Here is a 57,671-nt window from a genome sequence, read left to right as displayed (position 1 = left end):
GCCGGGCGATGTAGTAGTCATTTATGCCAATAACGAATTAGCAAAAAAAACATTAGGCTGGAACATTCAATACAGCTTAGAAGATATGATGCGCACTGCATGGGCTTGGGAACAAAAACAGTTTACGACAAAAAAAATTAAATAGCACCCGGAAAATCAAACTATTGTACTATTCCGCATTTATTGAAGTAATAAAAAATTTACGATTTGCAGGTGAAGGGAATAACTTTATACCTGTATGGATTATTTAAAACAATTCCGCAGTTTTATTAATAGTTATTATGTTGGCGAAGGGGTAAGAATTACCTTTGGCATTTTATTGCCTTCACTTGTTGCAGGATATTTTCATGCTTTGCCTATTGGCATTAATATGTCGCTGGGCGCATTGGGTATAGCCATTAGCGACAATCCCGGCCCAATTTCCCATCGCAAAAACGGATTTTTAGCCGGAAGTATTATCCTGTTTTTGGTGTCGTTAATCATTGGTTTCGCCAGTCCAATCCACTGGTTATATGGTTTCATATTACCCTTATTGTGTTTTATATTTTCCATGTTAGGTGTTTTTGGAACAAGGGCCGCTTCTATTGGAATTGCAGCTTTATTGATTTTAGTATTACAGGCAGAACACCATTACAATAATTGGAGGGATGTTGTAACCGTAAGTTTTTATATTGGAATGGGTGCTGTTTGGTATAGCCTGTTAAGCCTGGCACTGTATAATCTTCGTCCCTACAAAATCATGCAACAGGCATTAGGAGAATATCTGGAATCCATCAGCAGATATTTGCGTTTAAAAGGATCTTTTTTTCAGGATGCAACAAATCTAGAGCATACTTACGCACAACTATTGCAATTGCAAACAACCGTTCTGGAAAAACAAAACCTGACAGCCGAACTAATTTTTAAAACCAGAAATTTTGTAAAAGAATCTACACCGGTTAGCCACATTTTAATGATGGCATTTTTAGATGCAACCGATTTACTGGAAATTTCAATGACTTCGCATCAGAATTATCAGGCATTGCATGCCTATCTTCCTGCACAAAATTTACTAAAAGGTTATGCCAATGCAATTAGCGATCTGGCAAATTACTTAGATGAAGCGGGAATTGCTTTAAAAAGTAGTACTGCCATTCAATCACCCACTGATTTTAGTGCAACCATTCGTTCACTTAGAAATGAATACAGCCAGTTGCATGCTAAAAATATCGCAGCAGATTCTATTCCAATTTTAATCAGCCTGAAACATATTTTAGACAGTATAGAAGCAGTAGCTGGAAGAATAAAAACGCTCGAATTATATACATCTTACAGAACTAAAATACCCGGTAAAATTTTTCAGGAAACAAATCCTGAAGATTTCATTTCACACCAACGGATATCATTTAACGTAGTTTTAGATAATTTAACTTTCCATTCAAATATTTTCAGGCACTCACTCAGAATTGCTTTAGCAGCCCTGGCAGCCTATTTCATAGCGCAATATTTTTTACTAGGGCATAGTTACTGGCTTTTATTAACTGTAATTGTAATTTTAAAACCGGCTTATAATCTTACCAAAAAAAGAAATAAAGAAAGATTAACCGGCACCATCATTGGTGCAATGATTGGTGCAATAGCACTTTACTTTATTCATAACGATACTATTTTATTACTGATACTTTCTGCCAGTATGCTGGTAGCCTACAGTTTTATGCGCACCAATTACCGGCTAAGCGTTGTTGCCATTACTTTATATGTTATATTGCTGTATCACCTTTTAAATTTCAATAATTATCGCTTACTGATTACAGACCGATTAATTGATACGGCCATTGGTTCTGCCTTAGCTTTCATTTTTAGTTATGTTTTACCTCCGGTTTGGGAAAGTGTTCAATTAGATACCATTATAGTGCGGGCTTTAGCTGATACACGTAATTATTTTAAAGCTTTAAATGAAATTTTTACAGGAAGGGCAATATACAACAAGGCAGATATGCGCCTTTCCAGAAAAAAAAGTTGGGTTGCAATAGCCAATGTTTCAGACAGCTTTAACAGAATGCTATCTGAACCTAAAAATCAGCAACATCACCTTACACAAATACACCAATTAGTGGTGTTGTTGCATATTACCAATGCGCATTTGGCTACCCTAAATTTTTATGCGGAGCAACTAACCAACCAATATATCACACCTGAATTAAACGATATCGGAATATTGATTGAACAATATTTTGATAGCGGCATTCAGCAATTGCAATCTGATAAGATAATTGAGCAAACAGATTTTTCAAATAAAATCATTCAAACAACCACCATCGAGCAAAAAATTAATGATTTATTGCAAATAAGAGCCAATGAAATTAATGCCGGACAATTGAATAGTGAAACCAGGCCATATCTTTCTACCTTAAAATCAATTACTGATCAGTATTATTTTATACACAATGTTTCCTATGATATGGCTAAAATTACTGATAAGCTTATTGCATATCATAAAAATAAACCCTCCGAATAAAAGAGGGTTTTGGTTTTTGATATAGGATTAAGAGAGGGGGATTAAAAGTTTTATTTTTTATATATTTAATATTTTAGTTATTCATTTATTTTTTCAGCATGGCACTCATTTCAGCTACCAACTCAGTTTTAGTAATTGGAATACCCATTATTTTATTGTAACCTTTCGCATCTACCATGTATATGTCTCTCAAAATTTTAACCAATTGTCCATTGTTAATTTCTGGTACCAATACCTGCTTAAATCCTTTAATAATTTGTCCAAGATTTTTTGGGAAAGGGCGTACATAACGAAGGTGGGCATGACTAACGACATAGCCTTGCTGTTGCAATTCGAGTACGGCACTTTTAATAGCCCCATACGTTGAACCCCATCCAATTACAAGCAAATCGCCTGTTTCGGCACCACTGTCTAAATGCTGTAATGGAATATGATCGGCAATTTTATCTACTTTAGCCTGTCTGATTTTTACCATGTGTTGGTGGTTATCGGGGTCATAACTCACATTTCCGGTAATATCCTGTTTTTCCAATCCACCAATTCTGTGCTCCAATCCTGCAGTTCCGGGTACAGCCCAGGGACGCACTAATTTTTCATCTCTTACATACGGCTGAAACTTTTCATCAGCATTAGTTTTAGCAGGAGCAAAAGCCACTTCAATTGGTTTTAAATCTGCTGCTTTTGGAAAACGCCAGGGTTCAGCACCATTGGCAATGTAACCATCACTCAATAAAATAACCGGCGTCATATGCTGTACGGCAATTCTGCAAGCTTCATAAGCCACATCAAAACAATCACTGGGTGTAGCTGATGCAATAATGGGCATAGGGCATTCCCCGTTTCTGCCATAATATGCCTGCATTAAATCGCTTTGCTCGGTTTTTGTAGGCAATCCGGTTGAGGGGCCGCCACGTTGTATATCAACAATCACCAAAGGAATTTCCAACATCACTGCCAAGCCCATCGCCTCTGCTTTTAAAGCCATTCCAGGACCTGAGGTTGTGGTAATACCCAAAGAACCACCATAACTGGCACCTATACTGGAGCTAATGGCAGCAATTTCATCTTCTGCCTGAAAAGTTTTTACACCAAACCCTTTATACTTGCTGAGTTCATGCAAAATATCAGATGCAGGTGTAATAGGATAAGAACCTAAGAACAAAGGCAACTCACTTTTTTGGCTGGCTGCAATTAAACCATATGCCAATGCCTGATTACCCATGATACTTCTGTAAGTACCTGCAGGAAGTTTGGCTTTTTCTACTTTGTATCGCGTAGTAAATGTTTCAGTGGTATCACCATAATTATAACCCGCCTGTAATACCTTAATATTACTTCGTAAAATGCTTTCTTTCTTACCAAATTTTTCCTTCAGAAACGCAATGGTATTATCAAGTGTGCGGTTGTACATCCAATAAATAAAACCCAACACAAACATGTTCTTGGCACGATCACGCTCTTTGGTGCCTAAATCGGTAAAATCTTTAAGTGCTTCTCTTGTCAGTTTGGTTACATCAATTTTAATTACTTCATAACTATCCAAACTACCATCCTCTAAAGGATTAACGCCATCCGGATAATTGGCTAAGCGTAAATTTTTTGCATCAAACCCATCAATATTGGCAATAATTTTTCCACCCGGTTTAATACTTTTCAAGTTTACTTTTAATGCAGCCGCATTCATTGCTACCAACACATCAGCAATATCGCCGGGTGTATATACTTTATTGGAAGAAAAATGTAATTGATACCCACTTACCCCAGGCAGTGTTCCAATGGGGGCTCTGATTTCAGCAGGAAAATCGGGAAATGTTGCTAAATCAATTCCTAATAAAGCGGTGTTATTGGTAAATTGCTGACCGGTTAATTGCATGCCATCGCCGCTATCGCCGGCGAACTTGATTACTACATCCTGCAGTAATTGCTCATTTCTGTTCATTTTATAAAAAATTGGTTACGAAGTTAAGCATAATACCCGTTCATATTTGAGCAGTTTTGCAGCAATTTAGAAACATTTTAAACATTTATTACACATTACCGCATTACCTTGCACCACCTGCAGGGTATAAAAGTAACATATGACTGATTCTTTACTAAAAAATTTATCCTTAAAAAGTTTAATGGGGCTGCTATTCATGCTTAGCATTTCATGCAATGAAAAGCCTTCCAATGCAAAATTATCTTCTCTTGCTCTTTCAATACCTGATATAGTGGCACTGGCGGATTCCATGCATGCACAAAAGCAAACCATTATCAGCACGCCCATTCAATATGATACAACAAAAAAATACATCTATCTGACTTTTGATGACGGCCCGCAACATGGCACAACTGCCTGCGTAGAAACCATCAAAAAAGAACAGGTAAAAGCTTCTTTTTTTATGATAGGCAATCAGATAAACGATGTATACCTGAAAAAATTAGTGGCATCTATTCGCAATGATTATCCGCAAATACTATTGGCCAATCACAGTTTTACACATGCCGGCAATAAATACATTTATTTTTATCATCATCCACAAATGGCGTTTAATGACTTTATTCAAGCACAGGAAACAATCAATATTCCATTCAAAATTATTCGTTTGCCGGGTAACAGTGCATGGATTGGCGCCAATTCAATAAAAACATCACCACTGGTAAGGCCTGTTTGCAAAATGTTAGATAGTGCCGGTTACAATGTAATTGGCTGGGATGTAGAATGGAGCTTTAACCATAAAACGGCAAACCCCATTCAAACTCCGGAAACAATGTTGGAACTGGTCAATCATGCATTCGAAAAAAATTATACCCATACTAAAAACCATCTGGTGATTCTTTCACACGACCGGATGTTCAGAAATGCTAATTTTACAGATTCATTGCAAAAATTTATTAGCCTGTTAAAACAAAACTCCAACTACGTTTTTGAAACAGTTGACCATTACCCCAATCTTAAAAAACCATTATAACTTTAACGACTCTTTTTACATTATTGCAGTAACTTTACACAAGAATTAAAACAATTTAAATTATGGCAATTTTTAAATCTGGTAACCCTACTTTAACAGAAAAAATTTTTAATAACAGCCTTACTGCCGAAGCCAATGCACAAGGCATTATGAGTGTTAGAGGCACCTTAAATAAATTCGGTTTTTTAATGCTGATGGTAATTGGTGGCGCTTTTTATACCTGGCATACTTACCAAAGCGGACAACCCGGCACCACTACCACTTTAATGATGGTGGGTGTTTTTGGTGGCTTAATTGCCGCTATTGCAATTATGTTTAAGCCCATGTGGGCAGGTTATATTGCCCCGGCCTATGGCATATTGGAAGGATTATTTATTGGTGCCATTTCAGCAATGATCAATGACATGTTTGCAAAAAATTATCCAAATTTGGTACTACAAGCAGTGGGCTTAACTTTTGGTGTTGCACTTGCTATGTTTTTGCTGTACAGTTTCAGGATTATTAAAGTAACCGACAAATTAAGAAGCATTATTTTCACTGCTACTTTAGGCATCGCTATCTTTTATGGCCTTACACTTGTTTTGGGCCTTTTTGGAGTGAATATGCCATTTATGAGTATTACCAATGGCGGTATGCTTGGCATTGGTATCAGTTTGTTTGTTGTAGCTATTGCTGCCTTGAACCTTTTATTGGATTTTGATATGATTGAAAGAGGCGCTGAGCAAGGAGCACCTAAATTTATGGAATGGTACGGCGCTTTTGGTTTGCTGGTTACCATTGTTTGGTTATACATTGAAATATTAAAACTGCTTAGCCGTTTGGCCAGCAGCAGAAACTAATAAACCAATTATTTTTGATAGCCCCATACCCAAACAGTATGGGGTTTTTTATACCCTTTTAAAAAACTTTGAAAACATTTTTGCAGATTGATATACCTGCAGCGAATAACCGGTAATTTAGAACTTTAAAACAAGAGCTGCCATGGAATTTAACAGAAAATCGCTTACTGATACCGACTTAATAAACCTTTACCGGCATTTGTTATTACCCAGATTGATAGAAGAAAAAATGCTGTTGTTACTGCGTCAGGGAAAAATCAGTAAATGGTTTAGTGGTATTGGTCAGGAAGCCATTGCTGTAGGCGCTACCATGGCATTAGAACCCGATGAATGGATAATGCCACTGCATAGAAATCTAGGTGTGTTTACATCCCGTAAAATGCCCCTGCATAAATTGTTTATGCAATGGCAAGGCAATAATGAAGGTTACTCAAAAGGAAGAGAAAGAAGTTTTCATTTTGGAAGCAAAGAACATTTTATTTGCGGAATGATATCGCACCTTGGCCCACAATTGGCTATAGCCGATGGTGTGGCATTAGCCAATCAGCTACAACAAAAACAAAAAGTAGCATTAGCCTTTAGTGGTGATGGCGGAACCAGCGAAGGCGATTTTCATGAAGCATTAAATGTAGCGGCAGTATGGAGCTTACCCGTTATTTTTTTGATTGAAAACAACGGTTATGGACTTAGCACGCCAGTAAATGAGCAGTACCGTTGCAAAAATTTGGTTGACAAAGCCATAGGTTATGGCGTGGAAGCCGTTCAAATTGATGGGAATAATATTTTGGAAGTGTATGATACCATTCGTGGGGTTAGGGATTATTGCATCACACAGCAAAAGCCTTATTTTATTGAATGCATGACTTTCAGAATGAGAGGGCATGAAGAGGCCAGCGGCACAAAATATGTTCCGCATGAATTATTTGAGATATGGGGCGAAAAAGATCCGGTAAAAAATTATGAGCAGTATTTATTAGATGCGCAAATACTTTCTGCACAGGCAATAGATGAAATCAGACAAAATACCAGGAAAGAAATTGAGCTGGAATTGCAAATCGCATTTCAGGCACCGGCCATTATACCCAATACAGCACTAGAATTAGCGGATGTATATGCCCCAGTGGAAGCTATTGATGAACCTGATGAATCATTGCGCCATCATCCATCTCAACAAAAACCACATCGACTTATAGATGCCATTAAAGAAGGATTAGATCAGGCAATGGAAAAATATCCTAACCTGATATTGATGGGGCAGGATATTGCAGAATATGGCGGTGCATTTAAAATTACAGAAGGGTTCGTTGAAAAATTTGGCAAAAATCGGGTACGCAATACACCACTTTGTGAAAGCGCAATTATAGGAACAGCACTGGGGCTAAGTTTAGAAGGATTTAAAAGTATGGTTGAAATGCAGTTCGCCGATTTTGTATCAGTAGGCTTTAATCAAATTGTAAATAATCTTGCAAAAATCCATTACCGCTGGGGACAAAATGCTGATGTAGTAATTCGCATGCCTACAGGTGCCGGTGTTGGTGCTGGCCCATACCATTCTCAGAGCAATGAAGCATGGTTTACACATGTACCCGGATTAAAAGTAGTATACCCTGCTACCCCTTTTGATGCAAAAGGATTATTACTTGCAGCTTTTAAAGACCCCAATCCGGTTTTATTTTTTGAACATAAAGCTTTGTACAGGAGTATTAGTGGCTATGTCCCAAACGGGTACTATGAAATTCCTATCGGAAAAGCACGTGTAATAAAACCCGGGAATGATATGAGTATTATTACCTATGGCGCCGGTGTTCACTGGGCATTACAATATACAGCGCAACATACTGAAACAGATATTGAAATTCTTGATTTAAGATCTTTACAGCCTTTTGATTATGAAAGCATTCGTGCTACGGTTCATAAAACAGGTAAAATATTGGTGCTGCATGAAGATACCTTAACAGGCGGTATTGGTGCTGAAATCAGTGCATGGATCACTGAACATTGTTTTGAGCATTTAGATGCACCCGTGTTGCGCTGTGCCAGTTTAGATACACCCATTCCATTTAATACGGCATTGGAACAAAATTTTTTAGCCAGTTCAAGATTAGAAGCTGCTATTCAAAAACTAATGCATTATTAAATGGAATCAACTACCCGGATGATAGGTTTTTTCGGCATGTTGCAATACATCTTCTTTGTAAAACAGCACATCTTTAAAAATGCCATTGGTGTACATGGCTGCCTGATCGGAAAAATGCGCAGATGACAAATGACCACTTTCGCCACCGGTGAGCAATGATTTGGCTTTTATTCTTTTTCCAAATTCAACCGCACAAATAAAACTATTGCCGTTATACCCATATCTTTTTTTGGTTCCATTAAATGTTCTGCTGACAAACGATGGAATACAACCCCAGGTAGAAGCTGCAAAACCAACAGGCAGACTGGGTTTGCTATCATCAAATTGCTCATTTATTTTTCCGGTTAACCGCTGGTAACGGTTCATATCGCCCCAGGCAACTTGCCATGTGCCGAAATTTTCAATTAATTTTTGAATCACATTTTCAAGTGGCTGTAATAAGGTAGCGGCATTGGCTTGTTGTACAAATTTTTCAGTTTTTTGTACCTGATCATCATCATCTCCATTATTGCGCATAATAGCAGGTAATAATTGCTGTGCCCATTCAATAGCCAATGTAGTAGCAACCGACGTAGCATTGGCATCACGATTCCAGTTTCGTAAAATTTCTATAGGCTGCTGCAGGTTTGCATAATTATTTTTTTCAGCGTCATATGCGTTCAGCAAAGCAGGAATTAAAATATCAAATGCACTTAAATGTGTATTATATGCTGTTTTTATAACCTTATCAATGGTTAATTGTGTTGCATTTTTCCAAAGTTTAACGGCCAATATTCCTCTGAAATTCTGACCATCGGGTGCCATATAACGCGGATAATTTTGTTTCAAGGGACTGCTGCTTCCCGATACGGTAAAAGGGGTTGAATTACAATTTTCTATCCAGCCGGTGGCAGGATTATATACATGCACCATTTCATCTAAAGTATGTAAGCCTTTCCATTCAGTTGCGGCAGTAGTGCCATCAACAGGTAATGCCCAGTTATAAGCTGTATCTCTGCGTGGTATAAAATTTCCATGCCAGTAGGCAATATTGCCCTTATCATCTGCAAAAACGGTATTGTTAGAGGTATTGGCATACAACTCCATAATTTTTTTGTACGATTCAAACCCATTGGCCTTTGTGCGTTCCCAGGATTGAATAAGGCTGGTCATAGATCGGTTCATAGCCTTAACGGATATCCATTTACCATTGCGCTCAGCCATTACAGTACCATGTTGTGTAAAAAAAGTAGTGAATGATTTTGAGGACAATCCATTATCAGTTGTGTAGGAAATGGTAATACTTTTTTCTTTTACCGGCAACCATTTCTTTTCGTATTCATAAAAATATTGCCCCTTTTTTTGAACAATTTTTTCAGCATACAAATCAGCTGCATCTGCGTAGCTGGAGGTATGCATCCAGCCGCAATGTTCGTTGAAACCCTGATAGACAAAGAATTGCCCCCAAGTTACTGCACCATATGCATTTAACCCCTCATCACTTGCCACTTGCACTTCAAATCTAAAATAAAAAGTAACATGCGGATTAATGTACAATATCGCATTACCCGATGCTGTTCGGGATGGCGCAAAGGCAAAGCCGTTAGAACCTGATGTTAAGATGTTATTTTCAGTATCAACTTTAGCTACAGGCTCATTTAACTTGCCATAAAAATTTTTTATTTCAGTTGTACTTAGCCCTCCAATATCTATGGCACCAATACTACCATCCGTCCACAAAAGTGGATACCAGGGTTTAAAGCAGTATAGCAATTTGGGCTTTACCTCCGGATGTTTGTACAAATAAAAATTGATGCCATCGGCATACGCATTGAGTAAAGCTTTTAACCATTGCGGCGCCGCTGCATAATCTTTTTGGGCATCTGCTGAATCAATTTGCAACCTGATCAGTAAATCATCATACAAAGCAGATTCACCTTTTATCTCAGACATACGGCCTAATTTTTCAATATAATTCATTTCAACCCTATCAAAATCATCTTCGCATTGTGCATACAACAAACCAAAAACAGCAGCCGCATCTGTTTTTCCGTAAATATGTGGTATGCCCCAATTATCCCTGATGATGGTTACATTATTTGCCATGTCTTCCCATCTTGCAACCATTTCATGGGTAGGTGATTGTGCAAAAAGCTGTATCGGCCAAAGCAAAGCAATCCATACATATTTCATAACAATACTTTTATTTTTAATTTTCGTTTTGTTTGAAAACACGTAACAAATTACCGCCTAAAATTTTATTGATATCTTTTTTACTGTATCCTCTTTGCAATAAACCTTTGGTAATGAGCGCATAATTTGTAACATCATTTAATTGCTGCGGTGCAGCGTTAATGCCATCAAAATCAGATCCAATGCCAACATGGTCTACACCAATTAAATGTACCACATAATCCAAATGATCGAGCAGTAAGGATAATGGAGGCCGCCAGCTATTTACTTCTGCTGCATATTTTTCAAATAAAATGATTAGGGCATAATCTTGTTGTGTTCCTGCATGAATCATTGAATCTAATTCATGGCGATGGTGCACACCAAACAGTTTTTGTTTTTGCATAAAAGTGCTGTCTAAAAATCCGGAATAAAAATTCAATTGTACAACACCTCCATTTTTACCAATCGCTTTTATCTGATCATCTTTTAAATTTCGAAAAACCGGACAAAGCGCATAAACATCACTGTGCGAAGCAATTACAGGTTTGGTTGTGGCATGCATTACATCCCAAAAAGTTTGTTCACCTACATGCGATACATCAATCATCATTCCCAATTGATTCATGTGTTGTACTAATTTTTTTCCAAAATCAGACAGTCCTTTTTGTTGCAATGCATCGGGGTGAAGGGTTTCATCCATTGCCGAACTTGCCCAGGGGTTTGAATTATTCCAGGTGAGTGTTAAATAGCGGGCACCTCTTTTGTACAGGCTATCGAGTTTGGATACATCATTTTCAATCATGTGTCCACCTTCTACGCCAAATAATGCTGCCAGTTTATGTGCTTTTACCGCCTGCATTAACTGGCTATAATTTTTTACGATAGCCATTTTATCAGGGTTTCGTTCAGCCACGGCATACAATGTATCCATTTCACGATTCGCAAAGTCAAATGGGTTCCGTTGGTCACTATCACACCACACAGAAAAAAATTGTACATCTACTCCACCCTGTTTAAATCTTTTTAAATCAGACATGGTAATACCTTTCAAGTCTTGATCTAACGATACCTTCTTTTCAATACAGGCGGTTAAAATATCATTGTGGGTATCTACTAAAATAGCCTGCTGTGTAATGCGTTGGTAACGTTGTGCAGATAAGCTGATAGCAAAACACAAAGCGATTAGGGTAAAAAATATTTTCATATATGAATGTTTATAATTAATGCAATACAACAAGCTATTTTCAAAATGGTACTCCTCCTTTATGAAACCATTAAAATGATGCACTATTTTTTAGTGTAATACCATTTCGTGCGCCGGTATGCTGCCCATTTTTCAATGTAATGGTTCCATTCACTACCACATATTTAAACCCTTCTGAATACTGGTGTGGTTTTTCATAGGTAGCTTTATCGGTTACTGTATCCGGATTAAACACTACAATATCTGCCGCATACCCCGGCAATAATAATCCTCTGTTTTGTAAGTGAAATTTTTGAGCTGGCAGACTGGTCATGCGCCGGATGGCTTGTTCCAAAGAAAACAAATGTTCCTCACGAACATACTTTCCTAAAATTTTAGCATTACTGCCATAGCCTCGGGGATGTGGCACCCCTTCGCCAAAAACCCTGATACCAGCATCGCACCCAAACATGCAGAAAGGATACTGCATAATGTATTGTACATCTGTTTCACTCATGCCATGAAAAACCATTCCTGCACCACCGTGCTGCATCATTTCTAAAACGGTTTCAGCTTCAGCTTTGGCCGTATGTTTTCGGCCTTTTAACAGGTTTATTGTTTCGATACTTTTCCCATTAAAAGCAGTATCAAAAGCATAATTGGCTACTACCGGGTAACTGAAATGCTTTAATTTTCGCTTACTTAAGCGTTGTAGCATATAAGCAATTACCTGTTCACGGATAACAGGATTATTCAATCGGGCATTAATTGAATCTTTGCCATCTGCCAATACCCAATCAGGTAACAATGTTCCTAAATTGGTACTACTGGCGGTATAAGGATATTGATCAATGGTAACATCAATCCCTTTTTTTCTGGCATCTATTATTAAAGCAAGTGTTTCTTTACTTCTTCTCCAGTTTTGCTGGCCACTTAATTTAAAGTGCGAAATTTCAACAGGCAGTCCTGCAACTGTTCCAATATGCAATGCCTCCTGAATGGCTTGTACTACACTATCACCTTCATCACGCATATGGGTGGCATATACACCATGATAGGCTGCAGCAATTTTTGTTAGAGCCACCACTTCATCGGTAGCAGCATAGGTGCCGGGAATATAAATTAAGCCGGTTGACAAACCTACTGCTCCATCCTGCATTGCTTTTCGGGTAATAGCTTCCATCTGCAACATTTCAGCTTCAGTGGGCGCTCTTCGGGCAGTGCCCATTACGGCTTTCCGTATATCATTATGCCCTACTAATGATGCAATGTTAATAGAAAGATGCAAGCTATCTAACCACTTAAAATAATTTCCAATATCTACTTTAGAAAGGCCACAATTACCCGTTATTACCGTGGTTACTCCATCATAAATAAAATTATCTGCTGTAGGATTTCGGACTTCATCGCCTTCAATATGCGTGTGTACATCTATAAAACCAGGTGCTACTATCATTCCGGCGGCATCGATTACTTTGGCGCTTTTCCAGGCAGAGAGATTACCTACCGCTGCAATTTTATTGTTCACAACAGCCACATCACCATAAAACCAATTATTACCTGTTCCATTGATAATTTTCCCATTTTTTATAAGTATATCAGCAGTTTGGGCTGTTAGTGCAACGGGGAAAAGAACAATAAAAAGCCAAATTAATTTTCTCATGTGTGCTGTTTTGGGGTGATTGAAATTAAGGAAACTTAATCTTACTGCAAAGCAGTACTTTTGCCAACTCAAAATTTTTTGTGGATATGCTGGATAAACTAGAAGCCATTAAAGCGCGATTTGACCAGGTAGGTGTTGCACTGACCAACCCGGAGATTATTAATAACCAGGCAGAGTTTGGAAAACTTAGCAAGGAATACCGTTCCTTAGAGAAAATTGTACAACCATTTGAGGAATACAAAAAGGTACTCAACGACTATCAATTTGTAAAAGAAAACCTGAATAGCAACGATGAGGAGATGAAAGACCTGGCCAAAATGGAATTACCGGAATTAGAAATGAAGAAAGATTCATTAGAAAAAATATTAACCCAATTATTAATTCCGAAAGATCCGCAGGATGATAAAAATGCCATTTTGGAAATTAGAGCCGGTACCGGTGGCGATGAAGCGAGCCTTTTTGCAGGCGATTTATTAGGAATGTATTTACGTTATTGTGCCAAAAAGGGTTGGAAAACGGCTATTGTGAGTGAAAGTGAGGGCACAGCAGGTGGCTACAAAGAAGTTGTGGTAGAAGTAACCGGCGAAGATGTGTATGGAACTTTAAAATTTGAAAGTGGTGTACACCGTGTTCAACGTGTACCCGCTACTGAAACGCAGGGCCGTGTGCATACTTCGGCGGCTACTGTTGCAGTGATACCGGAAGCAGAAGAAGTTGATTTTGAGTTGAAAGAAAGTGATGTTAAAATGGAAACTGCCAGAAGTGGAGGTGCCGGCGGACAAAATGTAAACAAAGTAGAAACCAAGGTATTTTTAACCCATATACCCACCGGAACAGTGGTGGTATGCCAAACAGAGCGAACACAGTTAGGCAATCGCGAAAAAGCTATGCAAATGCTGCGTACAAAATTGTATGAAGAACAGGTGCGTAAACAGGAAGAAGAAATTGCCCGGCAAAGAAAAACTTTGGTAAGCACCGGCGACAGAAGTGCAAAAATTCGCACCTACAACTGGCCGCAGGGAAGGGTTACCGACCACAGAATTGGATTAACTTCATATAATTTAGATGCAGTAATGAATGGCGAAATAGATGAATTTATTGAAGCACTGCAATTGGCAGAAAACTCTGCAAAAATGGCCAATCAGTAAGCTATGCGGTTGTTTTTAAGGTTTTACTTTTCATTTGTTTTTTATAATACAAACATATTTCGGTTAAACCACATGCACTGCATTTAGGATTGCGTGCCAAACAGGTATATCGCCCATGCAAAATAAGCCAATGATGTGCTTTGTGCACCAATGTTTCGGGTATGTATTGAACCAATTGCTTTTCGGCTGCTAAGGGCGTAGTAGCTTTTGTAGTTAAACCCAAACGGGCACTTACCCTAAAAACATGTGTATCTACCGCCATATTGGGTTGCTGATCAATAACACTGGTAATTACATTGGCTGTTTTGCGGCCTACTCCGGGTAATTGAACCAATTCATTCACCGTCATGGGTACCTCGCCCCCAAACTTTTGAATGAGCATATTGGCCATGCCTATTAAATGTTTGGTTTTATTGTTGGGATAAGATATACTTTTTATTAATGGTAATAATTCTTCAAATGTAGCTTTCGCCAATGCATCCACGTTAGGATACCTTTTAAAAATAGCCGGTGTGGTTTGATTAACCCGAACATCAGTGCATTGTGCAGAAAGAATAACAGCAACCAGCAGTTGGAACGGATTATGGTATATTAGTTCTGTTTGCGCATTGGGTATGCTACGTTCAAAATAATCTAATACAATTTTATAACGTTCTTTTTTGGTCATACACCTGCTTCAAATAGAATACAACAAAGAAAAGTGGCTAAAACTGGTGAAAGCTGTTTCCAATAAACTGAAGTGCATCTGTAATTCCGGTGCGCCAGTATGTCCAGTTATGCGCCCCATCACGCACCCTATATTCGTGTGGAATTTTTTTATCGGTTAATGCAATATGCAGCATGCAGTTTCCTCTTGTTAAGAAATCATCATCGCCGCAATCAATCCAGTAACGTACTTTTTTCAAACTATCTGCCGGTGTATTCTCTACCATTTTTAAAATAGAATTTTGATACCAGGCATTATTTAAACGCTGTTTACCTGTTAAGTTATTACCATATAATCTGGCAAATGTTATATCCCAGCTTTTTTGTGGCATATTTACCATCTCATCGTCGGTAAAAACGGCGGCACTGAGTGGGGCTGCTGCTGCAAACAAATCGGGATATTTCATAGCGTATATTAAAGTGCCATAACCACCCATCGATAGTCCAGCAATACCTCTGAATTTTTTTTCAGCTTTAATACGGTATTTTTTTTCAACTGTGGGCATCAACTCTTTTATAAAAAAGTCTTCATAATTTTCATTCCCATCAAATGAATTAATATACCAGCTTGAGTCAGCATTCGGCATAATAATAATCATAGGAGGAATGATACCATGGGCAATAGCATTATCTGCATAACGGTTTATTTCACCAAACTGCAACCAACCGGTTTGATCATCAGTATACCCATGCAATAAATAAACAACAGGATAATTGCGGTTTGAAGTAGTATAATCGAAAGGAAGGTACACTGCATACGCTACATCTTTATGCAGAATATTACTTTTAATTACTTCATGTTCACTTACTGTACCGTGCGATTGAGCTACTGCAAAGTAACCTGTGGTGCAAAGCACCAATACCAATAAAAATGATTTCATAACATGTGTTTTTGAAAAATAGCAAACTAAAAATACGTTATTTTTTAGCCAATTTTTTAGCATACGCCAAAATACTGTTCACAGACTCTTCGCGGGGATGTTTTGATTGTTTTTTTAACCGTTCTAATTGTTTGATGCTGCGTTGCAGTACTTTCAGTCTTTCTTGCAAATGAATATCTTCTTCTAATGCTGCTTCAATTTCTTTAGTTAGATTTTTATCGGTTTCCTGATAAAGGTATAATAATAGTGCTTCTTCTGTAAATGATTTCATTGTTACCGGATATTTTTTGCAGTGTTATTGGTGATTTGTTGTTTCATTTTTTAATCAAACAAGACGACCTCAGTTAAACGAGCTTTTATTTCAATTATTGCAGTAGTGCATTAATTGTGGAAAACATCGCCTTCCACAATAAAAACATCTTCATTGGGCTTTTTCATCAGATATTTTTCACGGGCAAATTTTTCAATTGCGGCGGGATTATGCTGTAAATTATCTAAATCTATTTGTACCAGTTTAATTTGCTGCTCATAGTATTGTTTTTTTAATTGCAGTGATTGTAATTGATGTTTTTGCTGCAATACATAAAAAACATCGCGCTGATCAATAAATAGCATCCAAACCACAAAAAATGCGGTGACCAGCACATACTTATTGTAAAAAAATGAGGGAATTTTTTTCATGCGTAAGAGAACATTTTTATTTCAACCTTTTAAACAACCAAATGCATTGTAGTGTAACATTTTTTTTCAACTGATTGATTCATATCAAGAACACAAAAGAATATTTCAAATTGATTTGAGCAGCCTCATGCCAAAATTACTTGAGTTGAAAGTTATTTTTTTTATTAAACGGAATATTTGCTGTTTTATTGAAAAAAGCATAAAAAAAGAAGAAAACATGTTGCCATGCCTTCTTCTTTCATTCAATAAGTAATTAAATATCACTACTTAGCAAACTTAATTTTACCGGTCGGGAAGATGGCTGTTGAACCCAGTTCTTCCTCAATTCTAAGCAGCTGGTTGTATTTGGCAATTCTATCTGTACGGGAAGCGGAGCCGGTTTTAATTTGTCCGCAACCTAATGCAACAGCTAAATCGGCAATGGTTACATCTTCAGTTTCACCGCTTCTATGACTCATGATAGTATTATAACCATTGTGCTGCGCCAAAGTAACGGCATTAATTGTTTCAGTAATTGATCCAATTTGATTTACTTTCACCAATAATGCATTGGCAATATGCTCATCAATACCTCTTTGTAAACGGTTTACGTTGGTAACAAACAAATCATCGCCCACCAATTGTATTTTACTGCCCAATGTTTGTGTTAATAATTTCCAGCCATCCCAGTCGTCTTCAGCCATACCATCTTCAATAGAAACAATGGGATAATTTTTTGCCCAGTTAGCCCAATAATCTACCATTTTTTCAATGGAAAGTTCTTTGCCATCTGATTTATGAAAATGATATACTTTTTTATCGGCATTAAACATTTCACTTACTGCAGGATCCATGGCAATGGCCATCTGTGTTCCGGCTTTGAACCCGGCAGCGCTAATTGCCGCCATTACAGTATCAATGGCTTCTTCATTGCTTTGAATATTAGGTGCAAAACCACCTTCATCGCCCACATTGGTACTGTAACCTTTTTTCTTTAATACTGATTTTAATGCGTGAAAAACCTCAACACCCCAGCGCAATCCTTCACTAAAAGATGGGGCGCCAATAGGCATTACCATAAATTCCTGAAAATCTATTTTATTATCGGCGTGTGCACCACCGTTTAAAATATTCATCATAGGAATGGGCAATGTTTTTGCATTGGTACCACCTATGTAGCGATATAAGGGCAATCCTGCTTCTTCGGCAGCAGTTTTTGCAACAGCCATACTAACTGCTAAAATTGCGTTGGCACCTAATTTAGCTTTGTTGGGCGTGCCATCTAATTCAATCATCGCCTCATCAATGGCCACTTGTTGGGCAACATCATAACCCACTACTGCTTCTGCTATTGTATCGTTTACATTTTTTACAGCCTGTAAAACACCTTTTCCCTGATAAACTTTTTTATCATTATCCCGCAATTCAACGGCTTCATGTACACCGGTGCTGGCACCACTGGGTACTGCTGCACGGCCCATGATACCTTCATCGGTTAAAACATCTACTTCAATCGTTGGGTTACCGCGACTATCTAATATTTGGCGGGCATGTACTTCTACAATGTAACTCATGGTTGCTTATTTTTAATTTATTGGATGCGAAATTAATTTATCTGTGGAATTTTTTCTGATATATTTAACTACCAAGTGTTAGCTGGCGAAATACTTCTTCCAGCGATTTTTGTTCCGTTTGTAGAGAAAGTATATTCAAATTTTCCTGTAAGGCAAAAGCCAGCAGGTTTTTTCTTACCAATTGCTCTTGTTTGGTATGTAATTTAAAATTACCCGGCGTTATCATTTCTACACGATCAACAAAATTGAATTTTAATTGCTCTGGAGTTAAATACTGCTCCCGAAAACTTACAATAACAGTTACCACTTCATTTTTTTGATGTTGTAAATTTTGCAACGAATCATTGGCTACTATTTGTCCTTTATGAATAATCATAACCCGATCGCATACTGCATTCACTTCCTGTAAAGTATGGGAAGAAAACAATACCGTTTTATCACTTCCCTGCTGTTTAATAACATTTCTAATTTCAACAATTTGATTGGGATCTAACCCACTGATTGGCTCATCTAAAATAAGTACTTTAGGCTGATTAATTAATGCTGCAGCAAGACCTACCCTTTGTTTGTATCCTTTTGAAAGCTGCCCTATTTTTTTATTTTTTTCAAGTTCCAGACCAGTAAGGGCAATTACGTTTTTTATGTGCTTCCATTTTTGATCTATTTTTTTAATGCCAGCAACAAAATAAAGGTATTCACTCACATACATTTCATAGTACAATGCATTTGACTCGGGCAAATATCCAATCATTTTTTTTACGTCAATTGGATTCCTTTGCACATCTATTCCATTCACTAAAACGGTTCCGGCATCAGACTTTAAATAGCCGGTTATCATTTTCATGGTGGTACTTTTACCGGCACCATTTGGCCCGAGAAAACCGGTAATTTCTCCTTTATTCAGCTTAAAACTTATATCGTTTACTGCCAATTGTGTACCATACTGTTTCAGTAAATGTTGCACTTCTACCGACATGTGTTGCTAATTTGCCCGAAAGTACTACTTTAAACCTAAGCAGATTGCAATAAAAACATAAAATAACCTCATATTTTCATCTGTTCAAACAGAAAGTAATTGAAATAACATTGGCTATTAAATCGATGGTTTGTAGAACCTAAACCAGATTACCACACCAATCTCAACAGGGAAATTGAGCAAAATAAATTTGAATTGTTTTTGGGCAATCACTTTTACTTCATTAAAATTATTTTGCAATGAATAGAAAATGTTAAAAGAAAAATACCCGACAGCTACGAAACATATTGTGTCTTGTCCTGAAATAATAATGCAAAGACAGACTTGTGTTTATTTTTGATGCTTACCATTTAAATTAAACTATCCTAAAAAATGATGGAAAGCAGAAAACCATGTTACCATTATGGCGCAAACCTTTGCATTTTGCAACAAAAAACAACATGCCCATCACTGCATGCCAACCAATAATCTTAATTTTATTGCCAAAACATTGATTGCCATGTCGTATCCTTATCAAATTAAAACTGTAGCACAGTATCAATCCGATTACAAAAACAGTGTTGAAAATCCGGAAGCTTTCTGGAATAACATTGCAGAAAATTTTACCTGGCGTAAAAAGTGGGATAAAACTTTAGAGTGGAATTTTACAGAACCAAAAATTGAATGGTTTAAAGGCGGCAAACTCAATATTACAGAAAACTGTTTAGACCGACATTTAGAAAAAATGGGCAATATGCCGGCCATTATTTGGGAACCCAATGACCCTGACGAACACCACCGGGTACTTACCTATAAAAAATTGCATGAAAAAGTTTGTTTATTTGCGCATGTACTCAAAAATAATGGCGTTAAAAAAGGTGATAGGGTTTGTATTTACATGGGCATGATTCCTGAATTAGCCATTGCAGTTTTAGCCTGTGCCCGAATTGGCGCCATACATTCAGTAATATTTGGTGGCTTTTCGGCCCAAAGTATTTCCGACCGGTTAGAAGACGCAAAAGCAACTTACATTATTACCTGCGACGGCGCTTTTAGAGGTGCCAAAGACATTCCTTTAAAAAGTGTAATTGATGATGCTTTAATTGGCAATAAAACCGTACAAAGGGTAATTGTTTGTACACGCACGAGAACACCGGTTTCTATGATAAAAGGGCGTGATGTTTGGTGGGAAGAGGAAATTAAAAAAATAGAAACCTTGGGGCTAACAGATTTTGTAGCCGAAGAAATGGATGCAGAAGACCCCTTATTTATTTTATACACTTCCGGCTCAACCGGCAAACCAAAAGGTGTTGTGCATACCTGTGGCGGATACATGGTATACACCAATTACAGTTTTGTAAATGTTTTTCAATACCAACCGGGACAAATACATTTTTGCACGGCAGATATTGGCTGGATTACCGGGCATAGCTACATTGTTTACGGACCATTATCTGCCGGTGCCACCACGCTAATGTTTGAAGGCATACCTACCTGGCCCGATGCCGGTCGTTTTTGGGATATTGTAGACAAATACAAAGTAAATATTTTGTACACCGCACCTACTGCCATCAGAAGTTTAATGGGTTTTGGTTTAGGGCCGCTGGCAGGCAAAAACCTATCTTCGTTACAGGTATTGGGTACGGTTGGTGAACCCATTAACGAAGAAGCCTGGCATTGGTATCATGAACATATTGGAAAGAGAAAATGCCCCATTGTTGATACCTGGTGGCAAACAGAAACCGGAGGTATTTTAATTTCAAACATTGCCGGTATTACACCATCCAAACCCGGATGGGCTACCTTGCCATTACCTGGTGTGCAAATGACTTTAGTAGATGAAAATGGTAAAGAAATTGAACAGGGTGATGCCGCAACTGTATCAGGCAATCTTTGTATTAAAGCACCCTGGCCTGGTATTTTAAGAACCACTTATGGCGATCATGAACGTTGTCGAACCAATTATTTTGCCACTTACCCCGGCATGTATTTTACCGGTGATGGTGCTATGCGAAACAAAGAAGGTATGTATCGCATCACCGGAAGAGTGGATGATGTACTCAACGTAAGCGGGCACCGAATTGGTACTGCTGAAGTAGAAAATGCCATTAACATGCATGCCGGCGTGGTAGAGAGTGCCGTGGTAGGTTACCCACATGATGTAAAAGGGCAAGGCATTTATGCTTTTGTCATTTATCAAGGTTCACATGGTCAGGATACACATGGCACCGGCGATTTGGTAAGAAAAGATATTTTGCAAACCGTTACCCGCATTATTGGTGCCATTGCCAAACCAGATAAAATTCAGTTTGTAAGTGGCTTACCGAAAACCAGAAGTGGTAAAATTATGCGCCGCATTCTCAGAAAAATTGCCGAAGGCGAAACCGAGAATTTGGGCGATACCACTACATTATTAGATCCTGGTGTTGTAGATGAAATAAAAAGAGGAAAATTATAATCTGCGTTTCAAAACAAAACGAAAACGTCTTTAACACCGTTCAACCAGGCAGTATTCTTTATGAAGGCATCAAGCCATTTGCCGATGCACATATAAAACCAAAGTGGGAAAAAATTCAGCATCATCATGCCAGGATAGCCGGTAGGCATTTGCGGCAATGTTGGCTGATGCCTTAATAACTGATATTTTCTGGATGCCCAATAATAATAACACTATGCCTGCTTAATTCAAACAACATTAAGTGCCCTATAACATGGTTGCTGTTCCAACTATGCCGGGGCATAACTCGTTCATATTTATCATCAGCCATTTTTTTCGCTGCAATCCATAATGTTCAATATAATTCACGGTTTCTAACAACAAAAACCCAATTACTGTGGCTGCTATATAATAACAGGTAATTAACCAGTCTATCCAATACCAAATGCCTGCCATCCATATTATTTGAATGAATTGCATTTGTATCATTTCATTCCTGTAATGCACAACAGGGAGGCCTTGTTGCTGAATACTTTTATTGGCTATTCTCCAGGCATTTTGATATGTGCCGGTTACACTTCTAACCCAGAAACCATATACCGATAAATGCAAAGGCGCACTACTCGGATCTTTTGGTGTTGCCACCCATTTATGGTGCCCATGGTTATGCTCTATAAAAAAATGCATATACAAACTGGTTAACAGAGCAATTTTTGCCAGTGCTGTTCATACTTTTTTTGCCAATGCCCCAACTCATGCGCCATATTAATACCAAATGTGCTGCATAATAAGCCCATGGTTGCAATTCGAGCTATAACAGTGGTAAAAGGCAATCCTATTGTTTGCATACTACCTAAAAAAACAATGAATAATAAAATATGCAACACTACTGCCACATACAAAACCGCATCATAATGAAAATCATTTTTTGCAGCCTTTTCCTCCGACTCTGAAAGATTCGTGATATCTGGGCTGCTTAATAATTCAATAAGCGGAATCAGCAGCCAGGCATATATCAGTGCAGTCAGGCACCACCAGCCTGTATGCGTAAATGCCATATAAGCCAGTAAAAACAATATAAATGAGGTAGTAAATTTTAACCAGTGCAACATTCCACCATTAATTTACAATTTTTTGAAACAGAAATACATAATTCCAATATCTTTAAAACTTTAAAAATGCATTATGAGTGAATTAAAAGAAACGATTGCACCTAAGCCACGTATGCCCAAAGCCGTTCCATTCATCATTGGCAACGAGGCTGCAGAACGATTTAGTTTTTATGGCATCCGGTCTATTTTGGCAACTTTTCTGGTTGCACAATTTTTTAACCCCACACACAATCCGGTACTTACTGCTATTGCTGAAGCCAAAAGCAATGAACAAACCCATATTTTTGTTTCATTGGCTTATGTAATGCCATTAGTGGGTGGCATTATTGCAGATTGGTTTTTTGGTAAATACTTAGTTATTTTTTATGTATCTATTTTATATTCCATAGGTAATTTAACGCTGGCCTTATCTACCCATAGCCTTCCATTGTTTAGTACCGGATTAGTCATTATAGCTGTTGCTGCCGGCGGTATTAAATCATGTGTATCGGCCAATGTAGGCGATCAGTTCGATAAATCGAACCAAAGCCTGATGAGTAAAGTGTATGGATGGTTTTATTTTAGTATTAATGCCGGTTCTGTATTTTCTACCATGCTCATTCCTGTATTGTATAAATCTTTTGGCCCATCTGTTGCCTTTGGCGTACCGGGTTTATTAATGTTGCTGGCAACACTTATTTTCTGGTTAGGCCGTAAATACTATGTAAGGGTACCTCCTTCCGGCATTAAAAAAGAAAATTATGTGTTTATTATGGCGTATTACATAATGAAAGCATTCAGTAATCGCAATGGCAAAACCATTTGGGAAGCAGTAGGTGAAAAATACAGTGCCGAGTCGATTGATGGCGTGAAGGCAGTAAACCGGGTGTTAATGGTATTTGCTTTTGTACCCATATTTTGGGCTATGTGGGACCAAAGCCTTTCAGAATGGGTTTTACAAGCAACAAAATTAAACCTCAATATTTTTGGTAAAACCTTTTTACCCGAACAAATACAAACAGTAAATCCGTTATTTCTATTAATGATGATACCCATTTTTACTTATGGCATTTATCCATTGGTTGAAAAACTGGGTATTAAGGTAACACCACTCAGAAAAATTGGGGCAGGTTTATTTTTAACCGGTGCATCATTTATTATTATAGCGCTCATTCAAACAGCTATTGATCATGGCGGGTACCCCAGTGTTTGGTGGCAAATTTTGGCCTATGCCATACTTTCTGCATCGGAAGTAATGGTTTCTATCACCGGATTGGAGTACGCTTATACCAACTCACCCAAATCAATGAAAAGTACCATGAGTGCTATTTGGTTATTAACTGTTGCCGTAGGTAATTTATTCACTGCATTTGTAAACAGCAGCATTGCAAGCGGAGGTATTTTTGCCAAATTTACAGGTGCCAGTTATTTTTGGTTATTTGTGGCAATTTTATCAGGGTTTTTGATTGTATATATGTTAATAGCCAAAATGCTGCCCGAAAAAAACTATGTTTTGGAAGATGCAGCTTCAGCAGGGTAACCCAACTCAATAACATTAAAAAAGCAGTCTGTTTGAAGTACTGCTTTTTATTTTATGCCTTCCAATACCCAAACTAATATTTTCAGTTAAAAATAAGGCGCTAATTTCGCAGCCATCCGGAAAACAGGTTACATTTTTTAATAAACCCCAATCTGCCGGTTTTTCTGTTTTTTTCATCAAAAACCATTGAACTGATTCGCATCATATCAACAAACAAATTCTAATGAAAATACTTCTTTTAGGTAGCGGAGGTCGTGAACACGCACTGGCCAAAAAATTATCGGAAAGTTATCATTGCGATGCTTTATTTATTGCACCCGGCAATACAGGTACACAACAATACGGCTCTAATGTATCTTTATCCCTCAACGATTTTAACAGTATCAGAAATTTTTGTGTAGAACAAACAATAGGCTTGCTGGTGGTTGGCCCCGAAGAACCTTTGGTAAACGGGATCTACGATTTTATGCAGGAAACCAATAAGGAAGGAATCAAATACTGGGATGGTATTTTAGTAGGCCCTTCCAAAAATGCAGCACAACTTGAGGGTAGCAAAGCATTTTCAAAACTGTTTATGCAAAGGCACAACATTCCAACTGCTGCATACGCCAGTTTTACTGCAACCAACTTTGAAGCAGGTAAAGCATATATTCAACAACATAGCTTACCCATTGTATTAAAAGCCGATGGACTGGCTGCCGGAAAGGGTGTTGTAATTTGCGAAGACCATGCAACAGCTCTCTCTGTTTACGAAAACATGATTCAACATGCGCAATTTGGAGAAGCCTCAAAAAAAGTTGTAATAGAGGAATTTTTGACCGGTATTGAGCTGAGTGTTTTTGTATTAACCAATGGCACAGATTATCAGATAATTGGCCATGCAAAAGATTATAAAAGAATTGGAGAAGGTGATACCGGTTTAAACACCGGCGGCATGGGCTGTATTAGTCCGGTTCCGTTTGCCAATGATGCATTTATGCAAGAAGTAGAAACCACCATTATTCAGCCCACTATAAAAGGATTACAGGAAGAACAATTGGAATACAACGGCTTTATTTTCTTTGGATTAATGAAAGTTGGTAATAAACCCTATGTAATTGAATACAATTGCCGTATGGGCGATCCGGAAACTGAAGTAGTAATACCCAGGTTACAAACCGATTTGGTAGCCCTGTTTGCAGCTATGCACAATGGCACATTAGCCGATGTAAATATTAATGTAGATGAACGCGCTGCAGCTACCATTGTTGCCGTTAGTGGCGGTTATCCGGAAGCCTATGAAAAAAACAAACCCATTCATGGTTTGGATACAATGCCTAAAAGAGCAGATGTAATGGTATTTCATGCAGGCACCTGTTTAGATAACAACCAAATTGTTACCAGCGGGGGTAGGGTTTTGGCAGTAACAGCATTAGCCCCTCTACTGCAGGAAGCAGTAAGGCTTTCCAAACAAACATTATCTGCTATTTCGTTTGATGGAATGTATTACAGAAATGATATTGGTTACGAATTTTTATAAACTCTGGCACGATTATTCGAATGTTCAGAGCCAATAAAAAAATAGTTTTTGCGTTAGAGTTACAGAATATCTAAGTCAATTATGGGTTCATCGATAACTGCATGTGGCCGGCAAACAAAATATTCACTTACAAATTATATTCAGTTTCAATAAAAATATAATTGGCTTTGATAGTTAGCTATTTTTCATACACCTTTGCAACTAATTTATTCATCTTTAGAGAATCATCATTTACATGGGAGTTTTTAATTTTTTAACCCAGGAAATTGCCATCGACCTGGGCACAGCGAATACTTTAATTATTCACAACGATGAAATTGTGGTAAACGAACCGAGTATTGTTGCCTTGAACAGAAATAATCCGAAAGAAGTGCTGGCTGTAGGCAAAAAAGCCTTGCTCATGCACGAAAAAACCCATGAAAGCATTAGAACGGTAAGACCCCTGAAAGATGGTGTAATTGCAGATTTTAATGCTGCCGAATTAATGATAAGGGAATTAATTAAGTTGGTATATCCTAAAAAACCGCTTTTCCCACCCAGCTGGCGGATGGTTATTTGTATTCCGTCTTCCATCACTGAAGTAGAAAAAAGAGCCGTACGCGATAGCGCTGAACAGGCAGGCGCCAAAGAAGTGTATATGATTCACGAACCAATGGCCGCTGCATTAGGTATTGGTATTGATGTAGAAGAACCTGTAGGTAATATGATTATTGATATTGGCGGTGGTACCACCGGTATTACAGTAATTGCTTTGGCCGGTATTGTTTGCGACCAATCGATTCGTATTGCAGGAGATGAGTTTACAGCCGACATTATGGAAGCCTTACGCCGCTATCACAGTTTATTAATTGGAGAAAGAACTGCAGAACAAATTAAAATAAATGTGGGCGCTGCAATGAAAGATTTAGATAATCCACCCGATGATATGCCCGTAAATGGCCGCGACCTGGTAACAGGTATCCCCAAACAAATTATGGTGAGCTATCAGGAAATTGCAGAAGCCTTGGATAAAAGTATTTTTAAGATTGAAGAAGCCATTTTAAAAGCACTGGAAACCACACCTCCTGAATTAGCCGGCGATATTTACCGGAGAGGTTTATACCTTACTGGTGGAGGTGCCCTTTTAAGAGGACTCGATAAAAGATTGAGTGCGAAAATTAAACTTCCCGTACATGTAGCAGATGACCCATTAAAAAGTGTGGTAAGAGGTACCGGACTGGCGCTTAAAAATTATCAACGCTTTCCTTTCATTATGCGATAGCCGTATTAAAAAAATCTTTACAGTTTACTAAAAACAGATGCCAAGATAATAACTTTGTCAGGTTTTTAGAGTAGCTTCCCTTTTTAGAAAATGAAAAATATTTTTCTATTTATAAGGCGTTTTTTTGTATTTATCTGCTTTATTGTATTGCAGATAACCAGTATGGTATTTCTATCCAAATATAGTAAAACCCATGAAGTTTTTTTCGGTGCAGTTACAGGTGATATAACTGGAAAAATATATACACAGTTTAATGATATAAACAGTTATTTCTCGCTTCGTAAAATTAATCAGCAACTGGCAGAAGAAAATGCTGCACTTAGAAATCGCTTAAAAGCAGATTTCCAAATACCAGATACTTCAAAAATAATTTTCACCGATACGCTGCGCATTGATTCACTTCAAAAAACAAGAAAATATATTTTTCTGCCTGCCCGTGTGGTGGGGAATTCAGTTAGTTCACAAACCAATTATCTCACCTTACAACGTGGTGCCAATCAGGATATCAAAAAAGGAATGGCGGTGATGGGGCCACAAGGTATTGTTGGCGTAGTAATTGATGTAAGCCCCAATTACAGCAGGGTTATGAGTTTGCTGCACCGCAACAGCAAAGTAAGTGCCATGCTAAAAAAAGACAATAGCTTTGGTAGTATTGAATGGGATGGCGATAACCCCAACGAGCTAACCTTACGCAATATTTCAAAAGGTTCAGTAGTAAATAAAGGAGATACGGTAGTTACCAGTAGTTATTCTGCTAACTTCCCACCAGGTTTAATGATTGGGACAGTAAGTGGAACAGAAAATGAAGCAGCCTCTAACTTTTATACTTTAAAAGTTAAACCCGCCACTAACTTTTATACTTTACAATATGTATATATTATAGCAAACAAATATTTTAACGAACAAACCAATTTAGAAAACGCCAAATTAAAAAATGAGTAACCTCATCCGAAATATTATCCGCTTCGTACTATTTATTTTGGTGCAGGTATTTGTGCTAAACCGTATTCCACCTATTCATCAGTTTATTGTACCATACGTTTATTTTCTTTTTATTCTTTGGTTACCTTTTTCCATCAACCGCTTAGTGCTACTTTTTACAGGATTTTTGTTTGGTATTAGTTTAGATTATTTCACTGAAACCCCCGGCCTGCATGCCGCTTGTTGCACGCTTATTGCTTATCTCCGACCATTTTTGCTCAACATTTTAATTCCACAAGAAACTACAGAACAAAGTTATTTAGAACCCTCTATTAAAAGTATGGGTTGGGCACCTTATAGCCTTTATGTGCTGTTGCTAACGCTTACTCATAATGTTTATCTGGTATTGATAGAGTGGTTGCAATTTGGAAATTTTTTGTATTTTATGGGTAAAGTGCTGGGCACCACCGCCATTAATTTATTGCTTATTTTTATAACTGAAATGCTTTTTTTCAGAAAAGCAAAGTACAGAACAAACGCTGCATAAAACTGCTGCTTATTGCAAAAAGCAATAAATATATTTTAATGATTTGTTTTTGGAAAAGTTTGTGCGGTTGTCTGTAGCTTTTGTGCATCTTTGTATATTCATTTCATTATTTATTGATATATTTTAGAAAACAATGCCCGTATTTAACCAAAGCAGAAGCAGGGTTATACAAATTATTTTTGCTATTGTATTCATCATAATAGCAGCACAATTAATCAACCTGCAGGTTTTTTCCAAAAAATATAAATTACAGGCAGAGAATAATGCCATTTACCGAAAAGTGATTTATCCGGACAGGGGTATTATTTTCGATAGAAAAAATAAAAGCCTGTTAGAAAACAGTATTATGTTTGATTTGGTGGTTACACCTGCCGAAAGCCGTGGCATTGATACCTTGGCGCTATGTAATTTATTAGACATTGATACAGCTGAATATAAAAGGAGAATGCGGGATATTATTTTTAAAAATACTTCAGTAAGACCCAGTGTTTTTGAGCCCTTGCTATCACAGGAATTATATGCCCGCCTCAATGAAAACATTTACAAATTTCCCGGATTTGAATTAAGTGAACGTTCGGTTCGTATTTATCCCTTTCATATTGGCGCTAATTTTTTAGGGTATACAGCTGAAGTAAATCCTGCATTTCTTTCCAAACATAAAGATGAAGGCTACGAAATGGGCGATTATACCGGTATGACAGGACTTGAACGAACTTATGAAAAAGTATTAATGGGTCAACGAGGTATAAAACGCTATATAAAAGACAACCGAAGCCGCATTCAGGGATCGTATGAAAATGGGCTTTTTGATACCGCAGCTGTTGCAGGAAAAAACCTATACCTCAGTTTAGATGCCCAATTACAGGCACTGGGTGAAAAATTAATGACCAACAAAGTGGGCAGCATTGTAGCTATCGATCCCAATACAGGGGGTATTTTATGCATGGTGAGTGCACCCAGTTACGACCCCAATTACTTAACCGGAAGTGAACGCAGCAGGCATTTCAATAAATTATATAAAGACCCCCGCCTGCCTTTATTAAACCGCGCTATTTATACCACTTACTCGCCCGGCTCAACTTTTAAAACAGTGGTAGGCATTGTTGGTTTATCAGAAGGTGTAATTGATGAACGCTTCTCCATTGTTTGTAATGGTGCCTTTTGGGGTTGTGGCAATGGCCGTCCTAAATGCTTAGACAAAGGCACTTTTAATTTAACATCGGCCATAGCACATAGTGATAACACTTATTTTGCTACAGTGTACAAACGTATACTAGACCAACAACGGTATGGTGGAGCAGACAGTGCTTTAAAAATATTTAACAGCTATGCATACACTTTCGGACTGGGACACAGGCTGGGAATTGATTTACCCGGCGAGCAACCTGGCAATTTGCCTATCTCTTCTTATTACAGAAAAATTTTTGGAAAAAACTGGAACTCCTGCAATGTTATTTCTAATGCCATTGGGCAGGGTGAGGTAAGCACAACCGTGTTACAATTGGCCAATGTAATGGCCACCATTGCCAACAAAGGCTGGTATTATACCCCACATATGGTTGATTCAATTGAAGGAAAAGAATTCGACTATTTATTAGACCGCTTTAAAGAAAAACACTTAACCGACAGTGCTATACCCGACAGTGTTTATGAAGCAGTACAAAATGGCATGCAGGGTGTAATGGAATATGGAACCGGAGCTGCTGCACAGGTACCCGGTGTGGTAGTATGCGGTAAAACCGGTACCGTACAAAATTTTTACCATGGTGTGGCCCAAAAAGATCATGCTTTTTTTGGCGCTTTTGCCCCACGCAATCACCCTAAAATTGCCATTGCTGTATTGTGTGAAAATGCAGGATTTGGTGCACAATCTGCCGCCCCAATTGCCAGTTTAATGATTGAACAATATTTAAAAGACTCAATACCCGAACCCGACAGAAAATTGAAAGTAGAAGAAATAGCCAAACTGAATTTAATACCAGCCCGAATGAAAGCGGAAATGAATCGTTTGGATTCTATCAAACTAAAAAAAGAAGAAGAACAGAACCGACAAAATCTGCAAGAGCAGTTGTTAGATTCTTCCGGAACCGAAACAACTGAAGCATTATTCCCCAATGAAGTAAAACAACAACCCAATCATTCATTACCCAACCAGCCGAATAAGAGAAAACAGCAGCAACTTACAATGGCTATTTTAATGACTGATCACAAAAAAAAGAAAACATTCCGATTCAATGCATAGAAATCATCATTCTACCCAAACCATTTCTCCAGGTATAGACTGGGTAATTGTGGCTATTTACCTTATTTTGGTAGCCATTGGCATACTCTGCATTTTTATGGTAGAATACAAACCCAATACCGATGTGTTGGCATCGTTTATCAGTGGCAAAACCAATTACAGTAAACAATTGATTTTTGCAGGCGTTTGTTTGGTAGCAGCCATATTTATATTACTCACAGATAGTAAAATTTATACTGCATTCGCCAATCTTTCTTATACATTGGGCATTGTTTTAATGCTGGCCACATTTGTAGCAGGTAGAAGCATTAATGGTTCTAAAAGCTGGATACCCATTGGCGGTGGATTTAACCTGCAGCCGGCAGAATTGTGTAAAATTTTTACAGCACTTGCATTGGCTAAATATTTATCACGACAAGAAACAGATTTCTCCAAATTAAAATCACAATTAATTGGTGGTGCACTTGCGCTGGCTCCGGCAGTATTATCTGTTTTTCAAAACGAAACCGGTCTGGCGCTTGTTTACCTTTCTTTCTTCATTGTTATGTATCGGGAAGGGCTACCACCCGGCTTGCTGATTTTTGGTTTTTCTTTTGCAGCGCTGGTCATAGCCACATTAATAATTGAACCCAATACCCTTGCTTTGACATTAACCGTTATAGCCGTATTAACCATTTATTTTGTTCGAAAACAATTGAAACGCAATAAAAGGCTGTTAAGTATTATTATTGTATTATGGGCATTGAGTGTAGGCATCCAGCGCTTTGCAGTGCCTTATATTTTTAATAATGTTTTTCAATGCTACCAAAGTACACGTATTTACAGCATGGTAGGTAAAGATTATGATTGCAGTAAAAACCACCATCATACCAATAGCAGTAAAGCCAATTATAAGCCTCCCAGAAAACCCGATGATTATAATGTACGCCAAAGTAAAATAGCCATAGGCTCAGGAGGTATTTGGGGTAAAGGTTTTTTGAAGGGTACACAAACTCGGGGTAAATATGTTCCAGAACAACATACCGATTTTATTTTTACTTCTTTGGGCGAGGCTTTTGGGTTGGCAGGCAGTTTAACTTTTTTGCTCATTTATTTATTTCTGCTAATACGTATTGTGAACATTGCTGAAAGACAAAGAAGTACTTTTAGCAGAGTATATGCCTACAGTGTTGCCAGCATCCTGTTTTTTCATATTGTAGTAAATGTATGTATGACAATTGGTTTGTTTCCTATTATTGGCATTCCACTTCCACTCATTAGTTATGGTGGATCTTCCCTGCTAACATTTACTATCTTAATTTTTATTATGCTCCGATTAGATGCCGACCGGCAAATGGTTTTACGCTAATTAAAAAAAGGAAGGGATATTTGCAAAATTGGAAAGCAGCAGCAATGCTGTTTCTTTTTGTTTTTAATCAATTAAATGCAAGTTAAATGCAAGTAATACCATTATCGGAAGGGAGTTTCACGATTGATAAATCTAAAATTTTTGTTCCTTTTAATCTGGAAGCTGATAATTTACATAACAGGCCCATTGGCAGTTTATTGGTAGAAGTGCAGCCTTTTGTAGTGATTACGGAAAAAGATATTATTTTATTAGATACCGGTTTGGGCTTTTCGGTTCAAAATACATTGCAGTTAATTCAAAATTTACAAGCCCAACATATACAACCCGAACAGGTTACAAAAGTGTGGATGAGTCATTTACATAAAGACCATGCAGGCGGCATTAGTAAAAAAAACAATCTGGGATTTTATAACCTTACCTTTACTAATGCGGTATATTATATTCAGGAAGAAGAATTTGCTTATGCAATGGATACAGGATTTCCCTCTTACATGATTGAAGAAATTGAAGTGCTGCATCATCATCCGCAAGTGCAATGGCTACATGGCAATGGCAGGTTAACAAATAATATCGGTTACGAAATTGAATATGAAATTACCGGTGCTCATAGCCCTTTTCACCAAATTTGTCGCATAAAAAATAATTCGCAAACCATTTTTTTTGGTGCGGATGATGCCCCACAATTGCAGCAAATGAAAAGTAAGTTTATAGCTAAATATGATTTTGACGGGAAAAAGGCCATGCAATTAAGACAGCAATGGTGGCAGGAAGGTAAAGCTCAAAATTGGACCTTTTTATTCTACCACGATATTGTAACACCAGTGTATCAAATGTAGCCTTCAGGAAACATTTAACGTTGATTGGGCAAACGGTTTTGTCTTCGCTTTTCCAATTCGTTCTTTAAAACCAATCTAAAATTTCTTTCGCAAAGAAATACTTTACCGGCCCTTTCATCAGTACCCAATATTTGTTTAAATTGGTTATAATAATTTTTCTTAACCTCTAAAATAGCTTCATCCAATGCCAAGATATTGGGATTATTGAGATTATTTTTTCTTGCCTCTTTCAAAGCATCTAAATAATCATAGTAAACAGGCCAAAATTGCTGTGCTTCCTCACTGCTTAAATTCAACTGTTTGGTGATGTAAGCAATTTTCAAACCCTGAATATTGACAAAACGATTATTGGTAGTTTGTGCAAATACCTGTAGCCCACAAAACAACAAAACAACCAGGAATATATAATTTTTTTTCATCTGCAAATTTTTAATGCTTCAAACATTCAGCATTTGATCTTCAAACGTATATCTGATTAGGGCTTAACTTCCAACTTTTTGTTTGGTTTCAGCAGCTACCGGCAGGTTTGCAACATCTTCAGTTGCCTTTAAATAGCCTTTCAACTCATCATCACTAATGTTTTGTAAACTTTCCTGCACACTCAGCATGGTACCATCTGTATCAATACTGGCGGTATCATTCACATAAGCGGGAGCAGTAATATCATTGTTCAAATAATTTTGAATGGATTCATCGCTTACATTCGTAATTTCTTTATTCAAACTAAAAGCATTGATAGATGAAGTAAGCATGGTATTGTTCCACAATGCACCGGTTACCAAAATGCCTGACATAACAGCCGCCGCTGCATAAGTTATCCATTTGCGGGTTTTACTAAAGCCAATCACTTTTGCCTTAGTTTGTTCCTGAACAGGCGTAAAATCAGTGCGCTCAAAATATTTCGAAGGTACACTGTAAACTGGCATTTTTGAAATTTGATTGAGCAATGGTGCCACTTCCTCTAATTCTTCCCAAGCTGTTTGCTGGGAATTATCCTGTTGCTGAATCCGTTGTAATATTTGATGCGGCAACTTATTAAAATAATTATTCGGAACCGCAAACGGATTTTGGGGAGAGGGAAATAGGGATGCTACTTCATCTTCACGAATTTTAAGCAATAAATTGCCTGCAAACTGTTCAAAATAATTATGAGGAACAGTATAAACCTGCGTGGGTTGTATCTGAATCAACCCCGGAGAATGTTCTTTCAACTCCTGCAATATCATTTCACTTCTCAACATCATGGTATAAAGACTAATTTTTGGAGTAATCGTTTAACAGTTTATAAGTTTTTAATTACTTCTTCAATTTTTTTAGCGGCATGGTGGTAGCTCGCCTTCAAAGCGCCCTCGCTGGTATCTAATACTTTACTCATTTCCTCATAAGGCATTTCATCAAAATAACGCAGGTTAAACACCAATCGTTGTTTTTCAGGCAATTGTTGAATGGCCAACTGCAGTTTCCATTCTAACTGATTGGCGTTAAAATTTTCATCTGCCCGAATTTTATTGCTTAAACCACTTTCCATTTCATCAAAACTTAAAGTGCCTTTTTTCTTTTGTTGCTCCAAAAAAGTAAGGCATTCATTGGTGGCAATTCGGTATAACCAGGTGTATAATTGGCTGTCTTCCCTAAAATTTTCTAATCCTTTCCAAGCTTTAATAAATACATTTTGCAACACATCGTTGGCATCTTCATGATTCACTACCATTCTTCGGATGTGCCAGTATAATTTTTCCTGATATTTTTTTACAATGGCAGTAAATGTCCGCTCTTTTGTAGCCGGTTCCCGAAACTCATATAACAATACGGTATCATCGCTTTGCATGCAGGGAAATTAAATAAAAAACGGAAATAAAGCTGGTTAGACTGTTTTTTTATGGAAAAGTTTAATGCACAAAAAGTTTATATTACCACTATTTTCACATTATTACTAAATTTAGAATACAAATACACATGAAGCGAATTGCTATACTGCTTTGTTTTTATCCATTTCGGCTTTCAGCACAGGTTTCTGAAGATGAAGCTGCCACCCGAAACATATTACAACAACAAGTAGTTGCCTGGAACAATGGCAATTTGGATGCATTTATGCAAGGGTATTGGAAAAAATGACAGTTTGTAATTTATTGACAGCAACGGGTCTGTATATGGTTATAACAAAACTTTGGCCAATTATAAAGCACATTATTCCACTAAAGCACAGATGGGCCATTTTACTTCCCCTACTTTACGTTTGCAACCTTTATCTAGCAATTATTGCTATGTAACCGGTAAATGGCATTTGGAAAGAACAGTGGGGAATGCCGAAGGTTACTATACCTTATTGTTTAAAAAAATAGAAGGGCAATGGGTCATTATTTCCGATCATAGTTCCTGATGAAATCATTTGAGCGGATGTTTCTTTCTCCAAATTTTTAGAACGTAATAAAAAACAAATGCACCACTCAACAATACCCACACATAAAATATAATATTGCCAGCAGTTAAATGATGTTGCACTTCTGCAAATTTTAACTTTAACCCAATTGCAATATTTACAAACAGCCAAAGTAATATTGCTGCAATGGTATTGATGATTTTTACAAAAAATGTCCTGATATCTTCTTCCAATATAATTGTATTTAAAGCTTAACAATCAGTGTTGCTGAATGGTTGATATTAATCTAAACTTTGGTTGGCTGTAGCTGCTAATTTTAAAATACGATCAAATTGTGCCGGTGTTAAATCATTATAAAAATAGTAAATAGGATCAACCGGTTTCCCATTTTTATGTACCTCATAATGACAATGCGGACCAGTACTTTTGCCGGTACTACCCACATAACCAATCACTTCACCCCGCTTTACCACTTCGCCCGACCTGGCTTTTACTTTAAACATGTGCCCATATAAGGTTTGGTAACCATAGCCATGATTAATGATTACTTCATTACCATAACCACCGGTATTAAATCCGGCTGTTTGCACTACACCATCTGCAGTAGCATAAATAGGCGTACCCAGTGGTGCAGCAAAATCTAATCCTGCATGAAACTTGGTTACTTTATAAACCGGGTCAATTCTATAACCAAAACCACTCGCTATTCTATTTAAATTTTTATTGCTTACCGGCTGAATGGCAGGAATAGCCAATAACAACTTCTCCTTATTCTTTATCATGTTATCAATATCGGCATAGCTTTTTCCCTGATAAGCCACCCGAAGGGTTAAATTATTCAATTGATTTTTAATGTTATTCACCAATTCGGTTTCTGTTTGCCCTTCTAATAATTTAATTTCATTTTTGGTTTCCATAATCTTGGTTCTGGCGCTATCGGGTATGGGGGTTGATTCAAATATGGTACGGTACACATTATTATCCCGATCTTCCAGTTCCTGCATTTGCACTTCCAACTGTTTTACCCTTTCTTGTATAAGGGCATAATTTTCAGAAAGATCGCGATTTTGCTGACGCAGTAATTTCTCTTTCGGGCTGTCAACAAATTGAAATACCAATAATACCAGCAATACCCCTGTAACAAGCGAAGCTGCGATAAAACCAATTACCTGCAATATTCGAACCCGCAAAGGTACTTCCAATTTTTCGAACCGAAGGGTATGTGTATTATAATAATATTTTATTTTTCGCATAAATGTGATTGTTTTTAAACACCGCTAAAAAGCCACTATTTGAGCTAACGGTTTCCCATGTTATAACCACATGGCATTAGAACATTGGATTTTCATTCGGTTTCATCAGCTTGATGATAAATGTATTCAAATAATTTGTTTGTTTTGCATGGTACCAATTTCAAAGTAAAACAACAGCTGTTTTTTCAGTGAGCGATGTACAGCCATATTTTAATTCAAACCAAATTCAGTTGTATTCATGAAAAAAAATACATATTCAACTGAAACGAATAAATTTTAGTTGCATACCGTATGTTTAAGCATACGGTTTGCTTACCTTTGAACGCTGCCAAATAATTGGCAAAGGTAATTGTAATGATTGCTAAACTTTTAGTAAAATTTTGAAACAGGCATGTTAACATCGGCAGAAATAAGGCAACAATTTTTAGATTTTTTTGCTTCAAAAGGGCATAAAATAGTACCCTCGGCACCTATTGTGTTAAAAAATGACCCCACTTTAATGTTTACCAATGCCGGAATGAATCAATTCAAAGATATTTTCCTAGGCGTTCGGCAACCCAATGCTGTTCGGGTTGCCGACACCCAAAAATGCCTTCGGGTAAGCGGTAAACACAACGATTTGGAAGAAGTAGGTGTTGATACCTACCACCATACCATGTTTGAAATGCTGGGCAACTGGAGTTTTGGCGATTATTTTAAAACAGAAGCCATTGCATGGAGTTGGGAATTATTAACCAAGGTTTACAAAATTGATAAAGACCGATTGTATGTAACCATATTTGAAGGCGATACGGCAGAAGGTTTACCCGAAGATGTAGAAGCACGGATAGAATGGAGTAAATGGATTGCCGCGGATAGAATTTTACCCGGCAACAAAAAAGATAATTTTTGGGAAATGGGCGATACCGGTCCCTGCGGCCCTTGTACAGAAATACATATTGACTGTAGACCAGATGCTGAACGGATAGCCATTAATGGCAAAACACTGGTGAACAAAGACCACCCACAAGTTATTGAAATTTGGAATAATGTGTTTATTCAGTATAACCGTTTAAAAAACGGAAAATTAGAACCCTTACCTGCTAAACATGTAGATACCGGAATGGGGCTGGAACGTCTGGTTCGTGTTATTCAAAATAAAACCAGTAATTACGATACTGATTTATTTACACTCACTATTGCATTAACAGAACAAATTACTAAGCAACAATACCAGAATACGCAAAATAAGCAGGATATTGCATTTAGAGTAATTGCCGATCATATTCGTGCCATTGCCTTTACCATAGCCGATGGGCAATTGCCGGCCAACAACGGTGCCGGCTATGTAGTACGCCGCATTTTGCGTAGAGCCGTTCGCTATTATTTCTCGTATCTTCAATACAAACAACCTTTACTGTTCCAGCTTATACCGGCATTAGCACAACAATTTAATCAGGTATTTCCTGAATTACAACAGCAAGTTGATTTTGTGGCAAAGGTAATTAAAGAAGAAGAAGAAGCTTTTTTACGTACGTTAGATAAAGGGCTTAAAAAAATGGAAGAACTGATAGAACAGGCACAGCAAACGCAACATATCATTGATGGTAAAAGTGCCTTTGAATTATTTGATACATTTGGCTTTCCCATTGATTTAACCAAACTCATTGCTGCTGAAAATAATTTGCAGGTTGATGATAAAGGCTTTGAAACCGAAATGCAATTACAAAAAAACCGGTCGAGAGCTGCCAGTACAATTGATGCAGATGATTGGGTAATACTACAACCCAATGCCTTTACTGAATTTATTGGTTATGACACCTTAAGTATTGAAACAAAAATTGTACAATACCGAAAAGTTACCGCAAAGGGAAAACAAGCTTACCAGGTGGTGTTAAACGCTACCCCATTTTATGCAGAAAGCGGTGGCCAGGTAGGCGATACTGGTTGGCTTACCATTGGCAATGAAACCATTGCTGTTACCGATACACGTAAAGAAAATAATGTATTTATTCAATTTACAGAAGCTTTACCCGCTCAGTTAAATGAACCGGTTATTGCAAGTATTAATATTCCCCGCCGAAAAGCCATCATGGCGCACCATACGGCCACCCATTTGCTGCATGCTGCACTTAGAAAAGTATTGGGTACTCATGTAGCACAAAAAGGCAGTTTAGTAAATGAAGCCTATTTGCGATTTGACTTCTCACATTTCGCAAAGCTTACTGATAAAGAATTAGAAAATATAACAGCTTTGGTGAATGAAAAAATAAGGGGAAATATTCCGGTAGTTGTTCAAACCATGAAAAAGGAAGATGCCCTGAAAATGGGCGCTATGGCTTTATTTGGTGAAAAATATGGAGATGAGGTACGTGTGGTAATTATTGACCCCTCCTATTCCGTTGAATTGTGCGGCGGTACCCATGTAGGCAGTACGGGAGAATTGGGAATTTTTGCCATTCAACACGAAACTGCAGTAGCTGCAGGTGTGCGCAGAATTGAAGCTGTTTGTGGTATTGCAGCGGAACAATGGATGCAACAACAATTACATACTTTACAGGAAGCAAAAACATTACTAAAAAACCCCAAAGACCTGTTAAAAGCCATTGAACAATATTTGGAAGAAAATGCACTACTGAAAAAACAGGTAGCCTATTTAGAGTTGAAACAAATAGAACAAATTCAGGAGCAACTATTACAGCAAGCAGATACCGTTAACCATACACATTTTATAGGTAAATTGTTAAATGTAATGCAACCCGACATATTGAAAAAACTTTGCTTTCAATTAAAAAACCAACTTACCGGAAATTATGTAGTTGTACTGGCTGCAAATATATCTGGCAAACCACATGTTGCTGTGCTATTATCTGAAACAATGGTTACTGAAAAAAAATGGGATGCCAACCAACTCATTAAACAACATATTGCACCCATTATTAAAGGCAGCGGTGGCGGACAAAAAACGCTGGCAACTGCTGGCGGACAAGATGCCAGTAACCTGAACACCATTTTTTCAGCCATCCGGGCACTTTTATAAATCTAATTCAAGTTTATTTTACTCATAATAACCGGCAGCATTTGGCTCCGGTTTTTTTGTATTTATCCTTGATGATTTTAACATTTCCGAAGGTTTTCGTAAATGAAAAATTGAATTACTTTTGAACTACTAAACTTTTCGTATAACCTCAAAAACAAATGGTATGAACAAAAAACAAATCATTTTGCCCCTGCTGGCAATGGCAATTACAGCAGGTATTGCAGCACAAACCAAACAAAACGATGATATTATTATTCATAGAAAAGGAAATGCACAACAAAAAACAACCATCGTAATTGATGGAAAAAATATTACTGTAAATGGCAAACCGGTTGACCAATGGAAAGATGGCACTGTTGAAATAGTGCAATCAGATTCAACCTCCATTGCCTTCAATTTCCCCGAATTTAAACAACAATTTGAACAAATGTTTGGCCCCAATGCATCAAGAGGTGGTGTTCAGTTTTTTAGAGGAATGGGACCGGTTGTGAATGCCCCCATCTACAATAAAGCCCAATTAGGTGTGCTTACCGAAAAAGCTGAAAACGAAACAGGTGCAGCTATTAAAGAAGTAAAAAAAGGTACTGCAGCCGAAAAAGCCGGGTTACAAACACGAGATATTATTCAAAAAATAAATAACACACCCATTCAAAACAGCGAAGATTTATATAAAGCTATTGGCCAATACAAACCTGGCGATACTGTTAACATTGCTTACTTAAGAAACGGTATCTCTAACACCACAAAAGCACTATTGCAGAAAAATGAAATGGCAGCCAATGATAATCAATGGGGTAAAGAAAATTTTAATCTTCAAATGCCGCCCATGCCTGACATGCCCGGATTCAATTTCAGAAATATGAATAAAAAACCGATGCTGGGTGTACAAATTGAAGAAATGGACAATAATGCAGGCGTAAAAATTAATAGCGTTAATCCCAATTCACCGGCCGAAAAAGCAGGACTTCAAAAAGGAGATGTTGTTATCGCTATTGATGGAAGTACCGTGAAAAGCATTGAGGACATTAAACAAGTAATGAATAACAAAAAAGAAGGCGATGAGGTGAGTTTATCTTATTTACGAAACGGTAAAAAATACAATACCAATATCCTGTTTCCTAAAACCATCAAAAAAGCTACGCTATAAAAGCCTGCCCCCAATGAAAATCCAAGCGCACCACACTAATGTAAAAAGTTAGTGTGGTTTTTTCATTTTAAACAAGCTGCTTTTACCCTATGTTATAAAATGATACCTTTACGCAGTAAAATCATCCAGTGACTATTGAATTTAACGAATGGATTATTCAAAATATGAAACCGTAATTGGCCTTGAAGTACACGCACAATTACAAACCCAAAGTAAATTATTTTCAGGTGATGCCAATCGTTTTGGAGGCCATCCCAATACCCAAATCAACCCTATTACACTGGCACATCCCGGCACCCTTCCTAAAATCAATAAAAAAGCTATTGAATATGCCATTAAAATGGGCTTAGCTTGTCATTGTGCAATTGAAACCCTGAATTGTTTTGCCCGTAAAAATTACTTTTATCCTGATTTGCCCAAAGGTTATCAAATATCACAACATACTACCCCAATTTGCATAGGTGGCTATATCAGCATTTTTATTGCAGGCATTGAAAAAAAGATTTATTTAAACAGAATTCATATTGAAGAGGATGCCGGTAAAAGCATTCACGATGCGGTAGAAGGGTTTACCTGTATTGATTATAACCGTGCCGGCACACCTTTAATTGAAATTGTAACGGAACCTTGTATTCAATCGGCTGAAGAAGCCTTCCAATATTTAACGGAAATAAGAAAATTAGTGCGCTGGTTAGATATTTGTGATGGGAATATGGAAGAAGGCAGTTTGCGCTGCGATGCCAATATTTCTATCCGTTTAAAAGGTGCAACAGAACTGGGCACCAAGGTAGAAGTAAAAAATTTAAACTCTATTCGTAATGTAAAAAAAGCTATTGAATATGAAGTGGAACGTATGATTGCATTAACAGAAAATGGCAAACCCATTGTTCAGCAAACCCGAAGTTTTGATGCAAACAACGATACCACCTTTGCGATACGTGAAAAAGAAGAAGCCAATGATTACCGTTATTTTCCGGATCCTGACCTGGTGCCATTTTTTATCAATCAGTCTACTATTGAAGTCATTCAAAAAACAATGCCGGCCTTACCCAATGCCTTAAAACAAAAGCTTCAGCATGAATATGGGTTAAGTGTATATGATGCGCATCAGTTATGTGACGATAAACATACAGCGGCCTTTTTTGAGACTACTGCAACCCATACCCGCCATTTCAAAGCCATTGCCAATTGGATGCTGGGACCTTTAAAACAATACCTGAATGAACAAGGCCATGATTTTAGTCAATTAACCCTACAGCCAAAAACATTAGCCGGCATCATACAATTAGTAGATGATGGCAAACTTAATTTTTCAACCGCTGCCAATAAATTATTACCCGCAATAATCACAACCAACGCAGATCCGGCAATAACTGCCGAAAAAATGAACCTGATTCAGGTTTCAGATGACAATGCAGTTTTAGAATGGGTACATCATGTTATTACAGCAATGCCCGAAAAAGTTGCCGAATATAAAAAAGGAAAAAAAGGATTAATGGGTTTGTTTGTTGGCGAAGTGAAAAAATTAAGCAAGGGTAAAGCTGATCCTAAAATAACTACCACAATATTAGAAAAGATTTTAAATGCAAAATAATATTGCAGCAAACAAGCTGCATATTCAATTAGAATTTCAAAACAAAGCGTTTATTTAAAAACAAATCAAAATATATGAAACAATTTGTATTAGGTATTGTACTGGTTTTTACACTATTTGCCTGCCAGCAAAAAAAATACGGAGCTTTTATTATAAGCGGGAAAATTGAAAATGCACCCTCCAATAAAATTTTATTAGAAGCATTGCCCTTTGGTGCACAACAACCCGTAGTAGTTGATTCAACTACATTAACTTCGAACGGAAATTTTGAATTAAGAGGAACTGCCACCACTGAAGGCCTTTATTTATTGGCAATAGAAAATGGGCCACAGGTTTTATTTATTAATGATAGTAAAGATATTAAAGTAGTAATGGATGCACATAATTACAAGGCTTATACTACCAATGGTTCTGCTGCATCTACTGCATTACATCAGTTTTTAGAACAGTATAGTACAAAATTTGGGCCTTTGGCCGATGCCTATCTGCAGGCAGATTCTTTACAAAATACACCCCATGCCGACAGTGCATTATTGGCAGCAGTTAATTTGCGCAAAGAAACCTTATTGAAAAATTTTAATGGGTTTTTAGAGCAAACCATTAAAACATCCAATAGTCCGGCTCTCACCTATTATGTAATTGGTAAAGCATTTAAAACCATGCAACCCGATGCAATCAAACAATTAACAGATGCATCTGCAGCAAAATTTAAAGACAATGCGGGCTTATTGCGTTTACAGGAAATCATCAATGGCCAAATGGCAACCGATCCAAAAATTGCACTCATGAACAAACCGGCACCCGATTTTACATTAGCCGATACTTCGGGTAAAATGGTATCATTGAGTAGTTTTAAAGGTAAGTATGTATTAGTAGATTTTTGGGCCAGTTGGTGCAGCCCCTGTCGTCAGGAAAATCCCAATGTAGTTGCTGCTTTTAACAAGTATAAAGATAAAAATTTTACTGTTTTAGGCGTATCATTAGACAATGACAAAGCAGCCTGGTTAAAAGCCATCCATCAGGATAAACTTACCTGGACCCATGTAAGCGATTTAAAACAATGGCAAAGTAGTGTGGTTGATTCATATAAAATAACGGGTATACCATTTAATGTATTGGTTAACCCACAGGGTATTATAATTGGCGTTGAATTAAGGGGAGCTGCGTTGCAGGATAAGTTAGCGGAAGTGTTAAAATAGAAAAATGATTGTAAAGCAGCTTATTGTAAAAACAGGTAGATTCTTAAAATAGGTTGCACTAATATTCATTAGAGGATGTATCAAAAGCAAAATGAAAGAGCTGAGATTTACATAAACAAAATTTTTCTCCATCCCCTTTTACTGAAAAAAGAGGCTGCATATCACTTTTGATACAACCTCTTTTTAGTGCTTTTTTAGATTGCTTAAATTAGCTAATGCACCTTTACAAATTAATGGGGCAAATTTTTAAAGAATAGAGAAAAAGGAAGTATACAATAAAAAACAGGCTGTACCCATACCCATAATGGAGCAGCCTGTTTTTATTAAATTAAAAACCAAATTAATAACCTGGGTTTTGAACCATTATGGAACCACTATTCAAAATTTCTTGTAAAGGAATTGGGAATCTACATTTAAAAGCACTATTAGGATCGGAAGTATTAATTCCAATAATACCTAATTGTTTGTATCTTCTTAAATCAAAAAAACGATGCCCTTCATGTGCTAATTCAACTCTTCGTTCATTTAAAATTGCAGTTAAAAGATCACTCTGTGTAACAGCCAAAGTATTTGGTAAACCAGCACGATTTCTAACAACATTTAAATCGCTGGCAGCTCCAATAAGGTTACCTTGCTGCGCTCTTGCCTCGGCGCGAATTAAATAGATTTCGGCTAATCTAATTTGAGGAATAAAATCATCACCAGTCGAAACACGTGTATATTTAAGCGTTTTAGCTGGAGGAGCAATAGCAGCACTTGCAGCGGTTGTGTAATTTACGCCCTTTCTTAAATCACCAATTTCATGCGCATTATTTAAGCCTGTGCTGGCAGAAATTTCATTTCTACCACCATAACCAGTTGTAAAATAGAAGAAAGCAACTGAATTTTGATTTGTTGGGTCATATGGAAGTGTCCAAATAACCTCTTGTTTAGGACCAATATTGCCATATAAGGACGCATAATTTGACAATAATGACTGACCTGTTACAGAAATTACGGCAGTTGCTTTTGCTTCAGCATTTGCCCAATCTCCCCTGTATAATGCAACTCTGGACAATAAAGCATTTGCAGCTTTTTGATCAATTCGCCAGTTATAACTGCTATTGGCTGAATTGGTTACTGCCAGGTTGGCTATAACCTGGGTTGGGTCTAAATCAGCTAAAATTTGTTTCCACACATCATCTTCTGAAGATCTTGCTATTGGAGCTGCATCACTTCCGGTTAAAGTTGGATTTATTCTTAAAGGAACTCCCCAAGATTTCCCATTTACATCTGGCCCCTGATTATAACCATTTTCATTGCCCCCCCAATAACGTAACAAATTAAAGTAGTGATATGCTCGCAAAACTTTAGCTTCTGCAATAACTTGATTTTTATCTGTAAAAGTGGTTGCAGTATTTGCTGTTGCAGCAGCTATAACAGTATTACATCTATTTATTCCAGCATATATTTGCGTCCACATATTTGTAATTTCTACATTATCCGGAGTAATTGATTTGTTAAATATCTGTGCAAAACTTGGAAACGTACCAACATGCGTTATATTATCTGCATACATATCTGCAAAAATAAAGTAACGTAATCCCATATAATTACCACTTAAAGATGCACTATAAGCACCAAGTAAAGCAGCACGAATACTCGCAGGATCATTAAGCCTGGATGCTTCTATATCATTTTGTGGGGTTTGGTTTGTAATTACTTTGGTACAACTCGTAAAAATAGTACCAAATATAAACAAAATAACAAATATTTTTTTCATACATTTTTATTTGAATAAATTAAAAGGTAACATTTAATCCTATTGACACAGTTCGAGCCTGAGGCACAGTTAAAAAATCTGTTCCAGCGGCCGTAGTGGTCTCACCAAAAGTGCTAATTTCAGGATCAAATCCGCTATACTTCGTAAAAGTTGCTAAATTCTGTCCCTGAATATAAAACCGCATAGAGGATATAGTCAATCTTCTCAAAATACTTTGAGGTAAATAATAAGCAATTGTTACAGTTTTTAATCTTAAGTATGAACCATCTTCCAAAAATCTGGTAGAAGTTCTTCTATTATTATTAGGATCACCAAAAACCGCTCTGGGATACCTGATGTCAGTTGTTGGATTGGAGGGAGTCCACCTATTTAAGGTAGTTGCAAATTGGCCAAATATACTATTCATTCCTTCAGCAAATGCACGTGTATTGTTATAAATTAGATTGCCCACCTGATATTGAGCAAAAACTGAAAATTCAAAATTTTTATATTTGAAAATATTACTAAATCCTCCAAAATATAATGGTTGTGCATTTCCGAGTATAGTTTGATCTGCACCGGTTATAGCAGATCCCCCTGTTAAACTTTTAAACTTTAAATCGCCGGGAGAGGTAAGTGAACTTTGAAAAGGGGCACCTGAAATCTCAGATTTAGATTGAAATACTTTATCTACAATATACCCTCTAAAAGAACCTAATGCATATCCTTCCTGTACCCAACTAGTAAAACCAGCAGCAAATGGCTGCCCACTTAATTTTGTAACGCGATTATTGTTCCAGGTAATATTTGCATTAAAGTCCCAACTAAAATTATTTATTTTTACTACATTAGCATTTACAGAAAGTTCTATCCCTTTGTTTGTAATTTGTCCAATATTTGAGGCAATACTGGTAAATCCCGAATTAAGAGGCAATGGTAAGTTAAATAATAAATCGTCTGTAATATTCTTGTATACATCTACTGTAATATTGACCCTATTAAACAAACCCAATTCTAAACCTATATCAGCAGCTTTACGATTTTCCCAACTTAAACTCGGATTTCCCAATTGTCTGGGAGCCAAACCAGGTAACTGATTAATATTAAATCCCGGTGAAACTAAGGCTAAAGCTGCAAAGTCTCCAAAATTTCTATTACCTGTTGTACCATAACTGCCTCTTAATTTCAAATTAGAGATAATTCGATTATTCTGAAGAAACTTTTCTTCACTGATATTCCATCCTCCGGAAATTGAATAAAAATTACCATAACGGTTATTGGCTCCAAAATTAGAGGACCCATCTCGCCTAAAACTTGCACCTAATAAATATTTTCCTTTGAAAGAATAATCAGCTTTGCTAAAAAAACTTACTAAAGCGTTGCTTGTAGCACTGGAACCAGCGCCAGATTTAACTGCACCTGCATCTAACTGGGTTATTGTATTTCCGGGAAAATTTGTGGCAGAAGCATTGATTGTTTCGTAATTAAATGTTTGTACTTCATTACCAATTAAGGCTGACAATTCATGGTTTCCTGCCCGATCTATTTTTTTCCTGAAAGTTAATACATCATTCCACAATAATGTATAATAGTTTGTATTAGCCTGATAACCATTTCCATTGGTGCCTCGTCCGGAATTAGTGGTGGTGGGATAAAACCTGGATTCTCTTAAGTTTACTGAATTTACACCAAAGGTGCTTTTAAATGTTAACCAGGGTTTAATTTTCCACTCTCCATAGGTATTTGCATTCAAGGTGTTTGTGATTGCTTTTATGGTAGGTTCGTAAGCAACTGCCAAGGGATTATCTATACTTGAATTTCTATCACGACCATAACTACCATCCGCATTGTATGCTGGTGTATTAGAACCTAGCAAAACTGCAGTTGAAAGTACGCCATAAATACTGTTATCATTCACCAGTCTGTTATTTTGAGATCTAGATAATGCAATTACCCCTCCAATTGTAAAATTATTGGAGATTTTGTTCTCTAAATTCATTCTCAAATTATAGCGCTCATATCCTGAACCAATTAAAGTTCCTTGCTGGTTTAAATATCCGCCAGAAAAATAAAACTTAGTTTTTTCATTTCCACCGGAAGCACTAAGTTCATAATTTTGAATAGGTGCATTTCTAAACACTAAATCTTGCCAATTGGTACTTACACCTTTAGCACTATCTGCAATTAATAATCCATTTCCACTACCAAACAACCCATTTACTAAAGCATCTAAATTTGGGAATGGATTTGGAATTAAATTACCATATCGATTAAATACTTCCTCACGAACCAACCCAATATATTGTGGACCTGTAAGTGGTTGAATTTTTTTCCAAACAGATTGAATACCGTTCTGAGAACTAAAACTTATTTTAGTTTTTTGATTAGCACCCCGTTTAGTAGTAACCAATACAACGCCATTATTAGCTCTTGAACCATATAAAGAAGCTGCGGCAGCATCTTTTAAAATTTCAATAGATTGAATATCATCTGGATTTAAATCAGATAAAGGATTTAAACCCTGACCACCAACACCGATTGTTTGTAAGTTGTTCGTTATAACCGGTACACCATCAACCACCCACAGTGGTTGATTTCCGGCACTCAGTGAAGAAACTCCTCTAATTCTAATAGAAATTCCACCACCGGGAGTACCTGATTGTGAACTTACTTGAACACCAGATGCCTGACCCTGAATTGCCTGATCCGGGCCTGCAACAGGTAGATCTTGTATCGATGAACCTGAAATGGTAGCAACAGAACCTGTAAGTTCTTTTCGTTTTTGAGTACCATAAGCTACAACAACTACTTCATCTAATTTTGAATTAGATGGTTCTAATTTTACGTTAATTAAAGTGGCCCCTTCAATATTTACCTCTTTTCTGGCAAAGTTTAAAGAAGTAATAATTAAAGCCTTAACATTAGCAGGAACTGCTAATGAAAACGTTCCATCACTTTCTGTACTCGTCCCAATTTTCGTTCCTTTTGCCAAAATGGATGCTTTTTCAACGGGTTTGCCGTTTTCATCCAGAACCGTACCTTTTATGGTACGATTTTGTGCCCACAATTGACCCACAGTCAACAATGCACACACGAGAAGCAATAGCAGTTTTCTCATAATTCTCTGTGTTTTAGTTTTAAAAAAAGTTAAAAAAGGATTTCAAATATAAGTTATCAAAACATTAAAGACATAAATTTTCTATAAAAAGTTGCAAAAAAATAAAAATTATCACTATTGTTCGACAAAACTTAACTTAAAAATCGCTGTAATCTTTTGCTGTAAAGAATTACAGGCTAAAAAATGATTATTTCAAAGTTGGAGGGAGCACCCCATCATCTTTTGAAATCGACTGAAATATGGTTCTGTAAGGGGGTTAAACCATTATTTTACAACTTTAGTCGGACAACAATGTGAAATTATCTTTTTTTTAAAAAAAATATTCTTGGATTTAAGTTTAAGATAATTTATAATTAAAAAAGGCCAAATTTTAATTTAGCCTTTTTAAAAATTAATTAAAAAAATATTAATACCCGTTATTCTGAACAATATTGGGATTCACTAATACCTCATCCTTTGGTATGGGAAAGATGATATTTAAGATTGCAGGTGTAACATTTAAGCTTTGTATAATGGCATTAGTGGCATCCTGCGCCTGTGGTTTTACAAAAGAACGCTGCAACCGGTAAAAATCCCAAAAACGGTAACCTTCCCATGCTAATTCTTTACCCCGTTCAGTTAAAATATCTTCTAACACCTGCGGGCCGGAAGAGGTATAACCTGTAAAAGCAGGATCTCGTTGCATCGCTACCATGTTCAAGTATTTCAGTGCATTAATGGGATCGTTTAAATTGTAATAAGCTTCCGACAAAATCAGTAAAACTTCTGCATAACGTACAATTTTTACATCATCATAATTAATCGGATCAATAGGGTATTTGGTTATATAATAGGCAATACCCAATTGACCGGAACGGGTACTTGGATTATACAATTGCCGTCTGGCATCGGTTAAAGTATACGAATTGTAGAAATCTTGTGTTGCCAAAATATCACCATAGCTTCCAATTGGTTTGGGTACATAGAGGTTCGCCAATGTACCATCTGAAACACTATTGTTGGCGTCAGAAGTTACTTCAAACATGGTTTCTACCCTGTCAGTTCTTGGAGTAGTTCCTTTCCAGTAATTTACAAGGCCTGTACTTGGAGTTAAGGTAAAGCCTCCATTATTTACCACATCTAAAGCGGCATTTTTAGCATTGGTCCAATCGCCCATGTGCTGATAAACTTTTGCCAATAAACCTGAAATGGCATATTTAGAGCAGAAAGAAGAATTGACACTTCTGGTTTGGCCGGTACTGAGAAATGTCATGGTACCACCCTGATTAAATTTTGCAAGAGAATAAGCTTTATTTAAATCGGTCAATGCCTGTGCATACACTTCTTTAATGGTATTACGGGCAGGTTTTGCATTTTGATTGAATGTTAATACAATAGGTACACCCGGGCCATTGGGATCTTTAGCATAAGGCAAAGCATAATTTCTACATAAATCAAAATATACCATACCTCTAATGGCATATGCTTCAGAGAATAATTGACTGATATTGTCATTGGTTATAGCCAGTCCGGAATTGATGATCAAATTTGCATTTTTGATGGCCTGATATGCATTGAACCAAATATTGCTGGCATAACCATCGGTAACCACCATATTGTACAAATTAAAACCGGTATAACGACCAGAATTTTGACTGGATTGGAAAGCATGGTCGGCCATTAAATCTCCTTTTACGGCAAAGGTTCTGCCATAAAAATCAGTTGCCCGCAATGAGGCATATAAGCCATTGACTGCCGCATTTAAATCGGCCTCAGATTTAATTGCATCGCTCAAAACAGATGCATTGTAAGGTTTTAGATCTAAAAAACTTTTTTGGCAGGCAGATAAAAATAAAATCAGCCCCAATAAAGTAAGCTTACTTAAATGATTGTATATTTTTAAATGTTTCATTATCAGAAATTTTATTAAGTAATGAATTTAAAATGTTACGTTTAATCCAACGGTTAATGATCTGGAAGGTGCAACGGCTTGGTTGTTAAATCCTTGCACACCCTGCTCCGGATCGCTGGTTAAATTATTATCATAAACTTTTGTCCACAAATTGCTTCCGCGAACATAAAATGCGAGTGCAGATAAATGTAATTTTGATAATACATTTTTATCTGTTAATCGATAACCTAATTGAACATTTCTCAAGCGTATATAATCACCTTTATAGATAATACGGTCTGAACCACTTGCGCCATTTCTGGAGTCTCCATAAATATATTTAGGCACATTGGTAATATCACCTTTTTTCTGCCAGCGGTTCATCATAAATGCATATTTGCCGCGGGTAGGAAAACTACCATCCGTAAAGAAACGTGCATAGTTATCTACAATATAATTTCCGTAGTTGTAATAAAAATCAATACCAAAAGAAAAATTCTTATAAGTAAAGGTATTGCCCAAACCCCCAAAATCGGTTGGTGAGGCAGATTTACCTACTAAATATAATTTGGCAGAAGCAAAGGTTGAAGTAGTAGCAGATTTGGTACTGTCAGTATACCAAAGCGGATTTCCATTATTAGGGTCTACACCTGCCCATCCTCTGGTATAAAACGAGTAGAAAGGCTGGCCTGCTCGCATTAGGAATGCACTGCTTTGCGGATTGAACTGATCTCCTGTAGGCAAATTGGTTACTGCATTTTTATTATGCGCATAATTGAAATTTACCTGCCAAGTAAAATCTTTCGTTTGAATGGGTATCACAGATATGGAAAATTCTATTCCTTTATTTCCCATGCTACCCAAGTTGCTGATTACTCCGGTAAAACCGGTTGTTCTGGAAATTTGCTGACTCAATAAAGAACCATCTGTTTTTCGATTATAATAATCAGCAGTAATGTTTACTCTGTTTTTAAACAAACTCAAATCAAATCCTATATCAAATTGTTTGTTTTGTTCCCAGGTTAAATTAATGTTTCCAATATTATTAAAAGTACCACCGGCAACACCATTATAATTGTAACCAAAACCAAAGGACGGTCGCCATTGGTAGTTGCCTATTTCAGCATTACCATTGGTACCATAAGATGCCCTTAATTTAAGATTAGTAATAGCGGGAATATTTTTCATAAAATTTTCATTCACCACATTCCAGGCAAATCCTATTGAATAAAAATTACCATAAGGGTTGCTACTACCAAACCGGGATGAACCATCTCTCCTAAAACTACCATATAAAGAGTAACGGTCATCATAACTAATATTGGCAGTAGAATAAGCCCCGGTGAATGCATAATCGGATGATACCTGAATACCCAGCGTAGAGGTTGCTGCATTTTGAGAAGAATACAAATCTAATTTAGGCGGAAAACTCTGAGCAGAACCCTGTTGCTGCAAATACGCATTGCGTGTAGCTTCATAACCTACTTTTATATCTGCATAAAATTTCTTATCCTTATTAAAATCAAAATGATAATCTAACTGGTTATACCAATTCCATAAAAAATTTCGCGTATACAATGATAATGCATAGCCTGCAGTACCTGAACCATCTCCATGAAACTGGTTATTAAATTGATACTCTTCGTTACCATTAAACTGCAATCCCAGATTACTGGTAAATTTCAGTGATTTCCATATTTTATATTCTACAGTTTCTGTTCCAAAAATACTTAATGCCTTTAACCAGCGTTTATCATTGGCGGCAATGTATAATGGATTATAGTGGGCAGGAAAGCCGAAATTATTTCCGGAAATATTTAAAGTTCCATCCGGATTAAATGGATTTTGCGTTGGCCTTAATACCAATGATACATATCCGGGATTTCCAAAATAACCACCTCCTCCGGAAATACCGCTTGAAGCCAATACTGAATTTTGAACCACATTACCTACCGTTACTTTTGTTGTAAAACTTAATCGGTCGGTTGCCGCATGGGTTATTTTAATATTACCTGTATATCGGGTTAAATCTGCACCAATGGTAGTACCCTGTTGTTTAAAATAACCACCTGAAATAAAATACCTGGTTTTACCATCACCACCTGAAGCACTTAAATTATATTGATTTTGAATACCTGTTTGGGTTACCAAATCAAACCAATGAATATCTACACCATTGCCATAACCATACGATGCTAAAGTATTATTAATAGTAGTTTGGCTTGCATTATTATTAACCAGCCCTTCCTGCAACAAAGTAAACCAGTCTGCTGCCTGTAATGCTCTTCCGGCAGCCGGTGGTGCAATTACATTATTGTTGCCTAATTCTGCACTTAGGTTAAATTGTGTTTTACCCATTTTACCGCTCTTGGTAGTAATAATAATTACACCATTTCCACCTCTTGAACCATAAATGGATGTAGCTGCTGCATCTTTTAAAATAGAGATACTCTCTATATCATCGGCATTAATGGTAGCTAAAACATTAGTACTGGGATTGATGTTAAACCCACCTCCGTTACCATTCGATAAATCACCACCATTCATAACAACACCATCAATTACATACAAGGGTTGTGATGCACTTAACGAAAAAGATCCTACCCCCCTGATTCTTATTTGTTGGTTGGCACCCGGTTGGCCTGTAGTAGCTACCGACTGTACCCCGGCAGCAGCGCCTTGCAACATTTGGTCAATTGACCCATAAGGCTTATCAGCCAATTGTTCGCCACCTACTTTCACTATTGCAGCGGAAGAATTACTCTTTTTCTGAAGACCATAACCGGTTACAACCACTTCTGATAAATCTTTACTGGAGGCAGATAATGATAGGTTAATAATACCCTTGTTACCTACAGGAATATATTGTTCATCTAAACCGACATGGCTAAACTGAAGCCCTTTCACTTTTTCTGAAACATTAATAGAATAGATACCGGCGGCATTGGTAACTGCAGTACCAACCACCTTTTTATCGCCGCCTAATGCATTGATGGAAACACCTACCAATGGTTCTCCTTTTTCATCAGTAACCTTTCCGGTTATAGTGCGGTTTTGTGCAAATACCTGGCTTACTATTAAGCACAAGCATAGTAACAGGAAATAAACTTTTCTCATGTATGCAGGATTTTAATTTTGGTTAATGAAACAATGTTATTAATAAAAATTTAACATTCCAAAAAAAAATTTAATTATTTTTAGTATCAAAGGATGACTTACTGTTTTAATTTTACATTCAATGTAAAAATTTTAACGATTTCATCCGTTTTTAAAATGCAATATTTTGCCAATAATTGCATAAAAAAACCTGCAAAAAGCAGGATTTAAAAGTATATACCCAATATAAATGTGAAAATGCACTGCCATTGCAATTAAAACCTCGTACACCTTAACTTATCTAAGGTACTGTTTCTAATTTTGAGAAAACCATGATAAGATGCAGTTAACTCAAATCCACCCCGATAATTCGATACGGTTTTTAACTTAGAAACATTTACATCATAACTTAACCCCACACTCATGTGTTTAAAATCCATTTTCACTACTGGTACAAACGCATCTCCCCAACGCAAAAAACTACCAAAATAAATGGTATATGGATCTTCATTATAAAATTTTTGAACATCAAACCCATATAAAATACCCCCCAATAATTGCCGATAGCCATTTTGTGTAAAATAATCGGCAAAAGCAATAATGCGATTTCTGTCGGTAACCGGTGAATTGACCCCAACATTAAAAGTAAGTTTGGGATACAGGAAATTTTCTACAGTCCCCGTAACAGAATGTATCACCGGTTTATTAAAATGTGCATAGCCCGCCCCAATATAAAAACGGCCATTTTCTCCATAGCTGCTGCTGAAACTTACACCTGTAGCCAGATCCCAGTAATTGTATCCAGTATTGGTAAACATTTGTGAGGTTGGATTACTGGAATTATAAGAACCACCCAGGTATTGATCGCCGGTTTTAATTAGTGTAGGATCAAATTGGCTGTAAACAGGACCACCCATAAATGCAATAGATAAATAAGTGTCTTTATCATCACTCAACGACTTGCTATAATTTACTACCGGCAAAAACTGTGTGCGTTTTAACTGAATATCACCGGCCTGATCTAAGGTCATTTGAGAACCCAATGTTAACACGTCGTTATTGCCTTGCATGGGCATTTTATATTCCACACTCATAGCTTCTGTTCTAAAGGGTACCGTTACACTGGCCCATTGGTCACGATACACAGTAGACACTCGTAAATCACCGGTAAATACCCCGGCCAATGCAGGATTTCTTAGCAAGGGCTGCTCGTAGAACTGAGAAAAAGTAAGATCCTGTCCAAAAACAAATTGCCCGGACAAGAGAAAAAATATGCAGCAGATGAAGGGTGAGTAGCGTTTTTTCATATTTTTTGGATTTTTATAAAAGACTTTTTAAAGTCTTCCTGAAATAATTAACCAAATCCGCTCATTTTATTATATTTTTTATTTTAATATGGCAACATTTCCTTTATATACATTTGGTAATCCTTTTTCACATAAAACTTCACATACATATACGAAAACATCGGGCGTTGCGGGTTTGCCATGAATTTTACCATCCCATGCATAAGCAGGATCGCCCGGCATAAAGTTGCTTCTTTCAAACAGCAACTCACCCCAACGATTGAATATCATAAAGTGTTTAATTACTTTTATGCCTTTACCCTGTACAATCAGTAAATCGTTAATACCATCTCCATCGGGTGTAAATACATTTGGAATATACACTTCAGCAGTGGGGCAAAATGTTTTTAAACATACTGTATCGGCACTCTGACAACCATATACGTTGGTAGCCACACAACTAATACAGGCATCATCAGAAATTTTGGCCTGTGGTTCCTGACAATTGTAACAAGATAAATTGTTGGCACCGCTCCATGCCCATTGCTTAATATCTTGTTTTTCGGCCACAGCTCTGAAATTATAGGTATCACCCGCCTGTAAAATGGTGTCTTTGCCAACAGTAATTTGTGTTGGATTTCCTACAATAATACTCACTTTACCGGTATCTGTAAAACAGTTGTAACTGTCTTTTGCTATTACAGAATAAGTAGTAGTAGTAATCGGACTCACATACATAGAAGAACTAGTTCCCAAACTACTTCCATCGGGTGCTACCCACTGATAATTATTGGCACCTATGGCTATAATCTGCTTTTGTTGTCCGGCACAAATGGTATCATTGGGAGATACCAATAATTTAAACGGCTGTACTACAGTTATATTGGTAGCACTCATTTGGCTACATCCAAATTCATTATAACCTACCACATAATATTGTGTATTGGCATCAGGCTTAACAATGGGTGTAGCGCAATTTTCGCATATAATATTATTCTTCTGATCTTTCCAAATGTAACGTTCAGCACCATTAACATTCAATTGAATAGAATCACCTTTACAAATTCTTTGTGGCGCCATAGCAGCTACTTTTGGCAAGGCATGCACCGTAATTTGTTTAATTGCTGAATCCAAACATTGGTTTACGGTACTAACAGTATATTTCACAACATAATCACCTGCATTATTATACCTTATTTCTCTAACCGAATCATTTGAAATGTTACCATTACCCATATCCCATTGACGATGAACAATTGAATCTTGTGAAATTGCGATTCCATTAAAACTAACTAAAGCAGTACGACAAACCTCCTGCATAGATTGTATGCTTACTTTTGGATACTGATATATTTTTACTTTAAAGGAGGCTTTAGCAGTATCACTACAACCAGATTTTCCTTTTACTACCAAAGTAATGTGTCTGTTACCTTCTGTTGTGTAATTTTGGGAAAATGAAGAATGTGTTTCGACTATATCCTCATCAGATTTCCAATTCCATTCCTGAATACCAAAAAGTGTATGACTAGAATCCATAAACTGATAAGTGGTTTTACCACATTTATATAGAGCAGTTAAATGAAAGTTTGCTTTTAATTCGTCTACTTTTATGGTATCATTTACAGATAACGGCATTTCACACCCTGTTGCTGCTATTAACTGCGCAGAAGGAATATATGTACCCCCTTTTATGTAATGATGTTGTATGCTTGTTTGCGTAGTAGTTAAGATTCTACCATCCCCAAAATTCCATCGAACAGAATCGTCGGATAAAATATGGGCATTAAAAGTAACATTGTTGTTGATACAGGTATAGCCGCTATTAAATGAAACTGTTCTTTCAGGAACATGAACAGATAAAGGCATGCTATCAGCATAGGTACAACCTCGTGCTGTTTGGGTAATTAATTTTACAGCATACTGTCCATTGTTTTTAAAAGCATAACGAACACTGTCACCAGACAACGAAGTTCCATCACTAAAGTACCATACTGTTTTTGAAGAAGGTACTGTTTTATTGATTAAAGTAAGAGTGTATGGCAAACATGTGCTACCTGTATCTTTTAATTGTATGGATGCTTTTTGAGTTCCAATAATTGTAACAGGTGCACTCACACTCGTTGTACAGCCACTGCCATTGGTAACGGTATATGTAATAGTAGTTGTGCCTGCAGCAATGGCGGTGATTTTCCCACTGTTATCAATCGTTGCTACACCTGTATTGCTGCTGCTCCATACTCCTCCTCCGGTGGCATCTGTTACACTTAAACTACTGCCCACACATACCTGTCCGCTTCCTGTGTTGATGGGTTGTACTGTGGGCAAGGGATTGACGGTTATCGGTGCACTCACACTCGTTGTACAGCCACTGCCATTGGTAACGGTATAAGTGATAGTAGTTGTGCCTGCTGCAATGGCGGTGATTTTCCCACTGTTATCAATCGTTGCTACACCTGTATTGCTGCTGCTCCATACTCCTCCTCCGGTGGCATCTGTTACACTTAAACTACTGCCCGCACATACCTGTCCGCTTCCTGTATTGATGGGTTGTACTGTCGGCAAGGGATTGACGGTTATCGGTGCACTCACACTCGTTGTACAGCCACTGCCATTGGTAACGGTATATGTAATAGTAGTTGTGCCTGCTGCAATGGCGGTGATTTTCCCACTGTTATCAATCGTTGCTACACCTGTATTGCTGCTGCTCCATACTCCTCCTCCGGTGGCATCTGTTACACTTAAACTACTGCCAGCACATACCTGTCCGCTTCCTGTATTGATGGGTTGTACTGTCGGCAAGGGATTGACGGTTATCGGTGCACTCACACTCGTTGTACAGCCACTGCCATTGGTAACGGTATATGTAATAGTAGTTGTGC

General features: G+C 37.2%; 45 protein-coding genes (1 of these 45 running past the window's edge). 21 read left to right on the top strand and 24 right to left on the bottom strand.

Translation table 11 applies throughout. The annotated features are described in order from the left end of the window. Both galE and EO766_RS14590 read left to right on the top strand, forming a co-directional pair. Positions 1-145, top strand: the 3' end of a protein-coding gene (gene galE, locus EO766_RS14595; protein ID WP_074420278.1) for a UDP-glucose 4-epimerase GalE. It extends 887 nt beyond the left edge of the window; only the last 145 of its 1,032 coding nucleotides appear in the window; its start codon lies off the left edge, out of view; its stop codon occupies positions 143-145. A 93-nt stretch (positions 146-238) separates the two neighbouring features. After that, positions 239-2,497 (top strand): FUSC family protein, encoded by a 2,259-nt coding sequence (locus EO766_RS14590; RefSeq protein WP_074420279.1) that lies wholly within the window; start codon positions 239-241, stop codon positions 2,495-2,497. A gap of 85 nt (positions 2,498-2,582) precedes the next feature. On the opposite strand, the gene EO766_RS14585 is transcribed toward EO766_RS14590, so the two are convergent. Further along, the gene (locus EO766_RS14585; RefSeq protein WP_074420280.1) at positions 2,583-4,436 is read right to left on the bottom strand and encodes a 2-oxoacid:acceptor oxidoreductase subunit alpha; all 1,854 of its coding nucleotides are present in this window, start codon (positions 4,434-4,436) and stop codon (positions 2,583-2,585) included. A gap of 139 nt (positions 4,437-4,575) precedes the next feature. Here EO766_RS14585 and EO766_RS14580 point away from each other — a divergent pair, with 139 nt between their 5' ends. The 3 genes from EO766_RS14580 (at position 4,576) to EO766_RS14570 (ending at position 8,424) form a co-directional block, all read left to right on the top strand. After that, positions 4,576-5,448 (top strand): polysaccharide deacetylase family protein, encoded by an 873-nt coding sequence (locus EO766_RS14580; RefSeq protein ID WP_218331268.1) that lies wholly within the window; start codon positions 4,576-4,578, stop codon positions 5,446-5,448. Positions 5,449-5,510: 62 nt separating this feature from the next. Beyond that, positions 5,511-6,287 carry a Bax inhibitor-1/YccA family protein gene (locus tag EO766_RS14575; protein ID WP_218331269.1) on the top strand — a complete coding sequence of 259 codons (777 nt, stop codon included), beginning with the start codon at positions 5,511-5,513 and terminating at the stop codon, positions 6,285-6,287. A 142-nt stretch (positions 6,288-6,429) separates the two neighbouring features. Then, positions 6,430-8,424, top strand: a complete 1,995-nt coding sequence (locus tag EO766_RS14570; RefSeq protein ID WP_218331270.1) for an alpha-ketoacid dehydrogenase subunit alpha/beta — start codon at positions 6,430-6,432, stop codon at positions 8,422-8,424. A gap of 6 nt (positions 8,425-8,430) precedes the next feature. Here EO766_RS14570 and EO766_RS14565 read toward each other — a convergent pair whose 3' ends face one another. The 3 genes from EO766_RS14565 to EO766_RS14555 all read right to left on the bottom strand — a co-directional run bounded on the left by EO766_RS14565 (position 8,431) and on the right by EO766_RS14555 (position 13,424). Then, positions 8,431-10,596 carry a penicillin acylase family protein gene (locus tag EO766_RS14565; protein ID WP_287101454.1) on the bottom strand — a complete coding sequence of 722 codons (2,166 nt, stop codon included), beginning with the start codon at positions 10,594-10,596 and terminating at the stop codon, positions 8,431-8,433. 16 nt (positions 10,597-10,612) lie between these two features. Next, positions 10,613-11,782 carry a dipeptidase gene (locus tag EO766_RS14560; RefSeq protein WP_218331272.1) on the bottom strand — a complete coding sequence of 390 codons (1,170 nt, stop codon included), beginning with the start codon at positions 11,780-11,782 and terminating at the stop codon, positions 10,613-10,615. Positions 11,783-11,852: 70 nt separating this feature from the next. Then, positions 11,853-13,424, bottom strand: a complete 1,572-nt coding sequence (locus tag EO766_RS14555; protein ID WP_074418652.1) for an N-acyl-D-amino-acid deacylase family protein — start codon at positions 13,422-13,424, stop codon at positions 11,853-11,855. Between the two features lie 86 nt (positions 13,425-13,510). On the opposite strand from EO766_RS14555, the gene prfA reads away from it, so the two are divergent. Then, positions 13,511-14,572, top strand: coding sequence for a peptide chain release factor 1 (gene prfA / locus EO766_RS14550; protein WP_218331273.1), 1,062 nt, complete (start codon positions 13,511-13,513; stop codon positions 14,570-14,572). A 1-nt stretch (position 14,573) separates the two neighbouring features. On the opposite strand, the gene nth is transcribed toward prfA, so the two are convergent. From nth to EO766_RS14520, 6 genes are all read right to left on the bottom strand, one after another. After that, positions 14,574-15,239: an endonuclease III gene (nth, locus tag EO766_RS14545; protein ID WP_218331274.1), complete on the bottom strand. Its 666-nt coding sequence runs from the start codon at positions 15,237-15,239 to the stop codon at positions 14,574-14,576. A 37-nt stretch (positions 15,240-15,276) separates the two neighbouring features. After that, positions 15,277-16,158, bottom strand: a complete 882-nt coding sequence (locus EO766_RS14540) for an alpha/beta hydrolase (RefSeq protein ID WP_074418597.1) — start codon at positions 16,156-16,158, stop codon at positions 15,277-15,279. A 37-nt stretch (positions 16,159-16,195) separates the two neighbouring features. After that, positions 16,196-16,429, bottom strand: coding sequence for a hypothetical protein (locus EO766_RS14535; RefSeq protein WP_074418598.1), 234 nt, complete (start codon positions 16,427-16,429; stop codon positions 16,196-16,198). 110 nt (positions 16,430-16,539) lie between these two features. Continuing rightward, on the bottom strand, positions 16,540-16,839 hold the full coding sequence (locus tag EO766_RS14530) for an FtsB family cell division protein (RefSeq protein ID WP_074418599.1): 300 nt from the start codon (positions 16,837-16,839) through the stop codon (positions 16,540-16,542). Between the two features lie 263 nt (positions 16,840-17,102). Next, positions 17,103-18,392 carry a phosphopyruvate hydratase gene (eno, locus tag EO766_RS14525; RefSeq protein ID WP_218331275.1) on the bottom strand — a complete coding sequence of 430 codons (1,290 nt, stop codon included), beginning with the start codon at positions 18,390-18,392 and terminating at the stop codon, positions 17,103-17,105. 64 nt (positions 18,393-18,456) lie between these two features. Further along, the gene (locus tag EO766_RS14520) at positions 18,457-19,368 is read right to left on the bottom strand and encodes an ATP-binding cassette domain-containing protein (RefSeq protein ID WP_218331276.1); all 912 of its coding nucleotides are present in this window, start codon (positions 19,366-19,368) and stop codon (positions 18,457-18,459) included. Positions 19,369-19,771: 403 nt separating this feature from the next. On the opposite strand from EO766_RS14520, the gene acs reads away from it, so the two are divergent. Then, on the top strand, positions 19,772-21,805 hold the full coding sequence (gene acs / locus EO766_RS14515) for an acetate--CoA ligase (protein ID WP_228733206.1): 2,034 nt from the start codon (positions 19,772-19,774) through the stop codon (positions 21,803-21,805). Between the two features lie 246 nt (positions 21,806-22,051). On the opposite strand, the gene EO766_RS14510 is transcribed toward acs, so the two are convergent. Both EO766_RS14510 and EO766_RS14505 read right to left on the bottom strand, forming a co-directional pair. Further along, on the bottom strand, positions 22,052-22,471 hold the full coding sequence (locus EO766_RS14510) for a fatty acid desaturase (RefSeq protein ID WP_218331277.1): 420 nt from the start codon (positions 22,469-22,471) through the stop codon (positions 22,052-22,054). Positions 22,472-22,482: 11 nt separating this feature from the next. Continuing rightward, entirely contained in the window at positions 22,483-22,896 is a 414-nt protein-coding gene (locus EO766_RS14505) for a fatty acid desaturase family protein (protein ID WP_218331278.1), read from the bottom strand. 73 nt (positions 22,897-22,969) lie between these two features. On the opposite strand from EO766_RS14505, the gene EO766_RS14500 reads away from it, so the two are divergent. Continuing rightward, a complete protein-coding gene (locus EO766_RS14500) occupies positions 22,970-24,415 on the top strand; it encodes a POT family MFS transporter (protein WP_218331279.1) in 1,446 nt (481 codons plus the stop codon). 15 nt (positions 24,416-24,430) lie between these two features. Here the strand turns inward: EO766_RS14500 and EO766_RS14495 are convergent, their stop codons facing one another. Continuing rightward, the gene (locus EO766_RS14495) at positions 24,431-24,592 is read right to left on the bottom strand and encodes a hypothetical protein (protein ID WP_218331280.1); all 162 of its coding nucleotides are present in this window, start codon (positions 24,590-24,592) and stop codon (positions 24,431-24,433) included. Between the two features lie 46 nt (positions 24,593-24,638). Here EO766_RS14495 and purD point away from each other — a divergent pair, with 46 nt between their 5' ends. The 7 genes from purD to EO766_RS14460 all read left to right on the top strand — a co-directional run bounded on the left by purD (position 24,639) and on the right by EO766_RS14460 (position 33,089). Then, positions 24,639-25,934 carry a phosphoribosylamine--glycine ligase gene (gene purD, locus EO766_RS14490; protein WP_218331281.1) on the top strand — a complete coding sequence of 432 codons (1,296 nt, stop codon included), beginning with the start codon at positions 24,639-24,641 and terminating at the stop codon, positions 25,932-25,934. A gap of 235 nt (positions 25,935-26,169) precedes the next feature. Further along, complete coding sequence (locus EO766_RS14485; protein WP_068245144.1) at positions 26,170-27,195, top strand: rod shape-determining protein; 1,026 nt, start codon at positions 26,170-26,172, stop codon at positions 27,193-27,195. Between the two features lie 90 nt (positions 27,196-27,285). After that, positions 27,286-28,137: a rod shape-determining protein MreC gene (gene mreC / locus EO766_RS14480; protein ID WP_074421125.1), complete on the top strand. Its 852-nt coding sequence runs from the start codon at positions 27,286-27,288 to the stop codon at positions 28,135-28,137. Beyond that, positions 28,130-28,663 (top strand): rod shape-determining protein MreD, encoded by a 534-nt coding sequence (locus EO766_RS14475; protein WP_074421126.1) that lies wholly within the window; start codon positions 28,130-28,132, stop codon positions 28,661-28,663. The genes mreC and EO766_RS14475 overlap by 8 nt, the downstream gene beginning before the upstream one ends. A 133-nt stretch (positions 28,664-28,796) precedes the next feature. Beyond that, positions 28,797-30,905: a penicillin-binding protein 2 gene (gene mrdA / locus EO766_RS14470; RefSeq protein WP_074421127.1), complete on the top strand. Its 2,109-nt coding sequence runs from the start codon at positions 28,797-28,799 to the stop codon at positions 30,903-30,905. After that, the gene (rodA, locus tag EO766_RS14465) at positions 30,898-32,253 is read left to right on the top strand and encodes a rod shape-determining protein RodA (RefSeq protein WP_074421128.1); all 1,356 of its coding nucleotides are present in this window, start codon (positions 30,898-30,900) and stop codon (positions 32,251-32,253) included. Before mrdA ends, rodA begins: the two co-directional genes overlap by 8 nt. 86 nt (positions 32,254-32,339) lie before the next feature. After that, entirely contained in the window at positions 32,340-33,089 is a 750-nt protein-coding gene (locus EO766_RS14460; protein WP_074421129.1) for an MBL fold metallo-hydrolase, read from the top strand. 14 nt (positions 33,090-33,103) lie between these two features. On the opposite strand, the gene EO766_RS14455 is transcribed toward EO766_RS14460, so the two are convergent. The 3 genes from EO766_RS14455 to EO766_RS14445 form a co-directional block, all read right to left on the bottom strand. Then, entirely contained in the window at positions 33,104-33,508 is a 405-nt protein-coding gene (locus tag EO766_RS14455; protein WP_074421130.1) for a hypothetical protein, read from the bottom strand. 63 nt (positions 33,509-33,571) lie between these two features. After that, positions 33,572-34,333 (bottom strand): hypothetical protein, encoded by a 762-nt coding sequence (locus tag EO766_RS14450; RefSeq protein ID WP_074421131.1) that lies wholly within the window; start codon positions 34,331-34,333, stop codon positions 33,572-33,574. A gap of 38 nt (positions 34,334-34,371) precedes the next feature. Then, the gene (locus EO766_RS14445) at positions 34,372-34,917 is read right to left on the bottom strand and encodes an RNA polymerase sigma factor (RefSeq protein ID WP_074420577.1); all 546 of its coding nucleotides are present in this window, start codon (positions 34,915-34,917) and stop codon (positions 34,372-34,374) included. Positions 34,918-35,045: 128 nt separating this feature from the next. Here EO766_RS14445 and EO766_RS14440 point away from each other — a divergent pair, with 128 nt between their 5' ends. Continuing rightward, on the top strand, positions 35,046-35,204 hold the full coding sequence (locus tag EO766_RS14440) for a Cif family virulence factor (protein WP_179853784.1): 159 nt from the start codon (positions 35,046-35,048) through the stop codon (positions 35,202-35,204). Positions 35,205-35,217: 13 nt separating this feature from the next. Further along, on the top strand, positions 35,218-35,469 hold the full coding sequence (locus tag EO766_RS14435; protein WP_287101456.1) for a nuclear transport factor 2 family protein: 252 nt from the start codon (positions 35,218-35,220) through the stop codon (positions 35,467-35,469). Positions 35,470-35,474: 5 nt separating this feature from the next. On the opposite strand, the gene EO766_RS14430 is transcribed toward EO766_RS14435, so the two are convergent. Continuing rightward, positions 35,475-35,702, bottom strand: coding sequence for a hypothetical protein (locus EO766_RS14430; RefSeq protein WP_074420576.1), 228 nt, complete (start codon positions 35,700-35,702; stop codon positions 35,475-35,477). Positions 35,703-35,750: 48 nt separating this feature from the next. Then, a complete protein-coding gene (locus EO766_RS14425) occupies positions 35,751-36,722 on the bottom strand; it encodes a M23 family metallopeptidase (RefSeq protein ID WP_068245175.1) in 972 nt (323 codons plus the stop codon). Between the two features lie 391 nt (positions 36,723-37,113). Between EO766_RS14425 and alaS the strand changes: the two genes are divergently transcribed. The 4 genes from alaS (at position 37,114) to EO766_RS14405 (ending at position 43,681) form a co-directional block, all read left to right on the top strand. After that, on the top strand, positions 37,114-39,741 hold the full coding sequence (alaS, locus tag EO766_RS14420; RefSeq protein ID WP_074421132.1) for an alanine--tRNA ligase: 2,628 nt from the start codon (positions 37,114-37,116) through the stop codon (positions 39,739-39,741). Positions 39,742-39,904: 163 nt separating this feature from the next. Next, the gene (locus tag EO766_RS14415) at positions 39,905-40,888 is read left to right on the top strand and encodes a PDZ domain-containing protein (protein WP_074420445.1); all 984 of its coding nucleotides are present in this window, start codon (positions 39,905-39,907) and stop codon (positions 40,886-40,888) included. A 148-nt stretch (positions 40,889-41,036) separates the two neighbouring features. Then, the gene (gene gatB, locus EO766_RS14410) at positions 41,037-42,482 is read left to right on the top strand and encodes an Asp-tRNA(Asn)/Glu-tRNA(Gln) amidotransferase subunit GatB (RefSeq protein ID WP_287101451.1); all 1,446 of its coding nucleotides are present in this window, start codon (positions 41,037-41,039) and stop codon (positions 42,480-42,482) included. Positions 42,483-42,556: 74 nt separating this feature from the next. After that, positions 42,557-43,681: a TlpA disulfide reductase family protein gene (locus tag EO766_RS14405; RefSeq protein WP_074420444.1), complete on the top strand. Its 1,125-nt coding sequence runs from the start codon at positions 42,557-42,559 to the stop codon at positions 43,679-43,681. 340 nt (positions 43,682-44,021) lie between these two features. Here the strand turns inward: EO766_RS14405 and EO766_RS14400 are convergent, their stop codons facing one another. The 6 genes from EO766_RS14400 to EO766_RS14375 all read right to left on the bottom strand — a co-directional run. After that, positions 44,022-45,443, bottom strand: coding sequence for a RagB/SusD family nutrient uptake outer membrane protein (locus tag EO766_RS14400; protein WP_074420443.1), 1,422 nt, complete (start codon positions 45,441-45,443; stop codon positions 44,022-44,024). Positions 45,444-45,462: 19 nt separating this feature from the next. Beyond that, positions 45,463-48,540 (bottom strand): SusC/RagA family TonB-linked outer membrane protein, encoded by a 3,078-nt coding sequence (locus EO766_RS14395; protein ID WP_287101449.1) that lies wholly within the window; start codon positions 48,538-48,540, stop codon positions 45,463-45,465. A 406-nt stretch (positions 48,541-48,946) separates the two neighbouring features. Continuing rightward, a complete protein-coding gene (locus EO766_RS14390) occupies positions 48,947-50,431 on the bottom strand; it encodes a RagB/SusD family nutrient uptake outer membrane protein (RefSeq protein WP_287101448.1) in 1,485 nt (494 codons plus the stop codon). 27 nt (positions 50,432-50,458) lie between these two features. After that, on the bottom strand, positions 50,459-53,527 hold the full coding sequence (locus tag EO766_RS14385; protein WP_287101447.1) for a SusC/RagA family TonB-linked outer membrane protein: 3,069 nt from the start codon (positions 53,525-53,527) through the stop codon (positions 50,459-50,461). Between the two features lie 254 nt (positions 53,528-53,781). After that, positions 53,782-54,813, bottom strand: a complete 1,032-nt coding sequence (locus EO766_RS14380; protein ID WP_218331290.1) for a PorP/SprF family type IX secretion system membrane protein — start codon at positions 54,811-54,813, stop codon at positions 53,782-53,784. Positions 54,814-54,891: 78 nt separating this feature from the next. Beyond that, positions 54,892-57,671: PKD domain-containing protein (locus EO766_RS14375; protein WP_287101445.1), on the bottom strand; the 2,780-nt coding region annotated here is incomplete at its 5' end.

It is taken from the genome of Hydrotalea sp. AMD (genome assembly GCF_004100315.1).
GTDB lineage: Bacteria > Bacteroidota > Bacteroidia > Chitinophagales > Chitinophagaceae > Hydrotalea > Hydrotalea flava.
This window is presented reverse-complemented; position numbering and strand designations above follow the sequence as displayed.

What these genes read in the sequence shown, in the direction of transcription:
- EO766_RS14415 (WP_074420445.1), top strand. Translation starts at nt 39,905, where the DNA reads ATGAACAAAAAACAAATCATTTTGCCCCTGCTGGCAATGGCAATTACA.
- prfA (WP_218331273.1), top strand. Translation starts at nt 13,511, where the DNA reads ATGCTGGATAAACTAGAAGCCATTAAAGCGCGATTTGACCAGGTAGGT.
- EO766_RS14540 (WP_074418597.1), bottom strand. Translation starts at nt 16,158, where the DNA reads ATGAAATCATTTTTATTGGTATTGGTGCTTTGCACCACAGGTTACTTT.
- EO766_RS14590 (WP_074420279.1), top strand. Translation starts at nt 239, where the DNA reads ATGGATTATTTAAAACAATTCCGCAGTTTTATTAATAGTTATTATGTT.
- EO766_RS14560 (WP_218331272.1), bottom strand. Translation starts at nt 11,782, where the DNA reads ATGAAAATATTTTTTACCCTAATCGCTTTGTGTTTTGCTATCAGCTTA.
- EO766_RS14575 (WP_218331269.1), top strand. Translation starts at nt 5,511, where the DNA reads ATGGCAATTTTTAAATCTGGTAACCCTACTTTAACAGAAAAAATTTTT.
- EO766_RS14380 (WP_218331290.1), bottom strand. Translation starts at nt 54,813, where the DNA reads ATGAAAAAACGCTACTCACCCTTCATCTGCTGCATATTTTTTCTCTTG.
- EO766_RS14535 (WP_074418598.1), bottom strand. Translation starts at nt 16,429, where the DNA reads ATGAAATCATTTACAGAAGAAGCACTATTATTATACCTTTATCAGGAA.
- mreC (WP_074421125.1), top strand. Translation starts at nt 27,286, where the DNA reads ATGAAAAATATTTTTCTATTTATAAGGCGTTTTTTTGTATTTATCTGC.
- nth (WP_218331274.1), bottom strand. Translation starts at nt 15,239, where the DNA reads ATGACCAAAAAAGAACGTTATAAAATTGTATTAGATTATTTTGAACGT.
- EO766_RS14585 (WP_074420280.1), bottom strand. Translation starts at nt 4,436, where the DNA reads ATGAACAGAAATGAGCAATTACTGCAGGATGTAGTAATCAAGTTCGCC.
- EO766_RS14570 (WP_218331270.1), top strand. Translation starts at nt 6,430, where the DNA reads ATGGAATTTAACAGAAAATCGCTTACTGATACCGACTTAATAAACCTT.
- EO766_RS14445 (WP_074420577.1), bottom strand. Translation starts at nt 34,917, where the DNA reads ATGCAAAGCGATGATACCGTATTGTTATATGAGTTTCGGGAACCGGCT.
- alaS (WP_074421132.1), top strand. Translation starts at nt 37,114, where the DNA reads ATGTTAACATCGGCAGAAATAAGGCAACAATTTTTAGATTTTTTTGCT.
- EO766_RS14405 (WP_074420444.1), top strand. Translation starts at nt 42,557, where the DNA reads ATGAAACAATTTGTATTAGGTATTGTACTGGTTTTTACACTATTTGCC.
- EO766_RS14400 (WP_074420443.1), bottom strand. Translation starts at nt 45,443, where the DNA reads ATGAAAAAAATATTTGTTATTTTGTTTATATTTGGTACTATTTTTACG.
- EO766_RS14495 (WP_218331280.1), bottom strand. Translation starts at nt 24,592, where the DNA reads ATGAAAAAAACAGAAAAACCGGCAGATTGGGGTTTATTAAAAAATGTA.
- purD (WP_218331281.1), top strand. Translation starts at nt 24,639, where the DNA reads ATGAAAATACTTCTTTTAGGTAGCGGAGGTCGTGAACACGCACTGGCC.
- EO766_RS14485 (WP_068245144.1), top strand. Translation starts at nt 26,170, where the DNA reads ATGGGAGTTTTTAATTTTTTAACCCAGGAAATTGCCATCGACCTGGGC.
- EO766_RS14530 (WP_074418599.1), bottom strand. Translation starts at nt 16,839, where the DNA reads ATGAAAAAAATTCCCTCATTTTTTTACAATAAGTATGTGCTGGTCACC.
- acs (WP_228733206.1), top strand. Translation starts at nt 19,772, where the DNA reads ATGGCGCAAACCTTTGCATTTTGCAACAAAAAACAACATGCCCATCAC.
- EO766_RS14510 (WP_218331277.1), bottom strand. Translation starts at nt 22,471, where the DNA reads ATGCATTTTTTTATAGAGCATAACCATGGGCACCATAAATGGGTGGCA.
- EO766_RS14475 (WP_074421126.1), top strand. Translation starts at nt 28,130, where the DNA reads ATGAGTAACCTCATCCGAAATATTATCCGCTTCGTACTATTTATTTTG.
- mrdA (WP_074421127.1), top strand. Translation starts at nt 28,797, where the DNA reads ATGCCCGTATTTAACCAAAGCAGAAGCAGGGTTATACAAATTATTTTT.
- EO766_RS14450 (WP_074421131.1), bottom strand. Translation starts at nt 34,333, where the DNA reads ATGATGTTGAGAAGTGAAATGATATTGCAGGAGTTGAAAGAACATTCT.
- EO766_RS14440 (WP_179853784.1), top strand. Translation starts at nt 35,046, where the DNA reads ATGAAGCGAATTGCTATACTGCTTTGTTTTTATCCATTTCGGCTTTCA.
- rodA (WP_074421128.1), top strand. Translation starts at nt 30,898, where the DNA reads ATGCATAGAAATCATCATTCTACCCAAACCATTTCTCCAGGTATAGAC.
- EO766_RS14425 (WP_068245175.1), bottom strand. Translation starts at nt 36,722, where the DNA reads ATGCGAAAAATAAAATATTATTATAATACACATACCCTTCGGTTCGAA.
- EO766_RS14555 (WP_074418652.1), bottom strand. Translation starts at nt 13,424, where the DNA reads ATGAGAAAATTAATTTGGCTTTTTATTGTTCTTTTCCCCGTTGCACTA.
- gatB (WP_287101451.1), top strand. Translation starts at nt 41,037, where the DNA reads ATGGATTATTCAAAATATGAAACCGTAATTGGCCTTGAAGTACACGCA.
- EO766_RS14505 (WP_218331278.1), bottom strand. Translation starts at nt 22,896, where the DNA reads ATGTTGCACTGGTTAAAATTTACTACCTCATTTATATTGTTTTTACTG.
- EO766_RS14500 (WP_218331279.1), top strand. Translation starts at nt 22,970, where the DNA reads ATGAGTGAATTAAAAGAAACGATTGCACCTAAGCCACGTATGCCCAAA.
- EO766_RS14460 (WP_074421129.1), top strand. Translation starts at nt 32,340, where the DNA reads ATGCAAGTAATACCATTATCGGAAGGGAGTTTCACGATTGATAAATCT.
- EO766_RS14385 (WP_287101447.1), bottom strand. Translation starts at nt 53,527, where the DNA reads ATGAGAAAAGTTTATTTCCTGTTACTATGCTTGTGCTTAATAGTAAGC.
- EO766_RS14580 (WP_218331268.1), top strand. Translation starts at nt 4,576, where the DNA reads ATGACTGATTCTTTACTAAAAAATTTATCCTTAAAAAGTTTAATGGGG.
- EO766_RS14520 (WP_218331276.1), bottom strand. Translation starts at nt 19,368, where the DNA reads ATGTCGGTAGAAGTGCAACATTTACTGAAACAGTATGGTACACAATTG.
- EO766_RS14390 (WP_287101448.1), bottom strand. Translation starts at nt 50,431, where the DNA reads ATGAAACATTTAAAAATATACAATCATTTAAGTAAGCTTACTTTATTG.
- eno (WP_218331275.1), bottom strand. Translation starts at nt 18,392, where the DNA reads ATGAGTTACATTGTAGAAGTACATGCCCGCCAAATATTAGATAGTCGC.
- EO766_RS14455 (WP_074421130.1), bottom strand. Translation starts at nt 33,508, where the DNA reads ATGAAAAAAAATTATATATTCCTGGTTGTTTTGTTGTTTTGTGGGCTA.
- EO766_RS14565 (WP_287101454.1), bottom strand. Translation starts at nt 10,596, where the DNA reads ATGAAATATGTATGGATTGCTTTGCTTTGGCCGATACAGCTTTTTGCA.
- EO766_RS14395 (WP_287101449.1), bottom strand. Translation starts at nt 48,540, where the DNA reads ATGAGAAAACTGCTATTGCTTCTCGTGTGTGCATTGTTGACTGTGGGT.